This window comes from Serratia sp. G204Y, assembly GCF_051172435.1.
In the GTDB taxonomy this organism is placed as follows: Bacteria; Pseudomonadota; Gammaproteobacteria; order Enterobacterales; family Enterobacteriaceae; genus Serratia; species Serratia sarumanii.
In genome coordinates this window covers 2,524,417-2,580,984 of sequence record NZ_JBPIZA010000001.1, presented here as the reverse complement: position 1 = coordinate 2,580,984, position 56,568 = coordinate 2,524,417, and the positions used below count along the sequence as shown (strand labels likewise).

Annotated in this window: 51 protein-coding genes, 6 tRNA genes and 1 other RNA gene (2 of these 58 cut by a window edge); 44 read left to right on the top strand and 14 right to left on the bottom strand. The window is 60.6% G+C overall.

Features of this window, described 5'->3' with window-relative positions; translation table 11 throughout:
- The 10 genes from phrB to nei all read left to right on the top strand — a co-directional run.
- Positions 1–1,321: the 3' portion of a deoxyribodipyrimidine photo-lyase gene (gene phrB, locus ACSBQQ_RS12705; protein WP_033647168.1), read on the top strand. It extends 110 nt beyond the left edge of the window; only the last 1,321 of its 1,431 coding nucleotides appear in the window; its start codon lies beyond the left edge, outside the window; it ends in the stop codon at positions 1,319–1,321.
- Between the two features lie 22 nt (positions 1,322–1,343).
- Complete coding sequence (locus tag ACSBQQ_RS12700) at positions 1,344–2,324, top strand: MBL fold metallo-hydrolase (protein WP_033647165.1); 981 nt, start codon at positions 1,344–1,346, stop codon at positions 2,322–2,324.
- 18 nt (positions 2,325–2,342) lie between these two features.
- Entirely contained in the window at positions 2,343–3,086 is a 744-nt protein-coding gene (locus ACSBQQ_RS12695) for a type 2 GTP cyclohydrolase I (protein WP_025301873.1), read from the top strand.
- A gap of 159 nt (positions 3,087–3,245) precedes the next feature.
- Positions 3,246–3,902 carry a 5-oxoprolinase subunit PxpB gene (gene pxpB / locus ACSBQQ_RS12690; protein WP_086556842.1) on the top strand — a complete coding sequence of 219 codons (657 nt, stop codon included), beginning with the start codon at positions 3,246–3,248 and terminating at the stop codon, positions 3,900–3,902.
- The gene (gene pxpC, locus ACSBQQ_RS12685; RefSeq protein ID WP_060435815.1) at positions 3,896–4,828 is read left to right on the top strand and encodes a 5-oxoprolinase subunit PxpC; all 933 of its coding nucleotides are present in this window, start codon (positions 3,896–3,898) and stop codon (positions 4,826–4,828) included. Before pxpB ends, pxpC begins: the two co-directional genes overlap by 7 nt.
- Positions 4,818–5,558, top strand: coding sequence for a 5-oxoprolinase subunit PxpA (gene pxpA, locus ACSBQQ_RS12680; protein WP_060387388.1), 741 nt, complete (start codon positions 4,818–4,820; stop codon positions 5,556–5,558). The genes pxpC and pxpA overlap by 11 nt, the downstream gene beginning before the upstream one ends.
- A gap of 62 nt (positions 5,559–5,620) precedes the next feature.
- The gene (locus tag ACSBQQ_RS12675; RefSeq protein ID WP_015376970.1) at positions 5,621–6,352 is read left to right on the top strand and encodes a DUF969 domain-containing protein; all 732 of its coding nucleotides are present in this window, start codon (positions 5,621–5,623) and stop codon (positions 6,350–6,352) included.
- On the top strand, positions 6,349–7,368 hold the full coding sequence (locus ACSBQQ_RS12670) for a DUF979 domain-containing protein (protein WP_041033902.1): 1,020 nt from the start codon (positions 6,349–6,351) through the stop codon (positions 7,366–7,368). The genes ACSBQQ_RS12675 and ACSBQQ_RS12670 overlap by 4 nt, the downstream gene beginning before the upstream one ends.
- A gap of 8 nt (positions 7,369–7,376) precedes the next feature.
- Positions 7,377–8,021, top strand: a complete 645-nt coding sequence (gene pcp / locus ACSBQQ_RS12665; protein WP_016928732.1) for a pyroglutamyl-peptidase I — start codon at positions 7,377–7,379, stop codon at positions 8,019–8,021.
- Between the two features lie 54 nt (positions 8,022–8,075).
- The gene (nei, locus tag ACSBQQ_RS12660) at positions 8,076–8,867 is read left to right on the top strand and encodes an endonuclease VIII (protein WP_039566925.1); all 792 of its coding nucleotides are present in this window, start codon (positions 8,076–8,078) and stop codon (positions 8,865–8,867) included.
- A gap of 57 nt (positions 8,868–8,924) precedes the next feature.
- Here the strand turns inward: nei and ACSBQQ_RS12655 are convergent, their stop codons facing one another.
- A complete protein-coding gene (locus tag ACSBQQ_RS12655; protein ID WP_016928730.1) occupies positions 8,925–10,217 on the bottom strand; it encodes a citrate synthase in 1,293 nt (430 codons plus the stop codon).
- A gap of 730 nt (positions 10,218–10,947) precedes the next feature.
- Here ACSBQQ_RS12655 and sdhC point away from each other — a divergent pair.
- The 8 genes from sdhC to sucD all read left to right on the top strand — a co-directional run bounded on the left by sdhC (position 10,948) and on the right by sucD (position 20,704).
- Positions 10,948–11,337, top strand: a complete 390-nt coding sequence (gene sdhC, locus ACSBQQ_RS12650) for a succinate dehydrogenase cytochrome b556 subunit (RefSeq protein ID WP_004939893.1) — start codon at positions 10,948–10,950, stop codon at positions 11,335–11,337.
- Positions 11,331–11,678 carry a succinate dehydrogenase membrane anchor subunit gene (gene sdhD / locus ACSBQQ_RS12645; protein WP_004939891.1) on the top strand — a complete coding sequence of 116 codons (348 nt, stop codon included), beginning with the start codon at positions 11,331–11,333 and terminating at the stop codon, positions 11,676–11,678. The genes sdhC and sdhD overlap by 7 nt, the downstream gene beginning before the upstream one ends.
- Complete coding sequence (gene sdhA, locus ACSBQQ_RS12640; RefSeq protein WP_015376974.1) at positions 11,679–13,445, top strand: succinate dehydrogenase flavoprotein subunit; 1,767 nt, start codon at positions 11,679–11,681, stop codon at positions 13,443–13,445. It abuts the gene before it with no gap.
- Positions 13,446–13,461: 16 nt separating this feature from the next.
- Positions 13,462–14,178 carry a succinate dehydrogenase iron-sulfur subunit gene (locus tag ACSBQQ_RS12635; protein WP_004939885.1) on the top strand — a complete coding sequence of 239 codons (717 nt, stop codon included), beginning with the start codon at positions 13,462–13,464 and terminating at the stop codon, positions 14,176–14,178.
- 275 nt (positions 14,179–14,453) lie between these two features.
- Complete coding sequence (gene sucA / locus ACSBQQ_RS12630) at positions 14,454–17,261, top strand: 2-oxoglutarate dehydrogenase E1 component (RefSeq protein ID WP_033647497.1); 2,808 nt, start codon at positions 14,454–14,456, stop codon at positions 17,259–17,261.
- A 64-nt stretch (positions 17,262–17,325) separates the two neighbouring features.
- Positions 17,326–18,543: a 2-oxoglutarate dehydrogenase complex dihydrolipoyllysine-residue succinyltransferase gene (gene odhB, locus ACSBQQ_RS12625; RefSeq protein ID WP_049195548.1), complete on the top strand. Its 1,218-nt coding sequence runs from the start codon at positions 17,326–17,328 to the stop codon at positions 18,541–18,543.
- A 122-nt stretch (positions 18,544–18,665) separates the two neighbouring features.
- Positions 18,666–19,832: an ADP-forming succinate--CoA ligase subunit beta gene (gene sucC / locus ACSBQQ_RS12620; protein ID WP_060429361.1), complete on the top strand. Its 1,167-nt coding sequence runs from the start codon at positions 18,666–18,668 to the stop codon at positions 19,830–19,832.
- Complete coding sequence (gene sucD / locus ACSBQQ_RS12615) at positions 19,832–20,704, top strand: succinate--CoA ligase subunit alpha (protein ID WP_004939878.1); 873 nt, start codon at positions 19,832–19,834, stop codon at positions 20,702–20,704. The genes sucC and sucD overlap by 1 nt, the downstream gene beginning before the upstream one ends.
- A gap of 72 nt (positions 20,705–20,776) precedes the next feature.
- Here sucD and ACSBQQ_RS12610 read toward each other — a convergent pair whose 3' ends face one another.
- On the bottom strand, positions 20,777–22,675 hold the full coding sequence (locus tag ACSBQQ_RS12610; RefSeq protein WP_060429360.1) for a bifunctional metallophosphatase/5'-nucleotidase: 1,899 nt from the start codon (positions 22,673–22,675) through the stop codon (positions 20,777–20,779).
- Between the two features lie 683 nt (positions 22,676–23,358).
- Between ACSBQQ_RS12610 and cydA the strand changes: the two genes are divergently transcribed.
- The 20 genes from cydA to pnuC all read left to right on the top strand — a co-directional run bounded on the left by cydA (position 23,359) and on the right by pnuC (position 35,363).
- Positions 23,359–24,927: a cytochrome ubiquinol oxidase subunit I gene (gene cydA, locus ACSBQQ_RS12605; protein ID WP_019454034.1), complete on the top strand. Its 1,569-nt coding sequence runs from the start codon at positions 23,359–23,361 to the stop codon at positions 24,925–24,927.
- Positions 24,928–24,941: 14 nt separating this feature from the next.
- Positions 24,942–26,081, top strand: a complete 1,140-nt coding sequence (cydB, locus tag ACSBQQ_RS12600) for a cytochrome d ubiquinol oxidase subunit II (protein ID WP_019454033.1) — start codon at positions 24,942–24,944, stop codon at positions 26,079–26,081.
- 17 nt (positions 26,082–26,098) lie between these two features.
- On the top strand, positions 26,099–26,212 hold the full coding sequence (gene cydX / locus ACSBQQ_RS12595; protein ID WP_004939868.1) for a cytochrome bd-I oxidase subunit CydX: 114 nt from the start codon (positions 26,099–26,101) through the stop codon (positions 26,210–26,212).
- Positions 26,212–26,508 carry a cyd operon protein YbgE gene (ybgE, locus tag ACSBQQ_RS12590; protein ID WP_033647158.1) on the top strand — a complete coding sequence of 99 codons (297 nt, stop codon included), beginning with the start codon at positions 26,212–26,214 and terminating at the stop codon, positions 26,506–26,508. Before cydX ends, ybgE begins: the two co-directional genes overlap by 1 nt.
- Before the next feature lie 130 nt (positions 26,509–26,638).
- Positions 26,639–27,043: a tol-pal system-associated acyl-CoA thioesterase gene (gene ybgC, locus ACSBQQ_RS12585; RefSeq protein WP_025160034.1), complete on the top strand. Its 405-nt coding sequence runs from the start codon at positions 26,639–26,641 to the stop codon at positions 27,041–27,043.
- The gene (tolQ, locus tag ACSBQQ_RS12580; RefSeq protein ID WP_004939862.1) at positions 27,040–27,723 is read left to right on the top strand and encodes a Tol-Pal system protein TolQ; all 684 of its coding nucleotides are present in this window, start codon (positions 27,040–27,042) and stop codon (positions 27,721–27,723) included. The genes ybgC and tolQ overlap by 4 nt, the downstream gene beginning before the upstream one ends.
- Positions 27,724–27,735: 12 nt before the next feature.
- A complete protein-coding gene (gene tolR / locus ACSBQQ_RS12575; RefSeq protein WP_004939859.1) occupies positions 27,736–28,164 on the top strand; it encodes a colicin uptake protein TolR in 429 nt (142 codons plus the stop codon).
- An 81-nt stretch (positions 28,165–28,245) separates the two neighbouring features.
- Positions 28,246–29,448, top strand: a complete 1,203-nt coding sequence (gene tolA, locus ACSBQQ_RS12570; protein ID WP_033647156.1) for a cell envelope integrity protein TolA — start codon at positions 28,246–28,248, stop codon at positions 29,446–29,448.
- Between the two features lie 132 nt (positions 29,449–29,580).
- Positions 29,581–30,873, top strand: a complete 1,293-nt coding sequence (tolB, locus tag ACSBQQ_RS12565; RefSeq protein ID WP_004939856.1) for a Tol-Pal system beta propeller repeat protein TolB — start codon at positions 29,581–29,583, stop codon at positions 30,871–30,873.
- 44 nt (positions 30,874–30,917) lie between these two features.
- A complete protein-coding gene (pal, locus tag ACSBQQ_RS12560; protein WP_025160033.1) occupies positions 30,918–31,427 on the top strand; it encodes a peptidoglycan-associated lipoprotein Pal in 510 nt (169 codons plus the stop codon).
- 9 nt (positions 31,428–31,436) lie between these two features.
- A complete protein-coding gene (cpoB, locus tag ACSBQQ_RS12555) occupies positions 31,437–32,231 on the top strand; it encodes a cell division protein CpoB (protein ID WP_033647153.1) in 795 nt (264 codons plus the stop codon).
- Positions 32,232–32,409: 178 nt separating this feature from the next.
- Positions 32,410–32,485, top strand: a tRNA-Lys gene (locus ACSBQQ_RS12550).
- Positions 32,486–32,514: 29 nt separating this feature from the next.
- Positions 32,515–32,590 (top strand) — tRNA-Val (locus ACSBQQ_RS12545).
- Between the two features lie 7 nt (positions 32,591–32,597).
- Positions 32,598–32,673: transfer RNA gene (locus ACSBQQ_RS12540), tRNA-Lys, on the top strand.
- Positions 32,674–32,688: 15 nt separating this feature from the next.
- Positions 32,689–32,813: non-coding RNA, RtT sRNA (locus ACSBQQ_RS12535), on the top strand.
- Positions 32,814–32,969: 156 nt separating this feature from the next.
- Positions 32,970–33,045 (top strand) — tRNA-Lys (locus ACSBQQ_RS12530).
- Between the two features lie 29 nt (positions 33,046–33,074).
- A tRNA-Val gene (locus ACSBQQ_RS12525) sits at positions 33,075–33,150 on the top strand.
- Between the two features lie 6 nt (positions 33,151–33,156).
- Positions 33,157–33,232 (top strand) — tRNA-Lys (locus ACSBQQ_RS12520).
- Between the two features lie 323 nt (positions 33,233–33,555).
- A complete protein-coding gene (gene nadA, locus ACSBQQ_RS12515) occupies positions 33,556–34,617 on the top strand; it encodes a quinolinate synthase NadA (protein ID WP_015376982.1) in 1,062 nt (353 codons plus the stop codon).
- A gap of 20 nt (positions 34,618–34,637) precedes the next feature.
- Positions 34,638–35,363, top strand: a complete 726-nt coding sequence (gene pnuC, locus ACSBQQ_RS12510; protein WP_033637475.1) for a nicotinamide riboside transporter PnuC — start codon at positions 34,638–34,640, stop codon at positions 35,361–35,363.
- Between the two features lie 35 nt (positions 35,364–35,398).
- Here the strand turns inward: pnuC and zitB are convergent, their stop codons facing one another.
- Genes zitB through ACSBQQ_RS12495 form a run of 3 tightly spaced genes read right to left on the bottom strand, consistent with a single transcriptional unit; the run spans position 35,399 to position 40,163 of the window.
- A complete protein-coding gene (gene zitB / locus ACSBQQ_RS12505) occupies positions 35,399–36,361 on the bottom strand; it encodes a CDF family zinc transporter ZitB (protein ID WP_033637476.1) in 963 nt (320 codons plus the stop codon).
- Positions 36,361–39,561, bottom strand: coding sequence for an ATP-binding protein (locus ACSBQQ_RS12500; RefSeq protein ID WP_060429359.1), 3,201 nt, complete (start codon positions 39,559–39,561; stop codon positions 36,361–36,363). Before ACSBQQ_RS12500 ends, zitB begins: the two co-directional genes overlap by 1 nt.
- Positions 39,558–40,163, bottom strand: coding sequence for a response regulator (locus ACSBQQ_RS12495; RefSeq protein WP_033638694.1), 606 nt, complete (start codon positions 40,161–40,163; stop codon positions 39,558–39,560). Before ACSBQQ_RS12495 ends, ACSBQQ_RS12500 begins: the two co-directional genes overlap by 4 nt.
- A 212-nt stretch (positions 40,164–40,375) precedes the next feature.
- Here ACSBQQ_RS12495 and aroG point away from each other — a divergent pair, with 212 nt between their 5' ends.
- The 3 genes from aroG to ACSBQQ_RS12480 all read left to right on the top strand — a co-directional run bounded on the left by aroG (position 40,376) and on the right by ACSBQQ_RS12480 (position 43,927).
- A complete protein-coding gene (gene aroG, locus ACSBQQ_RS12490; RefSeq protein WP_033647150.1) occupies positions 40,376–41,428 on the top strand; it encodes a 3-deoxy-7-phosphoheptulonate synthase AroG in 1,053 nt (350 codons plus the stop codon).
- A 266-nt stretch (positions 41,429–41,694) separates the two neighbouring features.
- Positions 41,695–42,885, top strand: a complete 1,191-nt coding sequence (locus ACSBQQ_RS12485) for a YjgN family protein (RefSeq protein ID WP_060387813.1) — start codon at positions 41,695–41,697, stop codon at positions 42,883–42,885.
- A gap of 7 nt (positions 42,886–42,892) precedes the next feature.
- Complete coding sequence (locus ACSBQQ_RS12480) at positions 42,893–43,927, top strand: M48 family metallopeptidase (protein WP_060429357.1); 1,035 nt, start codon at positions 42,893–42,895, stop codon at positions 43,925–43,927.
- Between the two features lie 49 nt (positions 43,928–43,976).
- Here the strand turns inward: ACSBQQ_RS12480 and gpmA are convergent, their stop codons facing one another.
- From gpmA to modE, 9 genes are all read right to left on the bottom strand, one after another.
- Complete coding sequence (gene gpmA, locus ACSBQQ_RS12475) at positions 43,977–44,729, bottom strand: 2,3-diphosphoglycerate-dependent phosphoglycerate mutase (RefSeq protein ID WP_033647147.1); 753 nt, start codon at positions 44,727–44,729, stop codon at positions 43,977–43,979.
- 216 nt (positions 44,730–44,945) lie between these two features.
- A complete protein-coding gene (locus tag ACSBQQ_RS12470; protein WP_033637480.1) occupies positions 44,946–45,293 on the bottom strand; it encodes a PsiF family protein in 348 nt (115 codons plus the stop codon).
- A gap of 197 nt (positions 45,294–45,490) precedes the next feature.
- Positions 45,491–46,534, bottom strand: coding sequence for a galactose-1-epimerase (gene galM, locus ACSBQQ_RS12465; protein ID WP_060387394.1), 1,044 nt, complete (start codon positions 46,532–46,534; stop codon positions 45,491–45,493).
- Positions 46,528–47,679: a galactokinase gene (gene galK, locus ACSBQQ_RS12460; protein WP_060429356.1), complete on the bottom strand. Its 1,152-nt coding sequence runs from the start codon at positions 47,677–47,679 to the stop codon at positions 46,528–46,530. Before galK ends, galM begins: the two co-directional genes overlap by 7 nt.
- On the bottom strand, positions 47,676–48,728 hold the full coding sequence (gene galT / locus ACSBQQ_RS12455) for a galactose-1-phosphate uridylyltransferase (protein WP_033647144.1): 1,053 nt from the start codon (positions 48,726–48,728) through the stop codon (positions 47,676–47,678). Before galT ends, galK begins: the two co-directional genes overlap by 4 nt.
- A 285-nt stretch (positions 48,729–49,013) precedes the next feature.
- Positions 49,014–49,832, bottom strand: coding sequence for a CPBP family intramembrane glutamic endopeptidase (locus ACSBQQ_RS12450; protein ID WP_033647143.1), 819 nt, complete (start codon positions 49,830–49,832; stop codon positions 49,014–49,016).
- A 166-nt stretch (positions 49,833–49,998) separates the two neighbouring features.
- Positions 49,999–50,571 (bottom strand): cysteine hydrolase family protein, encoded by a 573-nt coding sequence (locus tag ACSBQQ_RS12445; RefSeq protein WP_039566916.1) that lies wholly within the window; start codon positions 50,569–50,571, stop codon positions 49,999–50,001.
- A 95-nt stretch (positions 50,572–50,666) separates the two neighbouring features.
- Positions 50,667–52,154: a molybdate ABC transporter ATP-binding protein ModF gene (gene modF / locus ACSBQQ_RS12440; protein WP_060429401.1), complete on the bottom strand. Its 1,488-nt coding sequence runs from the start codon at positions 52,152–52,154 to the stop codon at positions 50,667–50,669.
- 90 nt (positions 52,155–52,244) lie between these two features.
- Positions 52,245–53,036 carry a molybdenum-dependent transcriptional regulator gene (gene modE / locus ACSBQQ_RS12435; RefSeq protein WP_060429355.1) on the bottom strand — a complete coding sequence of 264 codons (792 nt, stop codon included), beginning with the start codon at positions 53,034–53,036 and terminating at the stop codon, positions 52,245–52,247.
- A gap of 188 nt (positions 53,037–53,224) precedes the next feature.
- Between modE and ACSBQQ_RS12430 the strand changes: the two genes are divergently transcribed.
- The 3 genes in view from ACSBQQ_RS12430 to ACSBQQ_RS12420 are tightly spaced (at most 4 nt apart) and all read left to right on the top strand, a layout consistent with a single transcriptional unit that may run on beyond the window.
- Positions 53,225–55,387: a TonB-dependent siderophore receptor gene (locus tag ACSBQQ_RS12430; RefSeq protein WP_060429354.1), complete on the top strand. Its 2,163-nt coding sequence runs from the start codon at positions 53,225–53,227 to the stop codon at positions 55,385–55,387.
- Between the two features lie 4 nt (positions 55,388–55,391).
- Positions 55,392–56,381: an ABC transporter substrate-binding protein gene (locus ACSBQQ_RS12425; RefSeq protein WP_086556843.1), complete on the top strand. Its 990-nt coding sequence runs from the start codon at positions 55,392–55,394 to the stop codon at positions 56,379–56,381.
- A 1-nt stretch (position 56,382) separates the two neighbouring features.
- Positions 56,383–56,568 carry the beginning of a class I SAM-dependent methyltransferase gene (locus ACSBQQ_RS12420; protein ID WP_033647137.1) on the top strand. 570 nt of this gene lie beyond the right edge of the window, so 186 of the gene's 756 nt are visible here — the first part of the coding sequence; the start codon lies at positions 56,383–56,385; its stop codon lies off the right edge, out of view.

The window sequence follows — 56,568 nt, the reverse complement described above, 5'->3', positions numbered from 1 at the left end:
CACACCGCAGCAGTGGCGGCAACATGAGATGGCGCCGCGGCAGGCGGCGCTGATCCACGCCAGCCTGCAGGCGGTGCAGCAGGCGCTGGCGCACAAGGGCATTGCGCTGCATTGCCATTCCTGTGCGGACTTTGCCGCGTCGATCGACTGGCTGGCGGACTATTGCGAGCGAGAGCAGGTGGATGCGCTGTTTTACAATCGCCAGTACGAACTGAACGAACGGCGGCGCGATGCGCGGCTGGAACAGCGGTTGAGTGGCCGGGTGAGGTGCCACGGTTTCGATGACAGCCTGCTGTTGCCGCCGGGCAGCGTGCTCACCGGCGGCGGCGAGATGTACAAGGTTTATACGCCGTTTCGCAACGCCTTTCTTCAACGCCTGACCGAGTCCGACGTGAGTTGCCTGCCGGCGCCGAAGACTCGCGCCGGTGGCGCGTTGCCTGCGCCTGAAGCGCCGGCGGCGTTCGATTACCCTATGGCGGAGACTGGGGATGGCTATCCCGCCGGCGAGGAGGCCGCGTTGCAGCGGCTGCGCGCCTTTTGCCGCGAGCAGGTGCAGGATTACCTCCGGCAGCGCGATCTGCCGGCCCTCGCCGGCACCAGTAGCCTGTCGCCCTATCTGGCGATCGGCGTGCTGTCGCCGCGCCAGTGCTTCAACCGCCTGCGCGCCGAATGCCCGCAACTGCTGGAAGATCGCGAAAGCGGTGCCTTCGCCTGGCTCAACGAGCTGATTTGGCGTGAGTTCTATCGCCATCTGCTGGTGGCCTATCCCGATCTGTGCCGCCATCGGCCGTTTATTGCCTGGACGGACAAGGTGCGCTGGTGCGATGACGCGGCGAAGCTGCACGCCTGGCAGCGGGGCGAAACAGGCTACCCGATCGTCGATGCCGCCATGCGCCAGCTGAATGCCACCGGCTGGATGCACAACCGGCTGCGCATGATCAGCGCCAGTTTTCTGGTGAAGGATCTGTTGATCGACTGGCGTGCCGGGGAGCGCTATTTCATGTCGCAACTGCTGGATGGGGATCTGGCGGCCAACAACGGCGGCTGGCAGTGGGCGGCATCCACCGGCACCGACGCCGCGCCGTATTTCCGCATCTTCAACCCGACGACTCAGGGTGAACGTTTTGATCCACAAGGCACTTTTATCCGTAAATGGTTGCCGGAACTGGCGGATGTGCCCGACAATGACATCCATCATCCCCATCGCTGGTCGGAAAAGCAGCGATGCACGCTGAACTACCCGCTGCCGATCGTCGATCATAAGCAAGCCCGGCTGGAGACGCTGGCGGCGTTCGAGGCGGCAAAACGGGGAGAGTCTTGAGGCAACTGCAAGGAGCGACGCAATGATGAAAAAGGTGCTGGCCCTGTGCCTGAGCGGCTATTCGGCGCTGGCGATCGCCGGCTTTGACGTGGTGGCGCTCGGCGTCGACGGCGGCGTCAGCGACGGCAATCTGACCTCCTACCTGATCCGCAGCGACAATCAGCCGCGGTATGTGGCGCTGGACGCCGGTTCGCTGCTGCCGGGCATCGCCAAAGGGCTGGAGAAGGGCAGCTTCCCGCAGGTGACGCCCGAGCTGGCCGCGCCTTACACGCCGCAGGGCTATGTGTTCCGGCAGTTGATCGGCAGCTACTTTATCAGCCACGGCCACCTGGACCACGTGGCGGGGCTGATCCTCGGCTCACCCGAGGACAATAAAAAAACCGTTTACGCCCAGGCGGACACCGTACTGACCCTGCGTAATCACTACTTCAACTGGAAGGCGTGGCCGAACTTTACCGACGCCGGCAACGGCTCGCGGCTGGGCACCTATCGGCTGCAAACGGTGCGGCCGCAGCAGCGGTTTACCCTCGGCCTGACCGGATTGACCGGCGTGATGTACCCGCTCAGCCACGATCGCTATCCGTCGTCGATGCTGCTGATTTCCAACGGCAGCGAGTTCTTCGCCTACTTCGGCGATACCGGGCCGGATAAGGTGGAGCAGTCGCGCGATCTCGATACCGTCTGGCGCGCGCTGGGGCCGCTTGTCGAGCAGAAGAAGCTCAAGGGCATGATTATCGAAACCTCTTACCCTAACGGGGTGGAGGATAAACATCTGTACGGCCATTTGACGCCGGCCTGGCTGCTGAAGGAGCTGAAGAACCTGACGCAGTACAGCGGCGGCAAAGGCTCGCTGAACGGTTTGCCGGTGGTGATCAGCCATATCAAGCCCAGCCTGAAGCAGGGCGAAGATGCGCGCGCCGCCATTGCGCAACAGCTGGCGCAGGGCAACGATCTGGGGGTGAAATTCATCCTGATGGCGCAGGGCGACCGGCAGACATTTTGACTATGAAGAGAGAAGAGAATGCGTAACCTCGATCTGGAACAACTGATCAACACGGAACTGAACGCCGCGGCGTTTCAGGACTACGCCCCCAACGGATTGCAGGTGGAAGGCCGCCCGCACGTGCAGCGCATCGTGACCGGCGTCACCGCCTGTCAGGCGCTGCTGGACGCCGCGGTGGCGCATCAGGCCGACGCGATTATCGTGCACCACGGCTATTTCTGGAAAAACGAGGCGCCGGCGGTGCGCGGCATGAAGCGCAACCGCCTGAAAACGCTGCTGACCCATGATATCAACCTGTACGGCTACCACCTGCCGCTGGACGCGCATCCGGTGCTGGGCAACAACGCGCAGCTGGCGCAGGCGCTGGGCATTCGGGTGATTGGCGACGTCGAGCCGCTGGTGCCGCACGGCGAATTTGAACAGCCGCTGACCGGCGAAGCGCTGCAGCAGCGTATCGAAAGCCGGTTGGGGCGCGCGGTGCTGCACTGCGGCGATAACGCGCCTGAGCACATTCGCCGGGTGGCCTGGTGCACCGGCGGCGGCCAGGGCTTTATCGACAGCGCGGCGCGCTTCGGCGTCGATGCGTTCATCAGCGGTGAAGTGTCTGAGCAGACCATTCACAGCGCGCGCGAAATGGGCGTGCATTTCTTCGCCGCCGGCCACCACGCCACCGAGCGCGGCGGTGTGAAGGCGCTGGGCGACTGGCTGGCGCAGCACCACGGCTTTGATGTGACCTTTATCGACATCCCGAATCCCGCCTGATTTTTTTCTTCCCCGGATCCAGCCCGGCCTGTGCGCCGGCTGAATCCTTCTATCGCGCTATTTCCTTATTTTCCCTATGGTTGCGTTCTATTGACAGCCGGGGCCGCGTCACGCATAACTGGTGTGTTTTTCATCGCGATAATAATAAGGAGAATAAGGGTGCAACAAGCACGTTATTACCTGTTGGGTGAAAGAGCGGTAGTGCTTGAACTGTCGCCGCCGGTGACCTTATCGAGCCAGCAGCGCATCTGGGCGCTGGCGGAAAAGCTGAATCACCACCCCGACGTGCGGGAAGTGGTGCCGGGGATGAACAACCTGACGCTGTTGCTGCATACGCCGCAGGCCGACGCCGAAGCGATGCTCGCGCTGCTGCAGCAAGGTTGGGAAAGCAAAGAGAGCCTGACGCCGGAATCGCGCCAGGTGGATATTCCGGTGGTCTACGGCGGGGAGCAAGGCCCCGATCTGGATGAAGTGGCGCGCCATACCGGCATGACGCCGCGGCAGGTGGTGGAATGCCACGCGGCGGCGGCCTACGTGGTCTATTTCCTCGGCTTTCAGCCGGGCTTCTCCTATTTGGGCGGCATGCCGGAACAACTGGCGACGCCGCGCCGTGCGGAACCGCGTCTGGCGGTGGCGGCCGGCTCCGTCGGCATCGGCGGCGGCCAGACCGGTATCTATCCGCTGGTGACGCCCGGCGGCTGGCAGCTGATCGGCCGCACGCCGCTGGCGCTGTTCAATCCGCATGAAATGCCGCCGACGCTGCTGCGCCCGGGCGATAACGTGCGCTTCGTGCCGCAGAAGGAGGGCGTATGCTGATTATTCTGCGTGCCGGCATCTATACCACGGTGCAGGATTTGGGCCGCGAGGGATTCCGCCGCCTGGGCATCAGCACCGGCGGGGCGCTGGATCAACCGGCGCTGAAGATCGCCAACCTGCTGGTGGGCAATGCGCCGGAGGCCGCCGGGCTGGAGATCACCCTCGGCCAGTTCAGCGCCGAGTTTACCCGCCCTGGCTGGATCGCCTTGACCGGTGCCGGCTGCGACGCGCAGCTGGACGGCAAGCCGCTGTGGACCGGCTGGCGCTACCCGGTGAAAAAGGGGCAGCGGCTGGCGCTGGGCACGCCGAAACGCGGCATGCGCAGCTACCTGGCGATCTCGGGCGGCATCGCCGTGCCGGAAATGCTGGGCTCGTGCAGCACCGACATGAAAGCCGCCTTTGGCGGCCACGAAGGCCGTAATCTGAAGGACGGCGATCGGTTGCCGCTGGGCAAATCCACCGTGCTGCCGCAACACCGCTGCGGCGTGAAGCAACTGCTGTTCACCAACCGCATTCGCGCGCTGCCGGGGCCGGAGTACGCTGAGTTCAGCGAAGAGGCGCAGGACACGTTCTGGCGCACCGCCTGGCAGCTCAGCCCGCAGAGCAACCGCATGGGCTACCGCCTGCACGGCGGTACGCCGCTGGCGCGCACCACCGATAGAGAGATGCTGTCGCACGGCCTGCTGCCCGGCGTGGTGCAGGTGCCGCACAACGGCCAGCCGATCGTGCTGATGGCCGATGCGCAAACCACCGGCGGTTACCCGCGTATCGCCTGTGTGATTGAGGCCGATCTCTACCACTTGGCGCAGATCCGTCTCGGCGAACCGATCCACTTCGTTCTCTGCTCACTGGCCGAGGCGCAGCGCGCCAAAGCCGAGCAGGATCTCTTCCTTCGACAGATTGCCTGGGGGTTACATGATCGTTGATTTGAACGCCGATCTCGGCGAAGGCTGCGCCAACGACCAGGCGCTGTTGCAACTGGTGAGCTCGGCCAACATCGCCTGCGGCTTCCACGCCGGCGATGCGCAGACCATGCGTCAGTCGGTGCGCTGGGCATTGCAGTACGGCGTGGCGATCGGCGCCCACCCGAGTTTTCCCGATCGGGAGAACTTCGGCCGCACCCGCATGCAGCTGCCGCCGGAAACGGTGTACGCGCAGGTGGTGTATCAGCTCGGGGCGCTGGCGGCGATCGCCCGCGCCGAGGGCGGGGTGATGGTGCACGTTAAGCCGCACGGCATGCTGTACAACCAGGCGGCGGTTGAGCCGGCGCTGGCGGAAGCGATCGCCCGGGCGGTGCAGGCGGTCGATCCGGCGCTGCGGCTGGTGGGGCTGGCCGGCAGCGAGCTGATCAGTGCCGGGGAACAACTCGGTCTGACTACCCGACAGGAGGTGTTCGCCGATCGCGGCTATCAGGCCGACGGCACGCTGGTGCCGCGCGGTTTGCCGGGGGCGCTGATTGAGGATGACGAACAGGCGCTGGCGCAAACGCTGGAGATGGTGCGCCATCACCGGGTGCGCAGCGTGGATGGCGTCTGGACCGCCGTTCAGGCGGAAACCGTCTGCCTGCACGGGGACGGCGAGCATGCGCTGGCGTATGCGCGCAAGCTGCGGGACAGTTTTGTTCAGCAGGGCATCCGCGTCAGCGCGGAGCAGTAAAGCAATAAAGCAAGACACAACATCACAAGCAAAAAACTATTAGAAAATATCGAGGGAAGACTATGGAACAGGCCGTGAATCTCTGGCCACTGATTGGCATCGCCGCCATCGTGGTCGGGTTTGTATTGCGTTTCAACCCGGTGCTGGTGGTGATCGCCGCCGGTATCATCACCGGTCTGGCGGCGCTGATGCCGCTGGACGTCATTCTGGAAAAGCTCGGCGAGGGCTTTCTCAATACCCGCAACCTGCCGCTGATCCTGCTGCTGCCGCTGGCGGTGATCGGCCTGCTGGAGCGCCACGGGCTGAAAGAGCGGGCGCAGGCGTGGATCGCCAGGATCAAAAGCGCCACCGCCGGCCGTCTGCTGATCGTCTACCTGTTCGTGCGCGAGATTACCGCGGCGATGGGGCTGACCAGCCTGGGCGGGCATCCGCAGATGGTGCGGCCGCTGCTGGCGCCGATGGCGGAAGGGGCAACGGAAAACCGCTACGGCGAGCTGCCGGAGCGCACGCGCCACCGTTTGCGAGCCATGTCGGCCGCGACCGACAACGTCGGGCTGTTCTTCGGCGAAGATATCTTCGTCGCCTTCGGCGCGATCATCTTCATGCACAACTTTATGCTGGAGTCTGGCGGCATTCAGACCGAGCCGCTGCATATCGCGCTGTGGGGCATTCCGACCGCGATTTTCGCTTTCCTGATCCACGCGTTCCGGCTGTATCGGATGGATAAACAGCTGAGCGCCGAGCTGGCGCAGCTGAATCAGGCGGCGCTGCAGGCGAAGGGGGAGGCACGATGAATTTCCAGCAACAATATCTCTACTGGCTGGCCGGCGCGGTGCTGCTGATTGTGGCGGTGATGTCCTTCCGCGATCGCGCCAACCCGCGCCGCATCACCACCGGGCTGTTTTGGGGGCTGTACGGCCTGGTGTTCCTGGTCGGCGACTGGACTTACCGCCTGCTGGGCGACGTGCTGGGCGAGGGCAGCAACGAAAAACGCATGCTGCATATCATCGTTGGCGTGGTGGTGGTGGTGATGGCCTTGATCGCCGGCTTTGGCGGTGTGCGCCTCGGCAGCTATCACCAGCGGGCGCCGCAGGAGCGCGAGGCCAGCGCCAAGCGCCTGGGCAACAAGCTGTTTATTCCCGCTCTGGCAATCCCGGTGGTGACGGTGATCGGCGTGTTGTTGTTCAACAACGTGCCGGCGTTGCAAAGCGCGGTATTCGGCAGCGGCAACCATGCGACGCTGATCACCCTGTTCTCGATGACCGTCGGCTGCCTGATCGGTCTGGCGATCGCGGTGAAAATGACCCATGAGAAGGCCCTGCAGCCGATACAGGAAGCGCGGCGCCTGCTGGATTCGATCGGCTGGGCGTTCATTCTGCCGCAGATCCTCGCCACGCTGGGGCTGCTGTTTACCGTCGCCGGCGTCGGCACCGCGATCTCGCATTTGACCCAAGAGTATCTGGCGGTCGATAACCGCTTTATCGCCGTGGCGGTCTACGCTATCGGTATGGCTGTGCTGACCATGGTGATGGGCAACGCCTTCGCCGCCTTCCCGATCGTTACCGCCGGCATCGGCATTCCGATCCTGGTGTTGCAGCACGGCGGCAACCCGGCGGTGATGGCGGCGATCGGCATGTTCTCCGGCTATTGCGGCACCCTGATGACGCCGATGGCGGCGAACTTCAACATCGTGCCGGCGGCGCTGCTGGAGCTGCCGGACAAGAATGCGGTGATCAAGGCGCAGGTGCCGACCGGCGTGCTGCTGCTGTTGGTTAACGTGTTCCTGCTGTATTTCCTGATGTTCCTGTAGGAGTAAGGATGCAAAAAGTATTGATTACCGGCTTTGAGCCGTTTGGCGGCGAGCGCCTCAACCCCTCCTGGGAAGTGGTGAAGCAGCTCAATGATATGGAGCTGGTCGGCACGCGCATCGTGGCGCGCCAGCTGCCGTGCGTGTTCGGCGCGGCGCTGGAGGCGCTCAATGCGGCGATCGACGAGGTGCAGCCGGTGATGGTGCTGGCTATCGGCCAGGCCGGCGGCCGCACCGACATCACGATTGAACGGGTGGCGATCAACGTCGACGATGCGCGTATCCCCGACAATCAGGGGCAACAGCCGGTGGACGAGCCGATCGTCGCCGGCGGCCCGGCGGCCTATTTCAGCACCTTGCCGATCAAGGCGATGGTCAGTTCGATGCGTGAGGCCGGCATTCCGGCCGCCGTTTCGCAGACCGCCGGCACCTACGTGTGCAACCATGTCATGTATGGCTTGCTGCACCGTTTGAGCGGCCAGCGCGAGGTGAAGGGCGGCTTTATCCATATCCCGTACCTGCCGGAACAGGCGGCGGCGCACCCCGGCGCGCCGAGCATGGCGGCCTCGACGGTGCTGTTTGCATTGGAGCTGGCCGTTTCCATCGCTTTGCAGGTGGAGCACGATCTGAAAGTGGTGGGCGGCGCGACGCATTAATCAAGAAAATCCCCGGCGTAGCGCGCTGCGCCGGGTCTACGTAAGGAGTGGTCTATGCCGGAAGGACCGGAGATTCGCCGGGCGGCGGACAAACTGGCGGCGGCGGTGATCGATCAGCCGCTGACCGCCGTCGATTTCGCTTTTCCCCAGCTGAAACACTACCGCCAGCGTCTGCTCGGCGAGCGCATCGTCGCCATCGAGCCGCGCGGCAAGGCGCTGCTGACCCATTTCTCCAACGGGCTGACGATGTACAGCCACAACCAGCTGTACGGCGTGTGGAAAGTGGCGGCGGCCGGGGAGACACCGGAGACCCGGCGCGATCTGCGGGTGCGGCTGGAAACCGCCCGCAGCGCGATATTGCTCTACAGCGCTTCCGACATTACCGTCGGGCCGCGCGAGGAGATAGAGCAGCACCCGTTTTTGCAACGCATCGGCCCCGACGTGTTGGACATGTCGTTGACGGTGGAAGATGTGGCGGAGCGGTTGCTGACGCCGCGTTTTCGCCGCAGGCAGCTGGGCGGCATGCTGCTCGACCAGGCGTTTCTTGCCGGATTGGGTAACTATCTGCGCGCCGAAATCCTGTGGCAGGCCGAACTGGCGCCGCAGCACAAACCGCAGGATCTGCCGCCGGAGGCGCTGCGCCGCCTGGCGGACGCATTGCTGGCGGTGCCGCGCCTTTCCTACCAGACGCGCGGGCAGGCGGATGACAACCGGCATCACGGCGCGCTGTTTCGCTTCAAGGTGTTTCATCGCAGCGGCGAGCCTTGCGAACGCTGCGGTGGGATGATCGTGCGTACCGAACTGTCGTCGCGGCCGTTTTATTGGTGCCCGGGCTGCCAGAAATAACCAAAAAAAACGCCGCCCGAAGGGGCGGCGCGGTGCGGTTTCAGCCGGGAAAGCGGCTTACTTGTTTTTCAGCTGGGATTTGAAATCGCGTTCGGCATAGCCGGTGTACAGCTGACGCGGACGGGCAATTTTGATGCCTTCGTCGTGCATTTCGTTCCAGTGGGCGATCCAGCCGATGGTGCGCGCGATGGCGAAGATCACGGTGAACATGGAAGAAGGAATGCCCATCGCCTTCAGGATGATGCCGGAGTAGAAGTCGACGTTCGGGTACAGTTTCTTCTCGATGAAGTACGGGTCGTTCAGCGCGATGTGTTCCAGCTCCATCGCGACCTGCAGCAGGTTGTCGTCCTTCTTGTTCAGCTCTTTCAGCACTTCGTGACAGGTTTCGCGCATCACGGTAGCGCGCGGATCGTAGTTCTTGTACACGCGGTGGCCGAAGCCCATCAGGCGGAAGGAGTCGTTCTTGTCCTTGGCGCGCTTGATGAATTCCGGAATGTGCTCGACGGTCTTGATCTCTTCCAGCATTTTCAGCGCCGCTTCGTTGGCGCCGCCGTGTGCCGGCCCCCACAGGGAGGCGATGCCGGCCGCGATGCAGGCGAACGGGTTGGCGCCGGAAGAGCCGGCGGTGCGCACGGTAGAGGTAGAGGCGTTCTGCTCATGGTCGGCGTGCAGGATCAGGATGCGATCCATGGCGCGTTCCAGCACCGGGTTCACCACGTACTCTTCGCACGGGGTGGCGAACATCATGTGCAGGAAGTTGCCGGCATAGGACAGATCGTTGCGCGGGTAAACGAACGGCTGGCCCAGGGAGTATTTGTAGCACATCGCCGCCACGGTCGGCATTTTGGACAGCAGGCGGAACGCGGTGATTTCACGGTGACGCTCGTTGTTGACGTCCAGCGCATCGTGGTAGAACGCCGCCAGCGCGCCGGTCACGCCGCACAGCACCGCCATCGGGTGCGAGTCACGACGGAAGCCACGGAACAGATGGGTGATCTGGTCGTGGATCATGGTGTGGCGGGTGACGGTGGTCTTGAAGGTCTCGAACTCTTCCGGCGTTGGGGTCTCGCCGTACAGCAGGATGTAGCACACTTCCAGGTAGGAAGATTCTTTCGCCAGCTGCTCGATAGGGAAGCCGCGGTGCAGCAGCACGCCTTTGTCGCCGTCGATGAAGGTAATCTTGGATTCGCAAGAAGCGGTGGAGGTAAAGCCGGGATCAAATGTGAAATAACCTTTGGAACCCAGAGCGCGGACATCGAGGACATCAGGGCCCAGTGTCGGTGTCAATACGCCCAGTTCGATCGGAGCTTCGCTGTCGTTAATGGTTAGCGTCGCTTTCTTATCAGTCATTTACTGTCTCCTTAGCGCCTTATTTTAAAAACCACTAACAACTGAAATACCTTAAATCTCTGCAGGTTGCCCGCAAAAAAATGGTGCGGACGCTAACTCTGTGAGCGACTGCGCAACTATGCGCGGGTAGGGTACAGAGTGCTGACCAGGCGAACGAGACGGGTGACCAGTTGTTAACGATTCATAGTAATTCGTTATAGTCTGTTAATCTTACCTATGAGCTGTTCGAAGAGATGTGAACCTATCCCAATAATCTGTTTTTATTTGCTTTATTTGCTTTTTGACGCCGGCAAAATCGAGCGGGAAACAACGGCTATTGGGATAGGTTCGTCAAATACACTGTTGCACAACTCGAACCCGGGGGGAAGTGTATCTGCTGACCCATAGCGCATCATAGGACCGTTTGTGCCCCTATATGTAATGGAAATGTTGATCTCTTGTCAAATCAGATAATTAATTTTGCACTAATTGTGAAATCCGTGATCTGAATCACTGTTCGGGGGAAATGTTATCAAAGCGGTTGTATGAGAATTGTAATCAGAATGTGATCCTCCTATACTGCCGCCAGGTCTCCGGATTACCCTGAAGTAGGAGCACCCAGCGTTATAAATGCGCGCCGTTTGAGCACAGAGGATGTTGATGTTTGAGCGCGTGACGTGTAAGGGTTTTAGGCTCTTAACGCTGTCTGATCCCCGCCCAGGCCCGGAGGAAGGAAAATAATAAGAGCTGTGTGGGCAAATACGTGAAAAAACAACGACCTGTCAACTTGGATCTGCAAACGATCCGGTTCCCCGTAACTGCGATAGCGTCTATCTTACACCGAGTCTCTGGCGTAATTACCTTCGTTGCCGTGGGTATCCTCCTCTGGCTGCTGGGCCTGTCACTCTCTTCCCAAGAGGGGTTCCTGCAGGCGGCCGCCATCATGAATAGCTTCATCGTCAAATTCATATTCTGGGGCATCCTCACGGCGCTGGCCTATCACATTTGCGGTGGCATCCGTCACTTGTTAATGGATTTTGGCTACATCGAAGAGAGTTTGGCCGCCGGTACCCGTTCCGCCCAGGTGGCGATCGGCCTGACCGTCGTGCTGTCAGTTCTGGCTGGAGTCCTCGTATGGTAAACAACGTTTCTGCATTAGGGCGCAACGGCGTGCACGATTGGCTGCTGCTGCGCGCTTCCGCTATCATCATCACCCTGTACGTCCTGTATATCCTGGGCTTCTTCGTCACGGCTCCGGAACTCACTTATGACATCTGGCGCGGTTTCTTCGCCACTTCCATTACGAAAGTGTTCACTCTGCTGACCTTGCTGTCGATTCTGGTGCATGCCTGGATCGGGCTGTGGCAGGTGCTGACGGACTACGTCAAGCCGCTGGCGGTTCGCCTGGTGTTGCAGCTGGCTGTCGTGGTCGCGTTGCTGGTCTATTTACTGTACGGAACAATCGTAGTGTGGGGTGCTTAAATGAAACTGCCAGTCAGAGAGTTTGATGCCGTCGTAATCGGCGCCGGCGGTGCGGGCATGCGTGCCGCGCTGCAAATTTCCCAAGCGGGCTCGACCTGTGCCCTGCTGTCCAAAGTTTTCCCGACCCGTTCCCATACCGTGTCCGCACAGGGCGGCATCACCGTCGCGCTGGGCAACAGCCACGAGGACAACTGGGAATGGCATATGTACGACACGGTGAAAGGTTCCGACTATATCGGTGACCAGGACGCCATCGAATATATGTGTAAAACCGGCCCGGAAGCGATTCTGGAACTGGAACACATGGGCCTGCCGTTCTCTCGTCTGGACGACGGCCGCATCTATCAGCGCCCGTTCGGCGGCCAGTCGCTGAACTTCGGCGGCGAGCAGGCGGCGCGTACCGCAGCCGCAGCCGACCGTACCGGCCACGCGCTGCTGCACACCCTGTACCAACAGAACCTGAAAAACCACACCACCATCTTCTCCGAGTGGTATGCGCTCGATCTGGTGAAAAACCAGGACGGCGCGGTGGTTGGCACCACGGCTATCTGCATCGAAACCGGTGAAGTGGTTTACTTCAAAGCCAAGGCCACCGTGCTGGCGACCGGCGGCGCAGGCCGTATTTACCAGTCCACCACCAACGCCCACATCAACACCGGCGACGGTGTCGGCATGGCGCTGCGCGCCGGCGTGCCGGTGCAGGACATGGAAATGTGGCAGTTCCACCCGACCGGCATCGCCGGCGCGGGCGTGCTGGTGACCGAAGGCTGCCGCGGCGAAGGCGGTTACCTGCTGAACAAACACGGCGAGCGCTTCATGGAGCGTTATGCGCCGAACGCCAAAGATCTGGCGGGCCGCGACGTGGTTGCCCGTTCGATCATGATCGAAATCCGCGAAGGCCGCGGCTGCGACGGTCCTTGGGGCCCGCACGCCAAGCTGAAGCTGGATCACCTGGGCAAAGAGGTGCTGGAATCCCGTCTGCCGGGCATTCTGGAACTGTCCCGCACCTTCGCGCACGTCGATCCGGTGAAAGAGCCGATCCCGGTTATCCCGACCTGTCACTATATGATGGGCGGCATTCCGACCAAGGTGACCGGCCAGGCGCTGACCGTGAACGAGAAAGGCGAAGACGTGGTGATCCCGGGGCTGTTCGCGGTGGGCGAAATCGCCTGCGTATCGGTGCACGGCGCCAACCGCTTGGGCGGCAACTCGCTGCTCGACCTGGTGGTGTTCGGCCGTTCCGCCGGCATGCACCTGCAGGAATCGCTGGAAGAGCAGGGCGTGAGCCGTGACGCCAGCGACTCCGACGTGGAAGCCTCGCTGGATCGTCTGAACCGTTGGAACAACACCCGTTCCGGCGAAGACCCGGTCGAAATTCGCAAAGCGCTGCAGTCTTGCATGCAGCACAACTTCTCGGTATTCCGCGAAGGCGATGCGATGGCCAAGGGCCTGGAAGAACTGAAAGTGATCCGTGAACGTCTGAAGAACGCACGCCTGGACGATACCTCCAGCGAGTTCAACACCCAGCGCATCGAGTGCCTGGAGTTGGATAACCTGATGGAGACCGCGTATTCCACCGCCGTGTCGGCCAACTTCCGTACCGAGAGCCGTGGCGCACACAGCCGCTTCGACTACCCGGAACGCGATGACGCCAACTGGCTGTGCCATTCGCTGTATCTGCCGCAATCGGAAAGCATGACGCGTCGTGAAGTGAACATGCAACCGAAGCTGCGCCCGGCATTCCCGCCGAAAGTGCGTTCTTACTAATTGCGGAGATCGACAGATGAAACTCGAATTTTCCATTTATCGCTACAACCCGGATGTCGATGACGCGCCGCACATGCAGGATTACACCCTGGAAGCGGAAGAAGGTCGCGACATGATGCTGCTGGATGCGTTGATCCAGCTGAAAGAAAAAGACCCGACCCTGTCGTTCCGTCGCTCATGCCGCGAAGGCGTGTGCGGTTCCGACGGCCTGAACATGAACGGTAAAAACGGCCTGGCGTGCATCACCCCGATTTCGTCGCTGCGCAAAGGCAACGGCAAGATCGTGATCCGTCCGCTGCCGGGCCTGCCGGTGGTGCGCGATCTGGTGGTGGATATGGGCCAGTTCTATACCCAGTATGAAAAGATCAAGCCATACCTGCTGAACGACGGCAAGAACCCGCCGGCGCGCGAGCACCTGCAGTCGCCGGAGCAGCGCGCCAAGCTGGACGGTCTGTACGAGTGCATTCTGTGCGCCTGCTGCTCGACCTCTTGCCCATCGTTCTGGTGGAACCCGGACAAGTTCATCGGGCCTGCCGGTCTGCTGGCGGCGTATCGCTTCCTGATCGACAGCCGTGACACGGAAACGCAAGAACGTTTAGATGATCTGGACGACGCTTTTAGTGTTTTCCGCTGCCATAGCATTATGAATTGTGTCAGTGTATGTCCTAAAGGCTTGAACCCGACGCGTGCGATCGGGCATATCAAGTCCATGCTGCTGCAACGCGGCGCATAAACGGAATGAGATGCTGCGCCGGGCTCTTTTCCGGCGCACATCCCATAGGGGAGGGAACCTCTAAAAACTGACCCGCGGCTGCGGCGCTATGCAGCCTGGTTCTTCCGCCGGTTTTTAGAGGTTCCTTGTAAGGGACCGCAAGGTCCATAACAGAACGTATCGGGCCGTCATGGCCGCAAGTACGTCGAGTGAACCGTTTTACGGCAAACCGTATTCATCACGGTAATTATGTTAACCACGGCGAAAACTAAAGCTTCAAAGCTTAAGGGATCATGATGCAGAACGGCGCAATGAAGGCCTGGCTGGATTCCTCCTATCTGGCGGGCGCGAACCAGTCTTACATAGAGCAGCTCTATGAAGACTTCTTAACCGATCCGGGTTCCGTTGAAGATAGCTGGCGTTCCATTTTTCAACAGCTACCAACCGCGGGTGTCAAACCCGATCAGCTTCACTCTCAAACGCGCGATTACTTCCGCCGCCTGGCGAAAGACTCCGCGCGCTACAATACCACCATCACCGATCCGGAAACCGACGCCAAACAGGTCAAGGTACTGCAGCTGATCAACGCCTTCCGCTTCCGCGGGCATCAGCATGCCAACCTCGATCCGCTCGGCCTGTGGCAGCGCGAGCAAGTTCCTGACCTTGATCCCGCTTACCACAACCTGACCGAAGCCGATTTCCAGGAAACCTTCAACGTGGGCTCTTTCGCCATCGGCAAAGAAACCATGAAGCTGGGCGATCTGTACGCCGCGCTGAAGCAGACCTATTGCGGCTCGATCGGCGCTGAGTACATGCACATCACCAACACCGAAGAGAAACGCTGGATCCAACAGCGCATCGAGTCGGTGGTGGGGCGCGCCAGCTTTACCGCCGACGAAAAACGCCGTTTCCTGAACGAGCTGACCGCGGCGGAAGGCCTGGAACGCTACCTGGGCGCCAAATTCCCGGGCGCCAAACGCTTCTCGCTGGAAGGCGGCGACGCGCTGGTGCCGATGCTGAAAGAGATGGTGCGCCACGCCGGCAAGAACGGCACGCGCGAAGTGGTGCTGGGCATGGCCCACCGCGGCCGTCTGAACGTGCTGATCAACGTGCTGGGCAAAAAGCCGGCCGATCTGTTCGACGAATTCGCCGGCAAGCATAAAGAACACCTCGGCACCGGTGACGTGAAATACCACCAGGGCTTCTCTTCCGACGTGGAAACCGAAGGCGGCATGGTTCACCTGGCGCTGGCGTTCAACCCGTCGCACCTGGAGATCGTCAGCCCGGTAGTCATGGGCTCGGTTCGCGCCCGTCGCGATCGCTTGGACGAAGCGCGCAGCAACATGGTGCTGCCGATCACCATCCACGGCGACGCCGCCATCACCGGCCAGGGCGTGGTTCAGGAAACCCTGAACATGTCTCAGGCTCGCGGCTACGAAGTGGGCGGCACCGTGCGTATCGTCATCAACAACCAGGTTGGTTTCACCACCTCCAACCCGCTGGATGCGCGCTCTACCGAATACTGCACCGACATCGCCAAAATGGTTCAGGCACCGATCTTCCACGTCAACGCGGACGATCCGGAGGCCGTGGCCTTCGTCACCCGCCTGGCGTTGGATTTCCGTAACACCTTTAAGCGTGACGTGATGATCGATCTGGTCTGCTACCGTCGCCATGGGCACAACGAGGCCGACGAGCCGAGCGCTACCCAGCCGGTGATGTATCAGAAGATCAAGAAACACCCTACGCCGCGCAAAATCTACGCTGACGTTCTGACCGAACAGAACGTGGCCAGCCTGGAAGATGCCACGGAAATGGTCAACCTATACCGTGACGCGCTCGACCGCGGCGATTGCGTGGTTGAAGAATGGCGTCCGATGAACCTGCACTCCTTCACCTGGTCTCCGTACCTGAACCACGAGTGGGACGAAGAGTACCCGAGCAAGGTTGAGATGAAGCGCCTGCAGGAGCTGGGCCGCCGCATCAGCACCGTGCCGGAAGCGATCGAAATGCAGTCGCGCGTGGCGAAAATCTACGCGGACCGCGCCGAGATGGCGGCGGGCAACAAGCCGTTCGACTGGGGCGCTGCCGAAACGCTGGCCTACGCCACCATGGCGGATGAAGGCATTCCAATCCGCATCTCCGGCGAAGACGCCGGCCGCGGTACCTTCTTCCACCGTCACGCGGTGGTGCACAACCAGAAAAACGGTTCCGTCTACGTTCCGCTGGCGAACATCCACAGCGGTCAGGGCGAATTCAAGGTCTGGGATTCCGTGCTGTCTGAAGAAGCGGTGCTGGCGTTCGAATACGGCTACGCCACGGCGGAACCGCGCACGCTGACCATCTGGGAAGCGCAGTTCGGTGACTTCGCCAACGGCGCGCAGGTCGTTATCGACCAGTTCATCAGTTCCGGCGAGCAAAAATGGGGCCGTATGTGCGGCCTGGTGATGCTGCTGCCGCACGGCTATGAAGGCCAGGGCCCAGAGCACTCTTCCGCGCGTCTGGAACGCTATCTGCAGCTGTGCGCAGAGCAGAACATGCAGGTGTGCGTCCCGTCCACGCCGGCGCAGGTTTACCATATGCTGCGCCGTCAGGCGCTGCGCGGTATGCGCCGTCCGCTGGTGGTGATGTCGCCGAAGTCGCTGCTGCGTCACCCGCTGGCGATTTCTTCGCTGGACGAACTGGCCAACGGCACCTTCCTGCCGGCGATCGGCGAGATCGACGACTTGGATCCGAAAGCGGTCAAGCGCGTCGTGCTGTGCTCCGGCAAGGTCTACTACGACCTGCTGGAACAGCGTCGCAAGAACGAGCAGAAAGACGTGGCCATCGTGCGTATCGAGCAGCTGTATCCGTTCCCGCATCAGGCCGTGCAGGCCGTGCTGGAGCAATACTCGCACGTGCATGATTTCGTCTGGTGTCAGGAAGAGCCGCTGAACCAGGGCGCCTGGTACTGCAGCCAACACAACTTCCGTGAAGTGGTGCCGTTCGGGGCTTCTTTACGCTACGCAGGACGTCCGGCCTCCGCTTCTCCGGCGGTGGGCTATATGTCCGTACACCAGAAGCAGCAGCAGGCTCTGGTGAACGACGCGCTGAATATTGACTAATGTTCGCTCGCTTGCCGGCCAAGGGGCCGGCAAGCAGATGATAAAAAACTTAAGGGAAAGCTAAATGAGTAGCGTAGATATTCTGGTTCCTGACCTTCCTGAATCGGTTGCCGATGCGACCGTAGCCACCTGGCACAAAAAACCGGGCGACAGCGTGCAGCGTGATGAAGTCCTGGTTGAAATCGAAACCGATAAAGTGGTGTTGGAAGTGCCGGCCAGTGAAGCGGGCATTCTCGATGCTATCGTGGAAGAAGAGGGTGCGACCGTACTGTCTCGCCAGCTGCTCGGCCGCATCCGTCCGGGCGACAGCTCCGGCAAGCCGACCGCTGAGAAGAGCCAGGAGAAAGAAGCCACGCCTGCACAGCGCGCTACCGCGAGCCTGGAAGAAGAAAGCAATGACGCGCTCAGCCCGGCGATTCGCCGCCTGATCGCCGAACACGATCTCGATGCCAGCGCCATCAAAGGCACCGGCGTGGGTGGCCGCATCACGCGTGAAGACGTGGAAGCGCACCTGGCCAAAGGCGGCGCCGCCGCCAAACCGGCCGCCGCCGCTGAAGCCGCGCCGCAGCCTGCTCTGGCCGGCCGCAGCGAAAAACGCGTGCCGATGACTCGCCTGCGCAAACGCGTCGCCGAGCGTCTGCTGGAAGCGAAGAACAGCACCGCGATGCTGACCACCTTCAACGAAATCAACATGCAGCCGATCATGGATCTGCGCAAGCAGTACGGCGAAGCCTTCGAGAAGCGCCACGGCGTGCGTCTGGGCTTCATGTCCTTCTACATCAAGGCGGTGGTTGAAGCACTGAAGCGCTTCCCGGAAGTGAACGCGTCGATCGATGGTTCTGACGTGGTTTACCACAACTACTTCGACATCAGCATCGCGGTTTCGACCCCGCGCGGCCTGGTGACGCCGGTACTGCGCGATGTGGACGCCATGAGCATGGCTGACATCGAGAAGAAAATCAAAGAGCTGGCCGTTAAGGGCCGCGACGGCAAACTGACCGTGGAAGAGCTGACCGGCGGTAACTTCACCATTACCAACGGCGGCGTATTCGGCTCCCTGATGTCTACCCCGATCATCAACCCGCCGCAGAGCGCCATCCTGGGCATGCACGCCATTAAAGATCGCCCAATGGCGGTCAATGGTCAGGTGGTGATCCAGCCGATGATGTATCTGGCGCTGTCTTATGACCACCGCCTGATCGACGGTAAAGAATCCGTCGGTTATCTGGTGACGGTCAAAGAGATGCTGGAAGATCCGGCTCGTCTGCTGCTGGACGTCTAGTAACCCTTGCCGGGCGCGGCATGCCGCGCCCGCACTCTGTGCTATGTGGCCGGAAAACCATGCGGTTTACCGCGTAATAATGGTCCGGCTAAAAACCTTCAGAACTGAATGGATAGAACATCATGAATTTACACGAATATCAGGCAAAACAGCTGTTTGCTCGGTATGGCATGCCGGCACCAACCGGTTACGCCTGTACCACTCCGCGTGAAGCAGAAGAAGCCGCATCCAAAATCGGCTCCGGCCCGTGGGTGGTGAAATGTCAGGTTCATGCTGGCGGCCGCGGTAAAGCGGGCGGCGTTAAAGTCGTCAACAGCAAAGAAGATATCCGTGCCTTCGCGGAAGCCTGGTTGGGCAAGCGTCTGGTGACTTACCAGACTGACGCGCTGGGCCAGCCGGTTAACCAGATCCTGGTTGAAGCGGCGACCGACATCGATAAAGAACTGTACCTGGGCGCCGTCGTAGACCGTGCGACCCGTCGCATCGTGTTCATGGCGTCTACCGAAGGCGGCGTGGAAATCGAGAAGGTGGCGGAAGAAACCCCAAAACTGATCCACAAAATGACCATCGATCCGCTGGCGGGTCCACAGCCTTATCAGGGCCGTGAGCTGGCCTTCAAACTGGGCCTGACCGGTAAGCAAGTCAGCCAGTTCGCCAAGATCTTCATGGGCCTGGCGACGCTGTTCCTGGAGCGCGACCTGGCGATGGTTGAGATCAACCCGCTGGTGATCACCAAGCAGGGCGATCTGGTGTGCCTGGACGGCAAACTGGGCGCCGACGGCAACGCCCTGTTCCGCCAGCCGGAACTGCGTGAAATGCGTGACCCTTCCCAGGAAGACGAGCGCGAATCCCGTGCGGCTCAGTGGGAACTGAACTACGTTGCCCTCGACGGCAACATCGGCTGCATGGTTAACGGCGCCGGCCTGGCGATGGGCACCATGGACATCGTTAAACTGCACGGCGGCGAACCGGCCAACTTCCTGGACGTTGGCGGCGGCGCGACCAAAGAGCGCGTGACCGAAGCGTTCAAAATCATCCTGTCCGACGACAAGGTGAAAGCGGTTCTGGTTAACATCTTCGGTGGTATCGTACGTTGCGATCTGATCGCCGACGGCATCATCGGCGCAGTGGCCGAAGTGGGCGTTAACGTCCCGGTGGTGGTGCGCTTGGAAGGGAACAACGCCGAACTGGGCGCCAAGAAACTGGCGGACAGCGGCCTGAATATCATTGCTGCGACCAGCCTGACTGATGCGGCTCAGCAAGTTGTTGCAGCAGTGGAGGGTAAATAATGTCCATTTTAATCGATAAGAACACCAAAGTAATTTGCCAGGGCTTCACCGGTAGCCAGGGGACTTTCCACTCCGAACAAGCTATCGCTTACGGCACCAAAATGGTTGGCGGCGTAACCCCGGGCAAAGGCGGCACTCAGCACCTGGGCCTGCCGGTGTTCAACACCGTGCGCGAAGCGGTTGAAGCGACCGGCGCCACTGCCTCTGTGATCTACGTTCCAGCGCCGTTCTGCAAAGACTCCATCCTGGAAGCGATCGATGCCGGTATCAAACTGATCATCACCATCACCGAAGGCATCCCGACCCTGGACATGCTGACCGTGAAAGTGAAGCTGGACGAAGCCGGCGTGCGCATGATCGGGCCGAACTGCCCTGGTGTGATCACCCCAGGCGAGTGCAAAATCGGCATCATGCCTGGCCACATCCACCTGCCGGGCAAAGTGGGCATCGTTTCCCGCTCCGGTACCCTGACCTATGAAGCGGTGAAACAAACCACCGATGCCGGTCTGGGCCAATCCACCTGCGTGGGCATCGGCGGCGACCCGATCCCGGGCTCCAACTTCATCGATATCCTGAAGATGTTCCAGCAGGATCCGCAGACCGAAGCGATCGTGATGATCGGTGAGATCGGCGGCAGCGCTGAAGAAGAAGCGGCAGCTTACATCAAAGAACACGTCACCAAACCGGTTGTCGGCTACATCGCCGGCGTGACCGCGCCGAAAGGCAAGCGTATGGGCCACGCGGGCGCCATCATCGCAGGCGGCAAAGGCACGGCGGACGAGAAGTTTGCTGCGCTGGAAGCGGCGGGCGTGAAAACCGTTCGCAGCCTGGCGGACATCGGCGACGCGGTAAAAGCGGTGCTGAAGCGCTAAGAATTTAGTACGAAATAACAATATCTCGACATGTTTGGCCACCCATTGGGTGGCCTTTTTTATTGGCGCCGATCAGAAGTCGTTGAGCGCCTTGATCAAGGCGATCCGATCCTGCAGGCGGCGCTGTTGCACCGGATCCACGGCGGCTTGGCGCTGTTGCTCCAGCGAGGTGAGGGCGGCGCGGTAATCGTCGGCGTTGCGGAACAGCGCGTTTTTGACGTTGATCGACGCGACGTTGGTGTAGCGGCCGTCGTCGGTGGTCGGTACCTGGATAATGCCCTCATTGAGCAGCCGTTTGACGATCGCCCGCTGCGGTTCGTAACCCTCCATGCCGACCAGCTTCCAGCGCTGCGGCGGCACGCCCTGATACTGGCCGTGTTTCACTTCCGTCAGGTAGCGCAGGGTCAGGTGGCGAATGGTGCCTTCTTCTTCACCGTATTGCGCTTTGCTGTCGAACAGCACCGGGAAGGATTGCCCCTCCAGCGCGCCACCCTTTTGCGTCAGGTGGCCCATGCGGTAACTGTTCATGCCCAGACGGATCGGCATATCGTCGGTGACCGGCGTGCCGTTCGTCAGGCGCAGATCGACGATGCGCGCGCCGGCGGGTTGGCGCAGATCGATGGTGTAAGTGACGCCGTCGAAGAAATCGTTGGTGGAATATTTGGACGATCGCCGCGCCGGGTTAAAGCTGTAGGTGACGTCGCCCGGCTGCAGCTGATTGAAATAGTCGGCGGACCACTCCATGTAGCGTTTAAGCGCTTTGCCGTTGAGCTGATACACGGTGATCTCGCCGCCGGCGTATTGGTAGTTAAAGGCGATATCCTTGGCCTTGATGTCGCCGACGTCCAGTTTGGCGCGATCGTTGTCGATCTGCAGGGCGATCACCTGCGCCAGCGGCGCATAGTGGCGGGCGGCCTGCTGGAACAGCGCGCTGATGCCGGTATCCTGCACGTGCACCTGGGGAATGCCGCGGAATTCGTCGGCGGGCACCAGATCGCTGCCGCTCAGCTTCGCCACGACCCGGTTGGCGTTGGCGCGCAAAATGTCATGGTACGGCTGGTAGAGCGCCTGCATGGCGCTGTCCGGCGTCATCCCTTTGATGGAGTAGGTGTAGCTGTTTTTGTCGATCAGCGTGAATTTGCCGTCGCGGCGTTCAAACTGCAGATCGATGCGCGACAGCGCGCGACCGTATTTATCCGGTTCGGTGATGATGACGCCGTTAACCACCGCTTTGTCGATCTTCACATGCATATGGCCGGCGACGATCGCCGCCAGCTCCGGGTTGGCGTTGGCGATGTCGGCCACGCCGGTGCCGGGGCGCTGGTTCTCATTGTCGATGCCCATATGCGCCACCAGCACGATGGCGTCGACCTGGCCGTCGATTTGCCTGATGACCTGCTTCACCGCCTGCACCGGATCGGTGAAGTTCAGCCCTTTGATGCGATCGGTGCCCTTGGCGAATTCCGCGGTCATCGGCGTGTCCATGCCGATAATGCCGATCTTCACGCCCTGGCGTTCGACGATGGTGTAGGCCGGCAGATAGGGCTTGCCGTTGTCCCAGACGATATTGCCCGCCAGCGCCGCGCCCTTGAACTGCTTGAGCGGCGTAGCCAGCACCGGCAGGCCGAAGTCGAACTCGTGGTTGCCCATCACCCAGACGTCATAATTGAGCGCGTTGAGGCCCAGCATCATCGGGCTGACGGCCTCATGCTTGAAGGTTTCGACGAAGTTGCCCTGAATGGTGTCGCCGGCGTCCACTAGGATCAGGTTGGGCTGCTCGGCGCGCACCTTTTTGACCTGGGTGGCTATCTGGCTCAGGCTGCCCGCCAGATTTTCCGTGTCGCTGGCGTAGTCCCAAGGCACGAAGGTGCCGTGCAGATCGGAGGTGCCCAGCAGGGTGATATTTACCGTTTCGGCGGCCATGGCGTTTCCCGAGAGTCCCAAGACAGAGGCAAAGATGATTTTTTTCATAAGTTATTGTCACTCAATGCAATTTTAACATAAGTGGTCATTCTGCTACAAAATCGCAACCTTTACGATCCCATCGCGAGAAATAGACTAATATTGGAGAGAGATTTGTTGTTTTGTGACTGCTATCACTGTCACGGCTTATTGGAAATAAAAGGTTAATTATGTCGCATAATAAGCGCGTAATAATACAATGGCGGCTCTTTTAAATTACATTTATTTAACACAAAAATATCATTAAAAAACAATTAAACCATTGCGCAACATGACCCTAAGAAAATTATGCGAAATGTGCTGATGAATATGGAAATAAGATGCGGATAGGCTTAAATTGTCTCAGATCAAATTAGCCCGAAGTACCTCTTTCGGCTAAGATTTGACCTGTAACCAAAAGTCTAACCCACGTCACGTAAAAACCTATTTATTGTGTGGGATTGGGCGAGTATCATCCATGTTGTGATTATGGATGGTTGATCTTGTTGCATTTGTTACCCGTTGTCGGTTTTCAGTGGCGTGCTTGTCGAGGGCCCGAGGGGCTATTGGCCGAGTGTGCGGTTGAAAGCGGAGAAGCTGGATCAAATTTGTTGTGTTTAAGGGCATTCACTGCGGGGCGTTACTGGCGGCTTTGAAAGAGGCGTGCCGATAACCGCGTGTCGGAGTCTTCCTGCGAGGAGCAAGGAGTCAAGATGTTTGATATTGTCGAACTGTCGCGCTTACAGTTTGCTTTAACGGCGATGTACCATTTCTTATTTGTCCCATTAACGCTCGGTATGGCGTTCTTGCTGGCAATTATGGAAACGGTATATGTCCTGTCTGGCAAACAAATCTATAAAGACATGACCAAATTCTGGGGAAAGTTATTTGCGATTAACTTTGCTCTGGGTGTGGCCACCGGTTTGACCATGGAGTTCCAGTTCGGGACTAACTGGTCGTATTTCTCTCACTACGTCGGCGATATCTTCGGGGCCCCACTGGCTATCGAAGGTCTGATGGCGTTCTTCCTTGAATCGACGCTGGTCGGCCTGTTCTTCTTCGGCTGGGATCGTCTGAGCAAGGTGCAGCACATGGCGGTAACCTGGTTTGTGGCCCTCGGCTCCAACCTGTCCGCGCTGTGGATCCTGGTTGCCAACGGCTGGATGCAGAACCCGATCGCGTCGGATTTCAACTTCGAAACCATGCGCATGGAGATGGTCAGCTTCTCCGAACTGGTGCTTAACCCGGTTGCGCAGGTGAAATTCGTTCACACCGTGGCTTCCGGCTACACCTGCGGCGCGATGTTCGTTCTGGGCATCAGCTCCTACTACCTGCTGAAAGGCCGCGACATCGCCTTCGCCAAGCGCTCCTTCGCCATCGCTGCCAGCTTCGGTATGGCTGCCATTCTGTCCGTTATCGTTCTGGGTGATGAATCCGGCTATGAAATGGGCGACGTGCAGAAAACCAAACTGGCCGCTATCGAAGCGGAATGGGACACCCAGCCGGCGCCGGCGTCCTTCACCCTGTTCGGCATTCCCGATCAGGACAAGATGGAAAACTCCTTCTCTATTCAGATCCCGTATGCGCTTGGCCTGATCGCCACCCGCTCCACGGACACTCAGGTCACCGGCCTGAAAGATCTGATGGCGCAGCATGAAGTACGCATCCGCAATGGGATGAAAGCCTACCAGCTGCTGGAAGAGCTGCGCGGCGGCAACACCGATCCTGCGGTGCGCGCCGAATTCAACAAAACCAAGCAAGACCTGGGCTACGGTATGCTGCTGAAGCGCTATACCCCGAACGTCACCGACGCGACGGAAGCGCAGATCCAGCTGGCGACCAAGGACTCCATTCCGCGCGTGGCGCCGCTGTATTTCGCCTTCCGTATCATGGTGGCCTGTGGCGTGATCATGCTGTTGATCATCGGCCTGTCGTTCTGGAACGTGATCCGCGGCCGCATCGGCCAGAAAAAATGGCTGCACCGCGCCGCGCTGTACGGTTTGCCGCTGCCTTGGATCGCGATCGAGTCCGGCTGGTTCGTGGCGGAATACGGCCGTCAACCGTGGGCGATTGGTGAGGTGCTGCCGACGGCGGTCGCCAACTCTTCGCTGACCGCGGGCGACATTCTGTTCTCGATGGGGCTGATCTGCGGCTTGTACACCCTGTTCCTGGTGGCTGAATTGTACCTGATGTTCAAGTTTGCGCGTCTGGGGCCAAGCAGCCTGAAAACCGGCCGCTATCACTTTGAACAACCGACTGCCGCCGTGCAGGAAGCGCGCTAAACAGGAGTCCACGTATGTTTGACTATGAAGTACTGCGATTTATTTGGTGGGTCCTGGTTGGCGTACTGCTGATCGGCTTCGCCGTCACCGACGGTTTCGACATGGGCGTCGGCATTCTGGTGCGCATCATCGGGAAAACCGATACCGAGCGCCGGGTGATGATCAACTCCATCGCCCCGCACTGGGACGGTAACCAGGTGTGGCTGATCACCGCCGGCGGCGCGCTGTTCGCCGCCTGGCCGATGGTCTACGCAGCGGCCTTCTCCGGCTTCTACGTCGCCATGATCCTGGTGCTGGCCGCCTTGTTCTTCCGCCCGGTCGGTTTCGATTACCGTTCCAAGCTGGAGAGCAGCCGCTGGCGCAACATGTGGGACTGGGGCATCTTCATCGGCTCCTTTGTGCCTGCCGTGGTCTTCGGCGTGGCGTTCGGCAACCTGCTGCAGGGCGTGCCGTTCCACATGGACGAGTACATGCGCCTGTTCTACACCGGCAACTTCTTCCAACTGCTGAATCCGTTCGGTCTGTTGGCGGGCGTGGTCAGCCTGACCATGCTGGTCACCCAGGGGGCGACCTACCTGCAAATGCGCACCACCGGCGAGATCCACCTGCGTTCACGCGCTGCGGCGCAGATCGCGACGCTGATCATGGCGGTGTGCTTCCTGCTGGCGGGCGTATGGCTGGTGAAAGGCATCGACGGCTTCGTCGTGACGTCGGCGCTGGACACCCTGGCGGAATCCAACCCGATGCGTAAAGAAGTGGCGCATCAGGCCGGCGCCTGGCTGATCAACTTCAACAAGTATCCGCTGCTGTGGGCGTTGCCTGCGCTGGGCGTGGTGCTGCCGTTGTTCACCATCCTGTTCTCGCGTCTGGAGAAAGGCGCGCTGGCGTTCGTCACCTCGTCGCTGACCATCGCCTGCGTCATCCTCACCGCCGGGGTCACCATGTTCCCGTTCGTGATGCCGTCCAGCACCGTGCCTAACGTCAGCCTGACCATGTGGGACGCGACGTCGAGCCTGTTGACGCTGAAAGTGATGACCGTCGTGGCGGCGATCTTTGTGCCTATCGTTTTGGCGTACACCAGCTGGTCGTACTACAAAATGTTCGGTCGCCTCGACAAGAACTACATCGAAAACAACAAGCATTCGCTGTACTAAGGATAAGGAGCTAAACCATGTGGTATTTTGCCTGGATTCTCGGAACGCTTCTTGCCTGCGCCTTCGGCATCATCACGGCGCTGGCGCTTGAGCAGAGCGAAGCGACCAAAGCTCAGCAAGACGGTAAGTGATGAGCTCGTCCGTGATTGACAAGCTGTACGCTGTCACCGACAAGGGCCCGATCCGGGCCCTTTCCCTGGTGCTGGCGTTGGTTTTGGCGGGGTGCGTGTTCTGGGATCCGACGCGTTTCGCCGCCAAAACCAGCTCGCTGGAGATTTGGGAAGGGCTGCTGCTGATTTGGGCGGTGTGCGCCGGGGTGATCCACGGTTTCGGATTCCGCCCGCAGCGCAGCATTTGGCGGGCCTTTTTCGCGCCGCTTCCCGCAATTGTGATCTTGTGCGCAGGATTACTTTACGTTTCTTTATAATCTCCCCGATGTCCCCATGTTATGGGCCCTCACGGCCCATAATTATTTTCATTCCCAACTTGTAACCCATTCCCAACCCGATCCGTCTTGCGTATAGTAGCAGCGTTAAATTGCATTGCTGGGAAGTAGAGTGAGTAATACGTTGTTTCGATGGCCGGTTCGCGTTTACTACGAGGATACCGATGCCAGTGGTGTGGTCTATCACGCCCGCTACGTCGCCTTTTTTGAAAGAGCGCGCACAGAGATGCTGCGTCAGCACAACTTTCATCAACAGCAGCTGCTCAGTGAACAAGTCGCTTTTGTCGTCCGGCGCATGACGGTGGATTATCTGGCTCCGGCTCGTCTCGACGAGCAACTGGAGGTACAGAGCGAAATCACCTGTCTGCGCGGGGCTTCTCTCACGTTTGCTCAACGCATTGTCAATTCTGACGGGGCCCTACTGAGCCAGGCAGATGTCCTGATTGCCTGTATTGATCCACACCAAATGAAGCCGAGAGCGCTTCCTAAGTCTATTGTCGCGGAGTTTAAGCAGTGACTGACATGAACATCCTAGATTTATTCTTGAAGGCGAGCCTGCTGGTTAAGCTTATCATGTTGATTTTGATATGCTTCTCGGTAGCCTCCTGGGCGATCATCATTCAGCGCACCCGCATCCTCAATGCGGCGACGCGTGACGCCGAAGCCTTTGAAGACAAATTCTGGTCCGGTATCGAGCTTTCCCGTCTGTACCAGGAAAGTCAGGCGCGTCGCGATAGCCTGACCGGCTCCGAGCAGATCTTCCATTCCGGCTTCAAAGAGTTCGCCCGCCTGCACCGCGCCAACAACCATGCGCCGGAGTCGGTGATCGAAGGGGCGTCGCGCGCGATGCGCATTTCGATGAACCGCGAGCTGGAAACGCTGGAAACCCATATTCCGTTCCTCGGCACCGTCGGTTCGATCAGCCCGTACATCGGCCTGTTCGGCACCGTGTGGGGGATCATGCACGCCTTTATCGCACTGGGCGCGGTGAAGCAAGCCACGCTGCAGATGGTGGCGCCGGGTATCGCCGAAGCGCTGATCGCCACCGCGATCGGTCTGTTCGCCGCCATCCCGGCGGTCATGGCCTATAACCGTCTCAACCAGCGCGTCAACAAGCTTGAGCAGAATTACGACAACTTTATGGAAGAGTTCACCGCTATTCTGCATCGTCAGGCCTTCTCCAGCGACAGCAAATAAGTAGGAGGTAGCATGGCGAGAGTACGTGGACGTAGTCGGCGCGAGCTGAAGTCCGAAATTAACATCGTTCCGCTGCTCGACGTGTTGCTGGTGCTGCTGCTGATCTTTATGGCAACCGCGCCAATCATCACGCAGAGCGTGGAGGTTGACCTGCCGGACGCCACCGATTCCAAAACGGTGTCCAGCGATGACAATCCGCCGGTGATCCTCGAGGTTTCCGGCGTAGGTCAATACACCCTGGTGGTGGATCACAACCGTATGGAGCTGTTGCCGCCTGAGCAAGTCGCGGCCGAAGCCAAGTCGCGTTTGGCGGCTAACCCGAAAACGGTCTTTTTGATCGGCGGTGCGAAGGAAGTCCCTTACGATGAGATTATCAAGGCATTGAATATTCTCCATCAGGCGGGCGTGGCTTCCGTGGGGCTGATGACCCAGCCAATCTGACCGTAAGGCGAACGGCAACCCGGTTCCTGCGCTGCGGCCCAGGAACCCCGTATAAGCAACACCAGTTTTTGGGAATCTATTTTGGTAAAGGCAACTGAGCAAAACGATAAGCTGAACCGCGCCGTTATTGTTTCGGTCGTTCTGCACTTCATACTGATTGCCCTGCTGATTTGGGGATCGCTGCAGGAAAATGTCGACATGGGCGCCGGCGGTGGCGGTGATGGCACCGTGGTGGGCGCGGTGATGGTCGATCCCGGCGCGGTGGTGGAGCAGTACAATCGCCAGCAGCAGCAGAGCAACGATGCGCAGCGTGCCGAAAAGCAGCGCCAGAAAAAGGCGGAGCAACAGGCCGAAGAGCTTCAGCAGAAGCAGGCGGAGCAACAGCAGCGCCTGAAAGAGCTGGAGAAAGAGCGTTTGGCGGCGCAGGAGAAAGCCGCGCAGGACGCCAAAGCGCAGGCTGAGCAACAGCAGAAGGCGGCGGAGCAGCAGAAACAGGCCGCCGAGCAGCAAAAAGCGGCGGAAGCCGCCGCAGCCAAGGCCAAAGAGCAACAGAAGGTCGCCGAGGCCGCCGCCGCGAAGGCGAAGGCTGAAGCGGACAAGATAGCCAAAGCGCAGGCGGACGCGCAGAAGAAAGCCGAAGCGGAAGCCAAGAAAGAAGCGGCCGCCGCTGCCGCCGCCAAGAAACAGGCGGAAGAGGCGAAGAAAGCCGCGGCCGCCGCCGCAGAGCAAAAAGCCGCAGAAGCTGCGGAGAAGAAAGCGGCCGCTGAAGCCGAGAAAAAAGCCGCAGCGGAAGCCGAGAAGAAAGCTGCAGCCGAGAAAGCCGCTGCCGCCAAGAAAGCCGCCGCGGACGCCAAGAAGAAGGCCGCCGCTGAGGCTGCGAAGCAATCGGAGGAGGTCAACGATCTGTTTGGTGGCCTGGCGGACGGCAAGAACGCGCCGAAAGGCGGCGGTGCCAAATCGAAGGGCGACGGTAAACCGGCCGGGCAGGGCAATGCCAAAACGGCTGGGGCCAGCGGGGCGGATATCAGCGGTTATATGGGGCAAATTCAGGGGGCGATTCAGAGCAAGTTCTATGACGCCAGCTCGTTCGCCGGCAAAACCTGCGATCTGCGTATCAAGCTGGCGCCGGACGGCCTGCTGATAAGCGTACAAGCGGCGGGCGGCGATCCGGCGCTGTGTCAGGCCGCGGTGTCTGCCGCCAAGTTGGCGCATATACCGAAGCCGCCGAGCGATGCCGTTTATCAGCACTTTAAGAATTCTATCCTTGAATTCAAACCGAAATAACGGTTGATTGACTGAGTGATATCACAGGGATGTACTAAGGTAACCAACAGGGATTATGTAGTTTTACGTAAGTTGGTTTGTTAAAATTCTGCTAATTTATCGCAGGCATCCCGCCTGGATAAGGGAGATGAGATGAAGCAGGCATTTCGAGTAGCGCTAGGTTTTTTAATTTTGTGGGCGTCCGTGCTGCACGCGGAAGTTCGCATTGAAATCACCCAAGGGGTCGACTCCGCTCGTCCGATTGGCGTGGTGCCGTTTAAATGGGCGGGCCCAGGCACGCCGCCGGAAGATATTGGCAAGATTGTCGGCGCGGATCTGCGCAACAGCGGAAAATTCAACCCGATCGACGTGGCGCGCATGCCGCAGCAACCGACCTCCGCGTCAGAAGTGACCCCGGCGGCCTGGACTGCGCTGGGCATCGACGCCGTGGTTGTCGGCCAGGTTCAACCTGGCGCCGACGGTAGCTACCTGATCTCCTACCAGCTGGTGGACACCTCGGGTTCGCCGGGCACCGTATTGGCGCAGAATCAGTATAAAGTGACCAAACAGTGGTTGCGTTATTCTGCCCATACCGCCAGCGACGAAGTGTTCGAGAAGCTGACCGGCATCAAGGGCGCGTTCCGTACCCGTATCGCCTACGTCGTGCAGACCAACGGCGGGAAATTCCCGTATGAGCTGCGCGTAGCGGATTACGACGGTTACAACCAGTTTACGGTGCACCGTTCGCCTGAGCCGCTGATGTCCCCGGCCTGGTCGCCGGACGGCAGCAAACTGGCTTACGTGACCTTCGAGAGCGGCCGTTCCGCGCTGGTGGTGCAGACCCTGGCTAACGGCGCCATCCGCCAGATCGCCTCGTTCCCGCGCCACAACGGTGCGCCGGCGTTCTCGCCGGACGGCAGCAAACTGGCCTTCGCGCTGTCCAAGAGCGGCAGCCTGAACCTGTACGTGATGAACCTCGGCTCCGGCCAGATCACGCAGCTGACCGATGGCCGCAACAACAACACCGAACCGACCTGGTTCCCGGATGGCCAGTCTCTGGCGTTTACCTCCGACCAGGGCGGGCGTCCGCAGATTTATAAAATCAGCGCCAGCGGCGGTGCCGCACAGCGCCTGACGTGGGAAGGCTCTCAGAACCAGGATTCTGAAGTCAGCTCCGACGGTAAATTCCTGGTGATGGTCAGCACCAACAGTGGTGCGCAACACATCGCCAAACAAGATCTTGGATCGGGCGCCGTTCAGGTTTTGACCGGTACCTTCCTGGATGAAACGCCTAGTATTGCGCCAAACGGCACCATGGTGATCTATAGCTCGACGCAAGGTATGGGCTCCGTGCTGCAGTTGGTGTCAACTGATGGGCGTTTCAAAGCGCGTCTTCCGGCAACTGATGGACAGGTCAAATTCCCTGCCTGGTCGCCGTATCTGTGATGCATGTGTAAATATGTATGGCAAACTATAAAAGGATCAAAGAAATGCAACTGAACAAAGTGCTGAAAGGGCTTCTGCTGGCACTGCCAGTTCTGGCTGTAGCAGCTTGTAGTTCTAACAAAAGCGCAAACAACGACCAATCTGGTATGGGCGCTGGCACTGGTATGGAAAACGGCAGCAGCAACCTGTCTTCCGAAGAACAAGCTCGTCTGCAGATGCAAGAACTGCAGAAGAACAACATCGTTTACTTCGGTCTGGACAAGTATGACGTAAGCTCCGAATTCGCTCAGATGCTGGACGCGCACGCTGCATTCCTGCGTAACAACCCGTCTTACAAAGTGACCGTTGAAGGCCACGCTGACGAACGCGGCACGCCGGAATACAACATCGCTCTGGGTGAGCGCCGTGCTAACGCCGTTAAAATGTACCTGCAGGGTAAAGGCGTTTCCGCTGACCAGATCTCTATCGTTTCTTACGGTAAAGAAAAACCAGCAGTACTGGGCCACGACGAAGCGGCTTATGCTAAAAACCGTCGTGCCGTTCTGGTTTACTAAGAGAATCGCATGAACAGTAACTTCAGACGTCACCTGTTGAGTCTGTCGTTACTGGTTGGCGTAGCGGCCCCCTGGGCCGCTACTGCCCAAGCGCCAATCAGTAATGTCGGCTCCGGCTCGGTCGAAGACCGCGTCACCTCGCTTGAGCGCATCAGCAATGCTCAAGGCCAGCTTTTAAATCAACTCCAGCAACAACTCTCTGATAACCAACGCGACATTGATTCTCTCCGTGGGCAAATCCAGGAAAGCCAGTATCAGTTGAATCAGGTGGTTGAACGCCAGAAGCAAATCTATCAGCAGATGGATAGCCTCAGCCAGGGCGGCGCTCAGAGCGCCTCTGCGGCCGCGGGCGCTGCCGGCGGGGCAGCCGCAGGCGCATCTTCCGATGCGGGCGGCAGCGCTCCCGCAGCCGCCTCCGCCACGCCGAGCGGCGGTGATGAGAACAGCGACTACAACGCCGCTGTTTCTCTGGCACTGGAAAAAAAACAGTATGACCAGGCGATTTCCGCCTTTCAGTCCTTCGTAAAACAGTACCCGAAGTCTACTTACCAGCCCAACGCCAACTATTGGCTGGGCCAGTTGTTCTACAACAAGGGTAAAAAAGACGACGCGGCCTACTATTTTGCGGTGGTGGTGAAGAATTACGCTAAATCACCGAAGGCGCCGGACGCCATGTACAAGGTGGGTATCATCATGCAGGAGAAAGGGCAGGCCGATAAAGCCAAAGCCGTGTTCCAGCAGGTGATTAAACAGTACCCAACCAGTGCGGCGGCCAAACAGGCGAAAAGTCGCGTAGGCGGTTAACAGTCAGAAAAATGAGCCCAGAAGTTAGTCGATTTGACCGATTTCTGGGCTCATTCGCGTGAAGAACAAGCAGTTGAACGCATCGGTAAAAAATTTAGGTTGCGCTGCCAAGATAAATTAGTAATATATGCCGCCGTTGCCAAGACATCTTGCAAGATGTTAAAGCGGCAGGGAAATTGGGTCGTTAGCTCAGTTGGTAGAGCAGTTGACTTTTAATCAATTGGTCGCAGGTTCGAATCCTGCACGACCCACCAATTTCTGAAGTAGCAGTAACCACAACAGTGGGTGATTAGCTCAGTTGGTAGAGCATCCCCTTTACACGGAGGGGGTCGGCGGTTCGAGCCCGTCATCACCCACCACTGTTATGGGTCGTTAGCTCAGTTGGTAGAGCAGTTGACTTTTAATCAATTGGTCGCAGGTTCGAATCCTGCACGACCCACCATTCTTTAAGAATGGCTGCGATAGAGAATCGTAAAGGATGAGAACCGTAAAGGTTCGAGTCTCGCGAAGCGAGACAACATCACTCCGGTGATGGCCCGCAAGGGCGAGGCCAAAGGCCGAGTTATCCTGCACGACCCACCATTCTTTAAGAAAGAATGGCAGCTTCAGAATCGGTTTGATGTGGCAAAGTAAAGGTCCGAGTCGAGTACCCGTCGAGTTGTCCTGAACATCCCCATCCTTGTTTTCCGCGAGTTGGTTTCAGTAACCTATTCGCCATCAGCAGTAAACCACATCAGTGGGTCGTTAGCTCAGTTGGTAGAGCAGTTGACTTTTAATCAATTGGTCGCAGGTTCGAATCCTGCACGACCCACCAATTTCTGAAGTAGCAGTAACCACAGCAGTGGGTGATTAGCTCAGTTGGTAGAGCATCTCCTTTACACGGAGGGGGTCGGCGGTTCGAGCCCGTCATCACCCACCACACTGCGGGTCGTTAGCTCAGTTGGTAGAGCAGTTGACTTTTAATCAATTGGTCGCAGGTTCGAATCCTGCACGACCCACCAATTCAGAAAAAAGCGCCTTTTGGCGCTTTTTTCGCATCTGCAGCACCGTAACCTACATACGTGCTTTCTCGTTTCAACACTGCACCGATCATCATCCCGCTGTTCTCTGAACGGGCTATACGGTCTCGTCAGGCCATTATCCGCTGTGAACTGCACGGCCAGCGTCCGTGTTTTTAATTCATTAAACAATGGATGCGCAAATATGAAAATATCAGCGGACTTTTCGCGCAAGTTTAGGTATTTTGTTTAGTATATAAAACAAAGGGCGTTGCGGCAGGCGATATTCACGCGGCAGGCGCCCAGCCTAGCATGAGATTGCAGCGATGAGTGAAATGTTTGATGTCAATGCGGCGGTGTATCCCTTCCCGCCTAAACCGGTACCGCTGGACGTAGCCGAAAAAGCCTTTTATCGCGAGAAGATCAAAACCCTGCTCAAGCAGCGCAATGCGGTGATGGTCGCCCACTATTATACCGATCCGGAAATCCAGGCGCTGGCGGAAGAAACCGGCGGCTGCGTGGCGGATTCGCTGGAAATGGCGCGCTTCGGCAGCGCCCATCCGGCTTCCACGCTGCTGGTGGCCGGCGTGCGTTTCATGGGGGAAACCGCCAAGATCCTCAGCCCGGAAAAGCAGGTGCTGATGCCGACGCTGTTTGCCGAATGTTCGCTGGATCTGGGCTGCCCGGAAGAGGAGTTTCATGCGTTTTGCGACAGCCATCCCGATCGTACCGTGGTGGTCTATGCGAACACCTCGGCGGCGGTCAAAGCGCGCGCTGACTGGGTGGTCACTTCCAGCATCGCCGTCGAGCTGATCGAACACCTGGACAGCCTGGGCGAGAAGATCATCTGGGCGCCGGATCGCCATCTCGGCAGCTACGTGCAGAAGCAGACCGGCGCCGACGTGCTGTGCTGGCAAGGCGCCTGCATTGTCCATGACGAGTTCAAGACTCAGGCGCTGCGGCGTATGAAGGCGCTCTATCCGCAGGCGGCCATTCTGGTGCATCCCGAATCGCCACAGGCGGTGGTTGAATTGGCGGATGCGGTGGGATCGACCAGCCAACTGATTCAGGCGGCGAAAACATTGCCGCATCAACAGCTGATCGTCGCCACCGATCGCGGTATCTTTTACAAGATGCAGCAGGCCTGTCCGGACAAGGAGCTGTTCGAAGCGCCGACCGCCGGAGAAGGGGCGACCTGCCGCAGCTGTGCGCACTGCCCGTGGATGGCGATGAATGGCTTGAAGGCGATTGCCGAAGGGCTGGAGCAGGGGGGCGCGCAGCATGAGATCCACGTGGACGCCGCGCTGCGTGAAAAGGCGCTGGTGCCGCTGAACCGCATGCTGGATTTCGCCGCTCAGCTTAAAATGCAGGTTAAAGGCAACGCTTAACCGTTTAAAAGGATGACCTCATGAGCTTCTTCAGTACCAGCAATATTCTGGTGCACATTCCGCTTGGCGCGGGCGGTTACGATCTGTCGTGGATCGAAGCCATCGGCACGCTGTTCGGGTTGCTGTGCATCTGGTACGCCAGCAAGGAAAAAATCATCAACTACCTGTTCGGCCTGATCAACGTCACGCTGTTCGCGGTGATTTTCTTCCAGATCCAGCTGTACGCCAGCCTGCTGCTGCAGCTGTTCTTCTTCGGCGCCAACATTTACGGTTGGTATGCCTGGAGCCGCCAGACCCAGGATAATCAGGCTGAGCTGCAGATCCGCTGGCTGCCGCTGCCGAAAGCGTTGGCCTGGGCGGCGGTCTGCGTCATCGGCATCGGCCTGATGACCTTCAATATCGACCGCGTGTTCGCCTGGCTGACGCAGATCGCGGTGGCGGTGATGCAAGGGCTGGGGCTGAACGTGCAGATGCCTGAGCTGCAGCCGGACGCGTTCCCGTTCTGGGATTCGGCGATGATGGTGCTCTCCATCGTGGCGATGATTCTGATGACGCGCAAGTACGTGGAAAACTGGCTGCTGTGGGTGGTTATCGATGTCATCAGCGTGGCGATCTTCGCCTACCAGGGGGTGTACGCGATGGCGCTGGAGTATGTCATTCTGACGCTGATTGCCCTGAACGGCTCCTGGCTATGGATCAAGAGCGCCGGGCGCAATGGTTCCAACCCGCTCTCTTCCGCACCTTAACAACGCAGAGGGCGCCGTGATGGCGCCCTCTTGGCTTAGTGGCGATGTCCCAGATGGGAGTGGGCTTCGGCATGTGAGTGTTCACTCGGCTCCGGCGCCCGGTTGATACCGCAGTCCGGCGTCTCGCAGTGCCGGTACTCCATCTGAATGGTCACGTGGCCAATCTTGTAGTGTTCCAACAGATAAGCCTGAATGCGTTGCAACAGCCCATCGTGGTCATGCGGCGGGATCACCTGCGCATGCAGCGTCATCAGCTTCTGTTCGCCGATCTGCCAGACGTGCACGTGATGGATGTTGCGCACTTCCGGGATATTCAGGCACAGGTCTTTTTGCAGCTTGGCGATATCGACCTCCTGCGGCGTGCCTTCCAGCAGCTCGTGGAAACTCTCCTTCAGCAGCCGCCAGGCGCTGCGCAGCACCAGACAGGAGACGAGCACCGACAGGATCGGGTCAATCGGCGTCCAGCCGGTGGCAAGAATGACGATGGCGGCGACGATGGCGCCCACCGAGCCGAGCAGGTCGCCCAGCACATGCAGCGCGGCGGCGCGCACGTTGATATTTTTCTCTTCGCTGCCGCGATGCAGCAGCCAGAAGGCGAACAGGTTCGCCAGCAGCCCCGCTACGGCGATGATCAGCATCGGGGTACCCATCACCGGCTGCGGCTCGAAGAAACGCCGTATCGCCTCCCACAGGATGAATACCACGATCACCAGCAGCGCCGCGGCGTTGAGGAAGGCCGCCAGGGTGGTCAGGCGCAGGTAGCCGAAGGTGTGGCGCGCGTTGGGCTTGCGCTGGGAGAAGTGCACCGCCATCAGCGCCACCAGCAGCGCGGCGGCATCGGTCAGCATGTGGCCGGCGTCGGCCAACAGCGCCAACGAGCCGGACAACAGGCCGCCGACCACCTCGGCCACCATAAAGACGGCGGTGACTAAAAAAGCGGTCAGTAGGCGTTTACTATTACTGTCTTTCGGCAGGTGTACGTGTGGAGTGTCCGACATTATTCATCCTTATGCATAGCCAAAGTGGGGGTGGCGGCGAGCAGAGCGTCCAGCTCCGGCACTATCTGCGCCACTAACGCCTTTAATTTAGTATAAGCGGCGGCGGCAAGCGCGCCCCGACGTGCGGTTTCCACCAGCTGCTGGCACAGCTGCGCGGCTTCCGGCAGTTGCAGCATCAGCAGGCTGCCCTTGATGCGGTGCGCCGCCTGCTCCAGGCGCGGCCAGTCGTTCGCGGCGACGGCGTCCGCGAGCCGCTGCCGGTCTTGCCGCAGCGTATCGCCGAGCGTCTGCGCCAGCCGCTGCAGCATGGCGCGATCGCCACCCGCCATTTCGGCCAGCGTTTGTCGCAGGTCAGTAAGGACTGACTTTGCTTCCTGAGCCTGCGGTTGCTGAGCCAATACCTGGCCGATCGCCGCCAGTGAAATCGGTTTGGTCAGGAAGTGGTCGATCGCCACCAGCCCCGGAGGAATGCGGGTAAACTCCTGCACGTCTGCCGAACAGAGCACGATGCGGCAAGGCGGGCGTTGCAGCCGCTGTTCGTCGCGGCGGATCAGCCTGGCCAGCGTCAGGCCGTCCGGGCGCGGCATGTTATAGTCGATAAACAGCAGATCGAACGGTTGCCGGCGTTGGGCCTTCAACAGCGCATAGCCTTGTTCGAAGCGGGCGGGTTGCAGCCCGAAGTGGCGCAGCTGGCGTTCCATCAGCAACAGATTGGTGGGGTGATCGTCGATCAGCGCGGTACGCAAGGCGGAAGACGGCAGAGCAAAGGGGCTTTCCTCCGGGGCGGCAACCGGCGCCGCGCCGCTCAGCTCGACCGGTATCGCGACCTCGACGCGGGTGCCTACGCCCGGCTGCGAGTGCAGCTCGATGCGGCCGCCCATCTGTTCGACGATCTCTTTGCAGATCGACAGCCCCAAACCGGTACCCTGCACCGAGATGCGTTGCGCGCCGCGCGCGCGGTAAAACGGTTGGAACAGTTTGTCTATTTCATCGGCGGCGATACCGCAGCCGCTGTCGTTCACCGTCAGATGCAATTCCCCCTGCCGCTCATCCTGCGCGCGCCAGCCGATCTCGACCTGAATGGCGCCGCGCGGCGTAAATTTTATCGCGTTGTTTATCAGGTTGTTAGCCACCTGAAGTAAACGCTCACCATCAATCACTACCGCCTCCGGCAATGCCGGATCCGCCACCACGCTCAGCGTCAACGGCCGCTCGCCGATCAGCGGCCGGTAGAGGGCGTCGATGCGCGCTACCCAAGGGCGCAGCACCACCGGTTTCGGTGCCAGCGTCAGCGAGCCGGTTTCCAACCGCGCGTGATCCTGCAGGTCGTTGAGCAGGTTGAGCAGCGATGAGGCCGAGCTGTATATCACCGGCAGGCCTTCCGGCGCGGGTTGGCGTTTGAGCTCCAGTTCCAGCAGGCCGAGGATGGCGTGCATCGGCGTGCGCAGCTCATGGCTGACGGTGGCGAGGAATTTGCTCTTCATGCGGTTTTCCGCTTCGGCGCGGCGGCGCGCGTGCTCGAGTTCTTCGCGTTCGCGTTTTTCACGGCGCTGCAGCATGAAACGGCGCAGCGTCAGCGCCAGCAGCAGCACGGTGGCGGCGGCCAGCAGCGCCAGCAGCCAGGTGGTCTGCGGCGGCATACGGTTGTCATTCACCGCGTCGATAAGATTGCTGCGGTCGACGATCCACTCGTCGCGCAGCGATTGCAGGGTGTCCGCCGGGATCTGCATCAGGTTCTTATCGAGGATCGCCAACAGAAGAGGTTGATCGCGGCGCACGCCGAAGGCCACCGGATAGGGAATGTTGTTGGCGGCAAAGGCCAGCTTGATGGCGCCGGAATAGCGCGACAGCGCCAAAAAGTTGGCGGAGATGACGTTATCCACCAGCGCATCCAGCTGGCCGTTGGCCAGCGCGTCGTACATCGACTTGCTGTCGGCGAAGCTGATGGTTTGCTCCTGTTCCGGCACCAGCCCCTGCGCCAAATCGCCCTGCAGCACGCCGATGCGCTTGCCGGCCAAATCGCTCCAGGTGGAAATGCCGTTAGCGTGCTGGCCGACGTAAACCCCCCACAGCGAACGGTGGATCGGCATGCTGGCGCCGTAGCGCGCCTTGACGCCGCGCGCCAGCGGCAGGGCGGCGCGGAAGCTGGCCTGGCCGGACTGCACCAGCAGATCGGCCTGCTCGGCGTTGCGCGCCCACAGCGGCGCGAAACGCAGCCCGGTGTTTTGCGCGATGATGTTGAGAATGTCGATGGCGTAGCCGCGCGGCTGGCCGTCGGAGCCGCGGTAGGCGAACGGGAAGTTGTTTTCGATGGCGGCGTAGTAAACCACGCGGTGGCTCGCCACCCAATTCTTCTCCATCGTCGTCAGATCGGCATTGCCGGTGTCGAGGTAGCTGGGGATCTTCTTGCTCCAGCGGCCCTGCAGGGCGTTCATCAGCTCCATCGGCGCGTCGGCGATGGCGGTGTCCAGCGTGTCTATCAGCCGCGAGTCGTCGGCGGCGAACACGAAGGACAGGTTGCCCAGGTTCTCGTTGCTTTCAATCTGATAGAGCTGACCGAGCTGCAGCTGATCGATGATAAAGCTGGCGCTGGCCTCGTCGGCGATAAAGTAGTCGCTGCTGCCGTTGAGCAGCGAGTAGACCGCCTGCAGATTGTTGTCGTAGCGCTGGATCTGCGACGCGACCGCCTGCAGAGCGCCGCCGGACTGCATGTCGGTCAGCGCGCCGATCGCGACGCGGGCGTTGGCGGAGTTGAGCATCACCGGCCGATCGTTGCTGCGATCGCGCAATACGCGCAGGTTGCTGACGTAATAGGGCTGAGAGATCGCCAGGCCGTGCAGCGCCTCACTCTGCGGGATGCCGTACAGAAGATCGATCTTGCCGTCGTGCAGCGCCTGCTCCAACTGCGTCAGATCGGCAAAGCCGTAAATGGCGAAGCGAATGCCGGTCACCTGCTGGATATAGCCGAGGTAGTCGGCATTCAGCCCATACAGATCGTCATCCACGATGATGTTGTACGGGCTGGTGTTCTCACTGACGATGCCGACGCGCAGCGTACGGTCGCGCCAGGGGTTTTTCTCGCCGACGATCAGCATATTCTCGGGGGTATTCAGATTGCTGACCAGCTGATAGCGCACCGGCTCCGCCGCCTGCGCCAGACCGCACCACAGGAACAGCAGCAGCAGGGCGCGGCGCATCATGGCGCCAGCTCTTTAAACACCGCCACCAGCTCCAGCAGGTTGCCGGCGCCGGTTTTACGCTGGATGTTCTTCTTGTGGGTGCTGACGGTCTTGTTGCTGATGTGCAGCCGATCGGCGATCTGCAGGTTGGACAGCCCCTGGCTCAACAAGCCCAGCACCTCGAGCTCTTTAGGAGTGAGCAGCCCGCCGTCTGCCGTCGGCGCTTCTTCGGCCAGCGCGGCGGCGGGGAAGTGGGTTTCACCGTCCAGCACCTGCTCGATCGCCTGCAACAACTCTGCCAACGAGCTGCCTTTGTTGACGAAACCGTTGGCGCCGGCGGCATGCGCCATGCGCGCATAGACCTCGGCCTCCTGCGCGGTATAGATCAGGATCGGCTGCTGCGGGTAGCGGCGGCGGATTTTTTTCAACAGCTGCAGCCCGTCGACCTGCGGCAGGCCGATATCCAGGATCACCAGGCCGAAAGCGGCCTCGGCCAGCAGGGCCAGCGCCTGGACGTCGTCCTGCGCCGCCTGCAGGCGGTAGGGGCGGGATGATTTCATTAGCGCCGCTTCCAGTGCGACATGAACCACCGGGTGGTCATCAACTAATAACAGAGAGGGCATGTTCAACTCGGGTCGCTTTATATTCCGATCGCTAGCATAGCGAAAAAGGAGGCTCTGCGCTCCCCTGATGAAACAGCACAATCTGCTGTTAATTTGGCGGTTCCAGCGGCGGGGGGCAAAGGTGATTTACAGCGCCATTCCCACAGGCTAGATTGTTGGGATCTACACCGTTACGCACTGCGAAATACCCCTCGATACCGAATGGAAAAGCTATGAATTATCAAAACGACGATTTACGCATTAATGATATTAAGGAACTCCTGCCGCCGGTGGCTTTGCTGGAGAAATTCCCGGCCACTGAACGCGCAGCAAAGACGGTGTCCCAGGCCCGCAGCGCAATTCACAATATCCTCCGCGGCAGCGACGATCGCCTGCTGGTGGTGATTGGCCCTTGCTCTATCCACGATACGAAAGCCGCCAAAGAGTACGCGGGGCGCCTGCTGGCGCTGCGTGAAGAACTGAAGGGCGAGCTGGAAGTGGTCATGCGCGTATACTTCGAAAAACCGCGCACCACCGTGGGCTGGAAAGGCCTGATCAACGATCCGCAGATGGACAACAGCTTCAACATCAACGACGGTCTGCGCCTGGCGCGCAAGCTGCTGGTGGAGATCAACGACAGCGGCCTGCCGGCCGCCGGCGAATTCCTCGACATGATCACGCCGCAGTACCTGGCGGATTTGATGAGCTGGGGCGCCATCGGCGCGCGCACCACGGAATCGCAGGTGCACCGCGAGCTGGCCTCCGGCCTTTCCTGCCCGGTCGGCTTCAAGAACGGCACCGACGGCACCATCAAGGTGGCGATCGACGCCATCAACGCCGCCGGCGCGCCGCACTGCTTCCTGTCGGTGACCAAATGGGGCCACTCGGCGATCGTTAACACCAGCGGCAACGGCGACTGCCACATTATCCTGCGCGGCGGCAAAGAGCCGAACTACAGCGCGGCGCACGTGAAGGACGTCAAAGCCGGCCTGAGCAAAGCCGGGCTGCCGGCGCAGGTGATGATCGACTTCAGCCATGCCAACAGCAGCAAACAGTTCAAAAAGCAGATGGACGTGAGCGCTGACGTTTGCGGGCAAATTGGCGGCGGTGAAAAAGCGATCATCGGCGTGATGATCGAAAGCCACCTGGTGGAAGGCAACCAGAACCTTGAAAGCGGCGAACCGCTGGTTTACGGCAAGAGCGTGACCGACGGCTGCATCGGCTGGCAGGATACCGAAACCGTGCTGCGCGATCTGGCGGCGGCGGTGAAAGCGCGCCGCGGATAATAGCTAAAATGACAAGGGCCTGGCAGCCGGGCCCTTGTTTTATCCTTGTCATTGCACCTCTATATATCCCACTCATTTAAGGCTTACACTTAATAGGCCAATGAAATCATTAAGCGGCCACCTTCGCATTATTCCTATTTAATAAAAGAATAATTGTCACTGCTCATGGCATTGTGCTTATATAAGACGCTTTTTTTATTCCACAAACCCCGCATGACAAATAAGCGGGGAGTGGTATGACCTATTCCTTTCAGGACGAAAGAATTATGACAAGCAATACCTCGCAGCCGCTGGGGCTGCACCGGATTAAATTCCATGGGAAAGGTGGCGAGTACTTCGCGATTTGGTTGGTTAACGCATTATTGACCATCGTGACGCTGGGCATCTATTCCGCCTGGGCGACGGTGCGCCGCCGCCGCTATTTTTACGGCAACACGGAATTGGACGGCGATCGTTTCGATTACCATGCGCAACCGCTGCAAATTCTGAAAGGGCGGCTGTTGGTGATCGGCGGCCTCATCGTATTTTATATCCTGTTGGCGGTAACGCCACTGCTGGGGCTGCTGGCTTTGCTGGTGTTGCTTGCCCTGCTGCCGTGGATCGTTATCCGCAGCTGGCGCTACAATGCGATTATGTCGAGCTATCGCGGCGTGCGTTTTAATTATGTTTGCCGCACCGGGCGCGCTTATTGGGCGTTACTGTTCTGCCCGCTATTGCTGATTATCGGGCTTTATGTCGCCTTAATCATTTTGCTCAGCATTGGCAGCGGTTTTGACAGCATCAACGCCATCGGCCTGATGTTGGTGTTGACGCTGCTGTTGGCCGTGCCGGCATTCGCCGCCGTCAACGGTATTATTAGCGCGCTGCAGCACGATCTGTACGTTAATAACCTGTTTTTCGGGAATACGCCGTTTATTGCCGAGCTGAAAAAGTCGGCCTTTATCAAATTTGCCTTGATCGGCCTGCTCATTTTCCTGCCGTTTATGTTGGCGGCGCTGGTGTGTATGGGGTCGTTCATTCTGTCGCTGTACCAAATGGTATTGATGGGCATGCTGACGGATGAAACCGCCGATTTGCTGGTGTTGGAAAATATTGGCAGCCTGCTGCTGATGATGGTGGTGCTGCTGATTGGCGCCTTGATCGCCGGCAGCTACCAGGTCGTCGCCCAACGCAACTATCTGTTTAACCAGGCGACGCTGAACGGCAACGTTAAACTGCACTCTTCCATGCAAACGCTGCCTTATATGGGGCTGTTGATCACCAATACCCTGATCACCCTGTTCTCGCTCGGTTTCGCCGTGCCGGTGGCGGAAGTGCGCCACGCCCGTTATCTGGCGGAGTGCACGGCGGTCGAAGGCGATCTGGCATTGCTGGACATCGCGGCGCATCAGGAAACCGCCAACAGCGCGGTGGCCGAAGAAGCGTTGCAGGCGCTGGATCTGGGCGGCAGCTTCTGAGGCGCCGATGATCCTCGAGGGCGCCTATCAGTTGCCGGGGCGGGCCGCGCGTGAGGCGGCTCGCCTGCTGGTGAACGAAAGCGGCGAGGGCGTGACGCTGCAGCGGCAGGATGAGCAACGTTACATCCCCTTGGCGGACATCACCGTCTCTGCGGCGCTGGGCAATATTCCGCTGACGCTGACCTTCAAGGACGGCGCGCGCTTTGTGCCGGATGACGATGCGGCCTTCCGCCGCTGGTTCTATCAGCGCCGTTCGCCGGGCTGGGTGCATCGCCTGGAGCGCCACAAACGCGGCGTCGCCGTGGCGCTGCTGATGACGCTGCTGGCGGTCGTAGCCTACGTTAACGTCGTGCTGCCGTGGGCGAGCAGCGAGATCGCCATGCGCATCCCTACCTCGGTGGAACAGACGCTGGGCGAACATACGCAGACGTTTTTGAGCCAAAGCGGCTTTGAACCCTCCGCATTGCCGGCCGAGCGTCAGCAGGCGTTGCAGCAGCTGTTCCGGCAGGTGATGCCGGCCGAGATGCGCCAGGAGCGTACGCCGCTGTCGTTGAAGCTGATGGCGGCGCCCGGTGCGCCGAACGCCTTTATGTTGCCGGACGGCACGCTGGTGCTCAGCGATGGGCTGGTCGCCCTGTCGAAAAACGACGATGGGCTGGCGGCGGTGATGCTGCATGAGATGGGGCATCACGCTCATCGCCACCCGATGCGCATGCTGGTGCGTTCGTCGCTGGTGGCCTTGACGCTGATGTGGATGACGGGTGACGTCAGCGGCATCGGCGACACGCTGCTGCAGTCCGCGTCCTTCGTGAATGAGATGCAGTTTTCCCGCGGCATGGAGCGCGAGGCGGATGCGTTCGCGATAGCGGAAATGCAGCGCCAGGGGCGTTCGCTGGCGCAAATGGCGTCGATCTACCGCGCGTTGGCGCAGGCGCCTGAACGCGAAACGGCTGACGGCTGGGCGCTGCCGGCCTGGCTCAGCACCCATCCGGCGATGCAGGAACGGCTGGACGCGGTGAACGAGGCGATGGCGCAGCAGTAATAAAAAAGCCCCCGGTTTTCACCGGGGGCTTTTTCGTTAACGGGCGAAATTACTTCGCTTTACCCTGGTTTGCCACGGCGGCCGCTTTTGCAGCGATCTCGTCGGCGTTACCCAGGTAGTAACGTTTGATTGGCTTGAAGTTCTCGTCGAACTCATACACCAATGGCACGCCGGTTGGGATGTTCAGCTCGAGGATTTCGTCTTCGCTCAGGTTATCCAGGTATTTCACCAGCGCGCGCAGCGAGTTGCCGTGCGCCGCAACGATCACGCGCTCGCCGCTCTTGATGCGTGGCAGGATCTCTTCGTCCCAGTAAGGAATAACGCGATCGATGGTCAGCGCCAGGCTTTCGGTCAGCGGCAGCTCTTGCTCGGTCAGAGAAGCGTAGCGCGGATCGTGGCCAGGGTAACGTTCGTCTTCTTTGGTCAGCTCAGGTGGGGTCACCGCGAAGCCGCGACGCCATTGTTTCACCTGCTCGTCGCCGTATTTTTCAGCGGTTTCCGCTTTGTTCAGACCCTGCAGCGCGCCGTAGTGACGTTCGTTCAGCTTCCAGGATTTTTCGGTCGGCAACCAGGCCTGATCCAGCTCGTCGAGGATGTTCCACAGGGTGTGGATCGCGCGCTTCAGTACGGAGGTGTAAGCGAAGTCGAAAGTGAAACCTTCCTCTTTCAACAGCTTGCCTGCTGCTTTCGCTTCGGTGCGGCCCTTGTCGGACAGATCAACATCGTACCAACCGGTGAAGCGGTTTTCTTGGTTCCACTGGCTTTCGCCGTGACGCACCAGAACCAGCTTAGTTACAGCCATAGCTTAACTCCTTAATAATCTGACATTTCAATGATAACGAAAATCATTATATTGCCGCGGGCCGGGGCTCGGCAATCGATAGTGTCTAACCATAGCCAATTTCTTGCCGCAAAGTAAGGGCTGGTGAAAGGAAAAAGCTGAATCGTTCAGGCTGGCGCTGCGAGGGGGGAAACGGCGCGCCAAAATCGCTTCGGGCGCGCCGTGGCGTGGGGAAAATCAGGCCGATTTTTTCAGGCAGTTGCTCATGAAGGTTTTACGCGCGTCGCCCTTCAGATCTTTGGTCTTGGCGTCGGCGTTGCAGTTCTTCATTTTCTGCTGCTGCGGCGTCAGGGTTTTGCCCGTCGCGGCGGAGCCTTCGGATTTCAGACAGGTGCTCATGAAGGTGGAACGATCGGCGCCTTTCAGCGATTTGGTGGATGCCTGCTGGTTGCAGTCGGTCATGCGTTTCTGTTGAGCCGCCTGCGCCGGCGAAGGCGTTTTCGTCGCCGTCGTCGCGTCGGCCGCCATCAGATTGGTGCTCAGCATTAAGCCCGCCAGCAATGGAAGTGCAGTAATCAGACGCATAGGTGTTCCTTCAGCTATTGATTGGCCGCCATCGGCCGAAAAAGGTGACGTTGCACAAGGCGTTGTGCTTATCACGGTAGCCTGAGTGTAGTGCGCGCTTTGGAATAAGGGAAGGCGGGCGCCGGTGGGGGGATAGCGTTAAAAGGTAAGTATTTATAACAAATTGCCCCCGGCCGTACGGCGAGGGGCGTGGCGGGTCAGATAGGATAAAACTGATAATGCGTGGCGCTGCGATAGCGGCTCCCCGGCTGCAGCCAGCAGTCCGGCTGCGGCCACTCGGGATGGTGCGGGCTGTCCGGCAAGAACTCGCTCTCCAGCGCCACGCCGGCATGGTCGGCGTAGCTGCCGCCATCGCGCGCCGGCGTGCCGGCCAGGTAATTGCCGCTGTAGAGTTGCAGCGCCGGCGCGTCGGTGAACACGCTCATTTGCACTTGCCCGTCGGCGGACCACAAATGAGCCGCCGGGCTCTCCAGCGCCCCGCAGGTACGATGCAGCAGGAATGCGTGATCGTAGCCTTTTACCCGCTGCTGGTCGCTGTCGCGCAGGAAATCCTGCAGCAGCGTTTTCGGCTGGCGAAAATCCATGCCGCTGCCGTCCACCGGCGTCAGGTCGGCGCAGGGAATGCCCTCGGCGTCGACGGGCAGATAGCGATCGGCGAACAGCTGCAGCCGCTGGGCGCGGGCGTCGGTGCCGGCGCCGTCCAGATTGAAATAGGCGTGGTTGGTCAGATTGACCGGGCAGGGGCGATCGACCTGCGCCAGATAGCTGATTTCCAGGCGATTGTCATGAGTCAGGCGGTAGCAAACCTGCACGTCGAGATTGCCGGGAAAGCCCTGATCGCCCTCCGCCGAGTGCAGCGCATAGCAGACCTGTTGCGAATCATGCTGTACCCGGCGCCAGCGGCGGGCATGAAAACCGTCGGGGCCGCCGTGCAGCTGGTGGGCGCCCTGATTGGCGGCCAGCGCATGGGGTTTCCCGTCGATGAGCAGACTGGCGTTGGCGATGCGGTTGGCGTAACGGCCGACGGTGGCGCCCAGATAGGCGCCCTGACGCGGGTAGTCCACCGGGCTGCGGCAGCCGAGCAGCAACTCGCGTCTTTCGCCGGATTTGAGCGGCAAGACGGCGGACAGCCAGGTGGCGCCCCAATCCATCAGCGTCACCGTCATGCCGCCGGCGTTTTGCAGCTGCGTCAGCTGATAAGGTTGCCCATCGGGGGCGACTGCCGAGGTTGCGGTCAGCATAGGCCGGCGCCTTGCGAAGCCTGGCAGACATAGAAGGTTTCCTGCAATCCGCCGGTTTGCCGCGGATACTCGTGCGCCACGGCGGCACGCACCGTCTCCACGAGATCCTGCGGCATCAGCGCGACGACACAGCCGCCAAAGCCGCCGCCGGTCATGCGCACGCCGCCGCGCGGGCCGATCGCCGCTTTGACGATTTCGACCAGCTTATCGATCGGCGGCACGGTGATTTCAAAGTCGTCGCGCATCGAGGCGTGGGACTCCGCCATCAGCCGGCCCATGCGTTGCAGATCGCCGGCCGCCAGCGCGTCGGCCGCCGCCAGCGTGCGGGCGTTCTCGCTGATGACATGGCGCGCGCGTTTGGCCACCAGCGGATCCAACTGATGTTGACGCGCTTCGAACTGTTCCGGGCTGACGTCGCGCAGCGCCTTGACGCCGAAGAACCGCGCCGCTTCCTCGCACTGTTTGCGGCGGGTGTTGTACTCGCTGTCCACCAGCCCGCGTTGCACATTGGAGTTGACGATCACCACCGCGACGTTGTCCGGCATCGGTACCGCACGGGTTTCCAGCGATCGGCAGTCGATCAGCAGCGCGCTGTCGCGCCGGCCGAGCGCGGAGATCAGCTGGTCCATGATGCCGCAGTTGCAGCCGACGAACTGGTTCTCCGCTTCCTGGCCGTTCAGCGCCAGCGCTACGCCGTCCAGCGGCAGCTGATAGAGCGCCTGCAGCGCCTGGCCCACCGCCACTTCCAGCGCGGCGGAGGAGCTGAGCCCCGCGCCCTGCGGCACATTGCCGGCGATCACCAGATCCGCGCCGCCGAAGTCGGCGTTGCGGCGCTGAAGGTGCTTCACCACGCCGCGCACATAGTCCGACCAGCGCTGATCGGGGTGGCTGACGATCGGATCGTCGAGCGAGAATTGATCCTGCTGATGCTGATAATCGGCGGCGAGTACGCGGATCTGGCGGTCGTTGCGCTTGGCGCAGGCGATGACGGTTTGATAATCGATGGCGCAGGGCAGCACGAAGCCGTCGTTGTAATCGGTATGTTCGCCGATCAGGTTCACCCGCCCCGGCGCCTGGATGGTCAACGCCGGCGCGTAGCCAAAGTGTTCGGTAAACAGAGAATGGGTAAGCGGTTTCAGGCTCATGCTTGGGCTCCGGCTTCACGGTAATGAATATCGCTGACGGCGCGCAGACGCTCTGCGGCCTGTTCGGCGGTCAGATCGCGCTGGGCTTCCGCCAGCATCTCGTAACCGACCATAAATTTGCGCACGCTGGCTGAACGCAGCAGCGGCGGGTAGAAATGGGCGTGCAGCTGCCAGTGTCGGTTGTCGGCGCCGTTGAACGGTGCGCCGTGCCATCCCATCGAATAGGGGAAGGAGCACTGGAACAGGTTGTCGTAGCGGCTGGTCAGCTTCTTCAGCGCCAGCGCCAGATCCTGGCTTTGCGCCGCGCTGAGATCGGTAATGCGCTGCACCGCCGCTTTCGGCAGCAGCAGCGTTTCAAACGGCCAGGCGGCCCAGTAGGGCACCACCGCCAGCCAGTGTTCGGTGTTTACCACGATGCGTTCGCCGGCGGCCAGCTCGCGCTGCGCATAGTCCAGCAGCAGCGGGGAGGCGTGTTCCCGAAAATACGCGTGCTGCAGGCGATCTTCGCGCTCGGCCTCGTTCGGCAGAAAACTGTTGGCCCAGACCTGCCCGTGCGGGTGCGGGTTGGAGCAGCCCATCGCTGCGCCTTTGTTTTCGAACAGCTGTACCCAGGGGTAGTGCTTGCCCAGCTCATCGGTTTGCGCCTGCCAAGCGGCGATCACCTGCTCCAGCGCCGGCAGCGTCAGTTCGGGCAGGGTCTTGCTGTGATCGGGAGAGAAGCAGATCACCCGGCTGACGCCGCGCGCGCTCTGGCTGCGCATCAGCGGATCCTGGCTGTCGGGCGCCGGCGGCGTATCGCTCAGCAGCGCGGCGAAATCATTGGCGAAGACGTAGGTGCCGCGATAATCCGGATTGCGATCGCCGGTGATGCGCGCGTTGCCCGGGCACAGGAAACAGTCGGGATCGTGCGCCGGCAGCGTTTCCGTCGGGACGGCCTCCTGCTGGCCCTGCCAGGGGCGCTTGGCGCGGTGCGGTGAGACCAGCACCCACTGGCCGCTCAGCGGGTTATAGCGGCGGTGCGGATGATCGATAGGGTTAAATTCTGTCATACGGTTCCTTTCTTGGCGTCGACGAGGGTGTAATCGCTTCCAATTACCGTCTTAATACGCCCGTTACTGAACAGGGAGAGGTCATTGCGCAAAAAGATAGCACGCCCGCGGCGCTAAAAAGGTGATCTAACGCGAAAAATGGAATCGTTTACACTGTGATAAAAAGCGCCTGATGGGCGGAGAAAAGCCGGTGGCAACGTGATTGAGGGCATTGCGGTGCGCTACCGATGATAGCGTTTTCACCCGACCTGCCGGCAGAGAAGGGCTCTCTGCCGGCGTCAGCCGTTAAGGATGCTGATACAGCGGGTAGGTAAAGAACAGCAGATGGGTCAGATTAAGCCCGAAATGGAACAGAATCGGCACCCACAGGCGGCCGCTCCACATCCACGCCAGGCCGTAGATCACCCCGGCCAGCGTCGCGAAGATTACCATCAGCATGCCGCCAGCCAAATGCGCGGCGCCGAACACCAGAGAAGCGACGATCAGCGCCGGCCAGGCGCCCAGCCACTGGCTGAGGCGCTGCTGCAGGTAGCCGCGAAACAGCGCTTCTTCGGCCATACAGACGAAGAACAGGTTCGCCATCACGAAAGGCAGGATCCAGGCGGGCGCATGCAGCTCGATTTTTAAGCCGCCCAGCGCCACGGCCAGCAGCAACAGCGCCGGCACGGCCAGCAGCAGCGCAATCCAGCCCGCTTTGCCGACGTTGCCGCCGCGTTCAGCGGAAAACAGCGTGGGCAAGCAGGCGAACAGCAGGAAGGGCACCATCGCCTTGTCGAAGTTGTAATACATAGTGAACGGCGCGCTGAGCGGGCCGGCTTTTTCACCGTCGATCATCAGTTGATTGTGGATGCCCGGCACCAGGTGCAAGAACAGCGCCACGCAGCCGGCGACCACCAACCCTTCGAACGCGATCGCCAGACTACGCCGCTCGCGAAAATGGTGACGTAGCCCCGCCAGCGCCACGATGGCCAACAGGCAACCCAGGCTGAGCGGCGTCAATACCCCATGATAAAGCCCCATGCCCGCCGAGGCGGCCAGGATAACCCAGGCTATCAGCCGGTTAAACGGTAAGAAAAATAACGAAGCAGCCAGTACGCCCCACATGATATGTCCCTTTAAAATATGTACACGGCGCTCAGCGCCTTTGCGGCGTGCGATGATGGCGAAATTGAGCGCTAGAGCGGATAGTAGCACACCAAGATGACGCTAAAGGTCGGGGCAGTGACGCATCCGTGCAGGGTGCCGGCCCACACGACCGGCGGTATTGAGGTCAGCCTTGCATCCAGGCCTGCGAACGGGCGACTTCCGCCAGGTTTTGCAGGGTGTCCAGGCTCTGCTGGTGGAGCTCCTGCGTGGGGGCTGCGCACAGATCGTGCAGCACGGTCACCTGGAAGCCGGCGTCGTGCGCCTGACGCGCGGTGCTCTCGATGGCGAGCGACGTGCTGACGCCCGCCAGCAGCAGATGATGGCACCGATGTTGCCGCAGCCAGGCTAACAAATTGTTACCGGAGAAGGCGCTGACCGCCGTTTTATCAAACTGCAGATCGGTCTCCTCCTGATGCAGATCGGGCGCCCAGCGGCAGCCCGGGCCGTTTAGCCGCAGCGCGCCTATCTGTTTCAAATGGTTGAACAGCGGCGAGTGGAGCGGGATGTCATGATAATCGTCGGCAAATCCCGTCCGCACCCAAATCACCGGGATTTTTCGCACCCGGGCGTAGGCCGCGGCGGCATTGACGTTGGCGAGCAGGTGGCTTGCCGTCACCTGTTCGCGGCAGTGGTTGGCGCGCCCTTTGGGCCCGATCAGATCCTCGATCAGGTCGATGATAATCAACGCAGCGGACATGGCGTCTCCAGAAAATGGCCTTCTTTCTTTCTATGATAAAAGGCCAAATGTGATGTGCTGCGGTGAAGTGTTGCCGGATATGTTTACGCCGCGCTTCAGGCGGAGGTCTGCTCCAGCCGTTGCTGTTGGTAGCCGTAGCCGCCCTCGCCGTCGGGCACGAAGCTGAGGCGGTGTGTGATGCACTGCGGCGCATCTTCGGCATGGTGCGAGACGAACAGCAGCTGGGTGGCGCCCTGGCCGATCAGCACGTCGATGAAGCGGCGCACCAGCTGGCGATTGAGCGGATCCAACCCTTGCAGCGGCTCGTCGAGGATCAGCAGCGCCGGGTGTTTCACCAGCGCGCGGGCGATCAGCGCCAGCCGCTGTTGGCCCCAGGAAAGGCTGTGGAACGGGGCGCCGCCGCGCGCGCCGTCGAGCCCGAGCAGCGCCAGCCATTGCTCGGTGAGCTGCCGCTGACGATCCGAAACCGCCTGATAAATGCCGATCGAATCGAAGAACCCCGACAGCACCACGTTGCGCACGCTGGTGTTGACGCGATAATCCAGATGCAGGCTGCTGCTGACGTAGCCGATATGGCGCTTGATCTCCCAAATGGTTTCCCCGCTGCCGCGGCGGCGGCCGAACAGCGTCAGATCGTTGCTGTAGCCCTGCGGGTGATCGCCGGTGATCAAGCTGAGCAGCGTGGATTTGCCGGCGCCGTTCGGGCCGACGATCTGCCAATGTTCACCGGGGTTAACCTGCCAGTCGAGATGATTGAGGATCGGCCGGTCGTTATAGCTGACCACGCCGTCGCGCAGGACGATCAGCGGCCGATCCGCCGGCAGCGCCACCTTTTGCGTTGGATCCTCCTCCTCCGGCAGCGCCAGCCCGCTTAGGTTTTCGCTGTGCGCCAGCTGCGCCACCAGCGCGTCCGCCATCACCTGGCGGCGCGGCCCGCGGTTGGTCAGGGTACAGTCCGCCAGTACGCCCACCTGCCGGACAAAATCCGGGATATCGTCGAACCGGTTGAGCACCAGCACCACGGTCTGGCCCTGGGCGGAAAGCTCGCTCAGCAGCGTGGCGAGCTGCGCGCGCGAGTGCACGTCCAGCCCGTCGAAGGGTTCGTCGAGGATCAGCAGGTCAGGCTCGGGCATCAGCGCCCGGCACAGCAGGGTTTTGCGTGTTTCGCCGGTGGAGAGGTATTTGAAGCGGCGCGTCAGCAGGGCGGTGATGCCGAACTGCGCGGCCAGCCGCTCACAGCGCGCGGCGTCTTGCACCTCTTCCTGAATGATTTCCGCCGCGGTGCGGCCGGTGTCGTCCTCGTCCGCGCTGAGCAGATCGGTGTTGTTGCGTTGCCACTCGTCGCTGACCATTTTTTGCAGCTGTTCGAAGGAGATGCGCACCGCGTGCTGAAAGTCGCTGCGGCGCTCACCGCTCAGCAGAACCAGTTCGTCGGCCAGCGCGCGCGCCAGGGCGGATTTGCCGCTGCCGTTGGCGCCGACGAAGGCCCAGCTGTCGCCGGCCTGGATTTCCAGCGCGTCCAGCGTCAGGGTGCGGGTATCGCTTAAGCGGAATGAACCTTGCGAAATGTGCAACGACGACATCACCTGTTCCTTTTTTTGCAATTATTTGCCTTAGGAATAGGCGCATTGCAGGGGGAAGTCAATCAACAAAAACGCAACGTCATGTTGCGCTTAACACAACGTGGCGACAATCACGCGATCGGCGTTGAACAGGGCGTGTACGGCGGTGCCGACGCTCAGCTGCAGGCGCTGCAGCTCCGCCGTCGTCAGGGTGGCGCACAGGGTTTCGCCGCCCGCCAGCGTCACCAGCACCTCGCTGTGTTCGGCGCCCGGCTGAATACCGGCCACCACGCCCGCCAGCGCGTTATCCGCGCCGATATGCTCCGCCGAATCGACGCTTAACCGCACCCAGGGCGCCTTGATCAGCGCCAGCACCTCTTTGCCCGGCGTCAGCTGCAGCCGGTCGGCGCTTTGCTGGGTGACGGCCGCCGTCAGGCGAGTGGTGCCGTCATTCAACAAAATCGCCAGGTGCTGCTGCACCTGCTGATGATCGCGTTCGATGACGGTGCCGAAGAACTGATTGCGCGCGCTGGTTTGCAGCGAGAAGCGCGAGATGGCCGCCAGCAGGCTGTCGAGCGGCAGATCGTCCTGCTGCAACACGTCGAAAGCTTTTTGCTGCACTTGGCCCAGCAGGTCATACAGCTGGATCAACCGCTGGCCATAGTGCGTCAGCTGTGCGCCGCCGCCGCCTTTACCGCCGGTGGCGCGTTTCACCACCGTTTGTTCCGCCAACTGGTTCATCTCATTGATGGCGTCCCAGGCGCTTTTGTAGCTGATGCCCGCCAGTTTGGCGCCCTGGCTGATGGAGCCGGTGTGCTGCACCTGTTTCAGCAGCGCGATGCGGCGCGGATCGGCGAACAGCTTTTGCTGGAGTTTGAGAGTCAGAAGAATTTCGGCCTGCATAGCGCATCCTGTCGGCGGCAAAAATCTTATTGTCGCCGATTTGGCGGCAAAGCGCCAAGCGCAGTGCGCTGGAGGGCGGGGCAATAAAGACTGGCATTGCTTTGTTGTTATAATATAACATAACAGAAAAACGATAAGGCTTTACGCTGGCTGCGGCCGGTTTTTATTTCACCACAGGGATGCTTCACATGAGTACGACACGCCGGCGTCTTGTCACGCCCAGAAAATCGTTATGCCTTGCCGCCGCCTGGGTCGGCGGCGCACTGACGGCGCCGTTGGCTTTCGCCGCCGACTGCGATAAAGCCCGCAATGCCACGGGATGCGAAGAACAGCTCACCGTGGAGGCGGCGGCCCCCGCCGGGCGCTACGATGCGTTGAGCGCCGTGAGCCGCAGCGCTTCGCAGCTCGGGCTGACCGCTCGGGAGACGCCGCGCAGCGTCGATATCATCAGCGCAAGAGCGATCCAACAGCGGGGCGATCGTTCGCTGGCCGCCGCCGTCGAGCACGCCACTGGCCTGTCCGGCGTCGCTTCGCCGACGCTGTCCAACAACTTTTCCGCGCGCGGTTTCCGGCCGATCGCCTGGCTGTATAACGGCGTGGAGATGCCCGGCAGCACGCTGCAGCTGGGCGATCCGGCGCATTACGACAGCATCGAGATACTGCGCGGGCCGGGATCGGCCTTGAACGGCCTGAGCGCCGCGGGCGGCAGCGTCAACCTGATCTCGCGGCGGCCGACCTTCAGCCGCCAGCCGCTTGAGCTCGATTATGGCTTCGGCAGCTACCGCAGCCAGCGTCTGCATCTGGGGGCCGGCGGCGCGCTGGTGGACGATGCGGTGGCGTACCGGCTGGACGTCAGCGGCAACGACAGCGGCAGCAACGTGCAGTACGAACGCGATCGGCAGAAGCGGGTTTCCGGCTCGCTGCTGTTTAAACTGACGGACGATGCGCTGTTGACGCTGAGCCTGGACCGCATGCTCAACCGCACCAACAACCCTTACTACGGCACGCCGCTGCTGGACGGGCGCATTGCCGGCGAGCTGCGCGACATCAATTACAACAACCTGACCGACAGCCGCATCCAGAGCAACGCCACCGCATTTCAGGCTAGTCTGGACTGGTTTATGACGCCCGAAGTGGAGTGGCATAACCAATTCTATTACTACAGCGGCTTTCGCGAGTGGCGCAACGTCGAACGCTTTCGCGTCGCGGCGGCGGCCCGGCCCGGCGACGTCAACCGCGACTCCTTCGGCGCCCTGGCGCACGACGACGATCTGATCGGCAACCGCAGTTCGCTGGTGTTCGATCGCGCCATCGCCGGTTTCGATAACCGGTTGCTGGTCGGCCTCGATCTGAGCAAGCGGCATTTTCAGTACTACTCCAACGGCTTCCCCGGATCCGAAGACGTGCCGCTTGGCGCGCCGCCCCGAGAGCCGTTCGCCCAGGGAACCGACCGCCAACGCGCGCCGGTGCGCCACGTTACCCAGAACCAGTATGCCGCCTTTCTTGAAGATCGCTTCAGCCTGACCGAGCGTTTAGCGCTGCTGGGCCAGCTGCGCTATAACCATATGAACATGGACTGGCGCTTCCAGGGGCCGCAGGAAGAGAGCCGCGCGCATACCTACGTTTTCAGCACCTGGAGCCTGGGCCCCAGCTATGCATTGACCGATAACCTCACGCTCTACGCCAACTACACCACCGGCCAGGAGCCGGGCAACGATCTGTTCTTCCTCAGCCCAACGCAGACCGATCTGCCGCTGACGCGAGCGCGCCAGTGGGAGGCCGGCGCCAAAGGGCAGTTCTGGGGTAACAAAGGCGAGGCGACGCTGGCGCTGTATGAACTGCGCAAGGACAACCTGTTTGTGCCCGACGTGCAGCGGCCGGATGCGTTGAACGCGGTAGGCAGGCAGACGTCGCGCGGCATCGAGCTTGGCGTGGTGCTGCATCCCGACGAGCGCTGGGAGCTGGCCGGCAACGCCGCCTACACGCATGCCCGCTACGACGACTATCGCGGCGGCAGCCCGCTGCGCAGCTACAACGGCAATCGCCCGGCCTATATCCCGGACTGGACCGCCAACCTCAGCGTGCATTATCAGGCGACGGAGCGTCTGGGGCTGGCTTCTTCACTGCGCTACGTCGGCAGCAGTTACAACGACGACGCCAACCGGCGCAAGATGCGCGCGTACACCACGCTCGATCTGGCGGCGGACTATCAGCTGACGCCGATCGTCAATGTCGGCTTTCGCATTCGCAACGCCACCAACCAGCTGTACGCCTACCAGCGCACTTACCCGGATCAGGCGCTGATCGCGCCGCCGCGCAGCTATGAAACCTTTGTGTCGGTCAGGTTCTGACGGCGTGAAACGCCGGCTTGCCCTGCTGTTGTGCACCCTGGGATTGGGCGGGGGCGCGCCGCTGCGTGCCGATGCCGTCAGCCTGCAAAATTGCGGGGTAACGCACGATTACCCGCAGCCGCCGCAGCGGGTGCTGGTTTACGCCAACCCGGCGTTGGAAAACCTGCTGGCGCTGGGGCTGGCTGGCCGCGCGATCGGCGTGGTCGGGTATGACCGCGCGCGCGATCCCGCGCCGACGGCCGATGCGCTGCAGGCGCCCACCAGCCCGGCGCCGCCCACGGCGGAAGCGTTGCTGCTGATGCGGCCGGATTTTGTCTATTCGGCCAGCTATTACTGGCTGCAAAGCCCGGAAACGCCCGATCGGGCGAGGCTGGCGGCATGGGGCATCGGCACTTATCTCTCACCCGGCGCCTGCAGCGGCCAGCAAAGCGCGATCGCCGCCGCGCTGACGTTTGAAGACATTTTCACCGAGCTGCGGGAGCTGGCGCGCATTTTCAACGTCAGCCGCGCCGGTGAAGCGCTGGTCGAACGGCTGCGCGGGCAGCTGAGGGCGCTCGAACCACAGCGTGCTCAGCTGCCGCATTTGCGTCTGCTGTGGTGGTATGCCGGCGCGCAAACGCCCTATGTGGCGGGCTGCTGCGGCGCGCCAGGCTTGCTGAGCCGCAGCGTCGGCAGCGAGAACCTGTTCGGCGATCGGCCCGAGCTGTGGCCGACGGTGTCCTGGGAAATCATCGCCGCCCGCGATCCGGATGCGATCGTGCTTGGCGATCTGCCGCGTGGCGGCCTCGGCGACAGCGCGGCCGACAAGATCGCCTTTCTGGAGCATCACCCGCTGACCGCGACGCTGCGCGCCGTGCGTCAGCGGCGCTACGTGATCCTCCCCGGTTACGACATGGACCCTTCCGCCCGCACCGTGGCGGCGTTGGGCCGTTTGATTCGGGGCCTGGCGGCCTTGCCGCCGCAGGCGCCGACTTTTTCCAACAAGGAACCTTGATATGACTGCCGTTTCATTCTCTTCGCTGCTGGATTCCTGGGATCGCCAGCAGGCGGCCTACATCGCCGAGCGGGAAGCGCGTTTTAACGCCCAGCTGGACGTGCTGGCGCTGGCCGCCGGTCAGGATTTTCACGTGGTGGATCTGGCCTGCGGCCCGGGCTCGCTGAGCCTGCGCATTTTGCAGCGC

What these genes read in the sequence shown, in the direction of transcription:
- ACSBQQ_RS12700 (WP_033647165.1), top strand. Translation starts at nt 1,344, where the DNA reads ATGATGAAAAAGGTGCTGGCCCTGTGCCTGAGCGGCTATTCGGCGCTG.
- ACSBQQ_RS12695 (WP_025301873.1), top strand. Translation starts at nt 2,343, where the DNA reads ATGCGTAACCTCGATCTGGAACAACTGATCAACACGGAACTGAACGCC.
- pxpC (WP_060435815.1), top strand. Translation starts at nt 3,896, where the DNA reads ATGCTGATTATTCTGCGTGCCGGCATCTATACCACGGTGCAGGATTTG.
- pxpA (WP_060387388.1), top strand. Translation starts at nt 4,818, where the DNA reads ATGATCGTTGATTTGAACGCCGATCTCGGCGAAGGCTGCGCCAACGAC.
- ACSBQQ_RS12675 (WP_015376970.1), top strand. Translation starts at nt 5,621, where the DNA reads ATGGAACAGGCCGTGAATCTCTGGCCACTGATTGGCATCGCCGCCATC.
- ACSBQQ_RS12670 (WP_041033902.1), top strand. Translation starts at nt 6,349, where the DNA reads ATGAATTTCCAGCAACAATATCTCTACTGGCTGGCCGGCGCGGTGCTG.
- pcp (WP_016928732.1), top strand. Translation starts at nt 7,377, where the DNA reads ATGCAAAAAGTATTGATTACCGGCTTTGAGCCGTTTGGCGGCGAGCGC.
- nei (WP_039566925.1), top strand. Translation starts at nt 8,076, where the DNA reads ATGCCGGAAGGACCGGAGATTCGCCGGGCGGCGGACAAACTGGCGGCG.
- ACSBQQ_RS12655 (WP_016928730.1), bottom strand. Translation starts at nt 10,217, where the DNA reads ATGACTGATAAGAAAGCGACGCTAACCATTAACGACAGCGAAGCTCCG.
- sdhD (WP_004939891.1), top strand. Translation starts at nt 11,331, where the DNA reads ATGGTAAACAACGTTTCTGCATTAGGGCGCAACGGCGTGCACGATTGG.
- sdhA (WP_015376974.1), top strand. Translation starts at nt 11,679, where the DNA reads ATGAAACTGCCAGTCAGAGAGTTTGATGCCGTCGTAATCGGCGCCGGC.
- ACSBQQ_RS12635 (WP_004939885.1), top strand. Translation starts at nt 13,462, where the DNA reads ATGAAACTCGAATTTTCCATTTATCGCTACAACCCGGATGTCGATGAC.
- sucA (WP_033647497.1), top strand. Translation starts at nt 14,454, where the DNA reads ATGCAGAACGGCGCAATGAAGGCCTGGCTGGATTCCTCCTATCTGGCG.
- odhB (WP_049195548.1), top strand. Translation starts at nt 17,326, where the DNA reads ATGAGTAGCGTAGATATTCTGGTTCCTGACCTTCCTGAATCGGTTGCC.
- sucC (WP_060429361.1), top strand. Translation starts at nt 18,666, where the DNA reads ATGAATTTACACGAATATCAGGCAAAACAGCTGTTTGCTCGGTATGGC.
- sucD (WP_004939878.1), top strand. Translation starts at nt 19,832, where the DNA reads ATGTCCATTTTAATCGATAAGAACACCAAAGTAATTTGCCAGGGCTTC.
- ACSBQQ_RS12610 (WP_060429360.1), bottom strand. Translation starts at nt 22,675, where the DNA reads ATGAAAAAAATCATCTTTGCCTCTGTCTTGGGACTCTCGGGAAACGCC.
- cydA (WP_019454034.1), top strand. Translation starts at nt 23,359, where the DNA reads ATGTTTGATATTGTCGAACTGTCGCGCTTACAGTTTGCTTTAACGGCG.
- cydB (WP_019454033.1), top strand. Translation starts at nt 24,942, where the DNA reads ATGTTTGACTATGAAGTACTGCGATTTATTTGGTGGGTCCTGGTTGGC.
- cydX (WP_004939868.1), top strand. Translation starts at nt 26,099, where the DNA reads ATGTGGTATTTTGCCTGGATTCTCGGAACGCTTCTTGCCTGCGCCTTC.
- ybgE (WP_033647158.1), top strand. Translation starts at nt 26,212, where the DNA reads ATGAGCTCGTCCGTGATTGACAAGCTGTACGCTGTCACCGACAAGGGC.
- tolR (WP_004939859.1), top strand. Translation starts at nt 27,736, where the DNA reads ATGGCGAGAGTACGTGGACGTAGTCGGCGCGAGCTGAAGTCCGAAATT.
- tolB (WP_004939856.1), top strand. Translation starts at nt 29,581, where the DNA reads ATGAAGCAGGCATTTCGAGTAGCGCTAGGTTTTTTAATTTTGTGGGCG.
- pal (WP_025160033.1), top strand. Translation starts at nt 30,918, where the DNA reads ATGCAACTGAACAAAGTGCTGAAAGGGCTTCTGCTGGCACTGCCAGTT.
- cpoB (WP_033647153.1), top strand. Translation starts at nt 31,437, where the DNA reads ATGAACAGTAACTTCAGACGTCACCTGTTGAGTCTGTCGTTACTGGTT.
- nadA (WP_015376982.1), top strand. Translation starts at nt 33,556, where the DNA reads ATGAGTGAAATGTTTGATGTCAATGCGGCGGTGTATCCCTTCCCGCCT.
- pnuC (WP_033637475.1), top strand. Translation starts at nt 34,638, where the DNA reads ATGAGCTTCTTCAGTACCAGCAATATTCTGGTGCACATTCCGCTTGGC.
- zitB (WP_033637476.1), bottom strand. Translation starts at nt 36,361, where the DNA reads ATGTCGGACACTCCACACGTACACCTGCCGAAAGACAGTAATAGTAAA.
- ACSBQQ_RS12500 (WP_060429359.1), bottom strand. Translation starts at nt 39,561, where the DNA reads ATGATGCGCCGCGCCCTGCTGCTGCTGTTCCTGTGGTGCGGTCTGGCG.
- ACSBQQ_RS12495 (WP_033638694.1), bottom strand. Translation starts at nt 40,163, where the DNA reads ATGCCCTCTCTGTTATTAGTTGATGACCACCCGGTGGTTCATGTCGCA.
- aroG (WP_033647150.1), top strand. Translation starts at nt 40,376, where the DNA reads ATGAATTATCAAAACGACGATTTACGCATTAATGATATTAAGGAACTC.
- ACSBQQ_RS12485 (WP_060387813.1), top strand. Translation starts at nt 41,695, where the DNA reads ATGACAAGCAATACCTCGCAGCCGCTGGGGCTGCACCGGATTAAATTC.
- ACSBQQ_RS12480 (WP_060429357.1), top strand. Translation starts at nt 42,893, where the DNA reads ATGATCCTCGAGGGCGCCTATCAGTTGCCGGGGCGGGCCGCGCGTGAG.
- gpmA (WP_033647147.1), bottom strand. Translation starts at nt 44,729, where the DNA reads ATGGCTGTAACTAAGCTGGTTCTGGTGCGTCACGGCGAAAGCCAGTGG.
- ACSBQQ_RS12470 (WP_033637480.1), bottom strand. Translation starts at nt 45,293, where the DNA reads ATGCGTCTGATTACTGCACTTCCATTGCTGGCGGGCTTAATGCTGAGC.
- galM (WP_060387394.1), bottom strand. Translation starts at nt 46,534, where the DNA reads ATGCTGACCGCAACCTCGGCAGTCGCCCCCGATGGGCAACCTTATCAG.
- galK (WP_060429356.1), bottom strand. Translation starts at nt 47,679, where the DNA reads ATGAGCCTGAAACCGCTTACCCATTCTCTGTTTACCGAACACTTTGGC.
- galT (WP_033647144.1), bottom strand. Translation starts at nt 48,728, where the DNA reads ATGACAGAATTTAACCCTATCGATCATCCGCACCGCCGCTATAACCCG.
- ACSBQQ_RS12450 (WP_033647143.1), bottom strand. Translation starts at nt 49,832, where the DNA reads ATGTGGGGCGTACTGGCTGCTTCGTTATTTTTCTTACCGTTTAACCGG.
- ACSBQQ_RS12445 (WP_039566916.1), bottom strand. Translation starts at nt 50,571, where the DNA reads ATGTCCGCTGCGTTGATTATCATCGACCTGATCGAGGATCTGATCGGG.
- modF (WP_060429401.1), bottom strand. Translation starts at nt 52,154, where the DNA reads ATGTCGTCGTTGCACATTTCGCAAGGTTCATTCCGCTTAAGCGATACC.
- modE (WP_060429355.1), bottom strand. Translation starts at nt 53,036, where the DNA reads ATGCAGGCCGAAATTCTTCTGACTCTCAAACTCCAGCAAAAGCTGTTC.
- ACSBQQ_RS12430 (WP_060429354.1), top strand. Translation starts at nt 53,225, where the DNA reads ATGAGTACGACACGCCGGCGTCTTGTCACGCCCAGAAAATCGTTATGC.